This is a genomic window from Rhodococcus sp. SBT000017 (assembly GCF_003688915.1).
Classification (GTDB): Bacteria; Actinomycetota; Actinomycetes; order Mycobacteriales; family Mycobacteriaceae; genus Rhodococcoides.
In genome coordinates this window covers 57,672-115,342 of record NZ_REFU01000001.1, presented here as the reverse complement: position 1 = coordinate 115,342, position 57,671 = coordinate 57,672, and the positions used below count along the sequence as shown (strand labels likewise).

General features: G+C 60.0%; 27 protein-coding genes (1 of these 27 only partly in view). 13 read left to right on the top strand and 14 right to left on the bottom strand.

Annotation, left to right across the window (positions count from 1 at the left end):
• Positions 1 to 300: 300 nt before the first annotated feature.
• Complete coding sequence (locus AYK61_RS27150) at positions 301 to 447, top strand: hypothetical protein (RefSeq protein ID WP_183130109.1); 147 nt, start codon at positions 301 to 303, stop codon at positions 445 to 447.
• Between the two features lie 253 nt (positions 448 to 700).
• Here AYK61_RS27150 and AYK61_RS00350 read toward each other — a convergent pair whose 3' ends face one another.
• Positions 701 to 1,726 carry a hypothetical protein gene (locus AYK61_RS00350; protein ID WP_128646407.1) on the bottom strand — a complete coding sequence of 342 codons (1,026 nt, stop codon included), beginning with the start codon at positions 1,724 to 1,726 and terminating at the stop codon, positions 701 to 703.
• Between the two features lie 458 nt (positions 1,727 to 2,184).
• On the bottom strand, positions 2,185 to 2,343 hold the full coding sequence (locus tag AYK61_RS27700; RefSeq protein WP_237669544.1) for a hypothetical protein: 159 nt from the start codon (positions 2,341 to 2,343) through the stop codon (positions 2,185 to 2,187).
• A gap of 119 nt (positions 2,344 to 2,462) precedes the next feature.
• Here AYK61_RS27700 and AYK61_RS00340 point away from each other — a divergent pair, with 119 nt between their 5' ends.
• Both AYK61_RS00340 and AYK61_RS00335 read left to right on the top strand, forming a co-directional pair.
• On the top strand, positions 2,463 to 3,380 hold the full coding sequence (locus AYK61_RS00340; RefSeq protein ID WP_128646406.1) for a hypothetical protein: 918 nt from the start codon (positions 2,463 to 2,465) through the stop codon (positions 3,378 to 3,380).
• A complete protein-coding gene (locus AYK61_RS00335) occupies positions 3,320 to 4,396 on the top strand; it encodes a toll/interleukin-1 receptor domain-containing protein (RefSeq protein ID WP_121869389.1) in 1,077 nt (358 codons plus the stop codon). Before AYK61_RS00340 ends, AYK61_RS00335 begins: the two co-directional genes overlap by 61 nt.
• 709 nt (positions 4,397 to 5,105) lie before the next feature.
• Here AYK61_RS00335 and AYK61_RS00330 read toward each other — a convergent pair.
• A complete protein-coding gene (locus AYK61_RS00330; protein WP_121869388.1) occupies positions 5,106 to 5,594 on the bottom strand; it encodes a hypothetical protein in 489 nt (162 codons plus the stop codon).
• A 1,058-nt stretch (positions 5,595 to 6,652) separates the two neighbouring features.
• Here AYK61_RS00330 and AYK61_RS00320 point away from each other — a divergent pair.
• Positions 6,653 to 7,027: an Lsr2 family protein gene (locus AYK61_RS00320; protein WP_121869386.1), complete on the top strand. Its 375-nt coding sequence runs from the start codon at positions 6,653 to 6,655 to the stop codon at positions 7,025 to 7,027.
• Positions 7,028 to 7,249: 222 nt separating this feature from the next.
• Here the strand turns inward: AYK61_RS00320 and AYK61_RS00315 are convergent, their stop codons facing one another.
• A complete protein-coding gene (locus AYK61_RS00315; RefSeq protein ID WP_121869385.1) occupies positions 7,250 to 7,741 on the bottom strand; it encodes a flavin reductase family protein in 492 nt (163 codons plus the stop codon).
• Positions 7,738 to 13,269: a carboxyl transferase domain-containing protein gene (locus tag AYK61_RS00310; RefSeq protein ID WP_121872295.1), complete on the bottom strand. Its 5,532-nt coding sequence runs from the start codon at positions 13,267 to 13,269 to the stop codon at positions 7,738 to 7,740. The genes AYK61_RS00315 and AYK61_RS00310 overlap by 4 nt, the downstream gene beginning before the upstream one ends.
• A 240-nt stretch (positions 13,270 to 13,509) precedes the next feature.
• Between AYK61_RS00310 and AYK61_RS00305 the strand changes: the two genes are divergently transcribed.
• Positions 13,510 to 14,691, top strand: coding sequence for an acyl-CoA dehydrogenase family protein (locus AYK61_RS00305; RefSeq protein WP_220709095.1), 1,182 nt, complete (start codon positions 13,510 to 13,512; stop codon positions 14,689 to 14,691).
• A 40-nt stretch (positions 14,692 to 14,731) separates the two neighbouring features.
• Positions 14,732 to 15,154 carry a nuclear transport factor 2 family protein gene (locus AYK61_RS00300; protein ID WP_121869384.1) on the top strand — a complete coding sequence of 141 codons (423 nt, stop codon included), beginning with the start codon at positions 14,732 to 14,734 and terminating at the stop codon, positions 15,152 to 15,154.
• A gap of 233 nt (positions 15,155 to 15,387) precedes the next feature.
• Here the strand turns inward: AYK61_RS00300 and AYK61_RS00295 are convergent, their stop codons facing one another.
• Both AYK61_RS00295 and AYK61_RS00290 read right to left on the bottom strand, forming a co-directional pair.
• Positions 15,388 to 16,947, bottom strand: coding sequence for an aspartate aminotransferase family protein (locus tag AYK61_RS00295; RefSeq protein WP_121869383.1), 1,560 nt, complete (start codon positions 16,945 to 16,947; stop codon positions 15,388 to 15,390).
• Positions 16,948 to 16,990: 43 nt separating this feature from the next.
• Positions 16,991 to 17,404 carry a DUF4440 domain-containing protein gene (locus AYK61_RS00290; protein WP_220709094.1) on the bottom strand — a complete coding sequence of 138 codons (414 nt, stop codon included), beginning with the start codon at positions 17,402 to 17,404 and terminating at the stop codon, positions 16,991 to 16,993.
• An 89-nt stretch (positions 17,405 to 17,493) separates the two neighbouring features.
• Here AYK61_RS00290 and AYK61_RS27580 point away from each other — a divergent pair, with 89 nt between their 5' ends.
• The 7 genes from AYK61_RS27580 to AYK61_RS00260 all read left to right on the top strand — a co-directional run bounded on the left by AYK61_RS27580 (position 17,494) and on the right by AYK61_RS00260 (position 48,020).
• Complete coding sequence (locus AYK61_RS27580; RefSeq protein WP_310886809.1) at positions 17,494 to 19,071, top strand: polyketide synthase; 1,578 nt, start codon at positions 17,494 to 17,496, stop codon at positions 19,069 to 19,071.
• Positions 18,963 to 30,770, top strand: a complete 11,808-nt coding sequence (locus AYK61_RS00285; protein ID WP_310886808.1) for an SDR family NAD(P)-dependent oxidoreductase — start codon at positions 18,963 to 18,965, stop codon at positions 30,768 to 30,770. Before AYK61_RS27580 ends, AYK61_RS00285 begins: the two co-directional genes overlap by 109 nt.
• 48 nt (positions 30,771 to 30,818) lie before the next feature.
• Positions 30,819 to 32,576, top strand: a complete 1,758-nt coding sequence (locus AYK61_RS00280) for a type I polyketide synthase (RefSeq protein WP_121869382.1) — start codon at positions 30,819 to 30,821, stop codon at positions 32,574 to 32,576.
• Between the two features lie 48 nt (positions 32,577 to 32,624).
• Positions 32,625 to 32,930: a transposase gene (locus AYK61_RS00275; RefSeq protein ID WP_121869381.1), complete on the top strand. Its 306-nt coding sequence runs from the start codon at positions 32,625 to 32,627 to the stop codon at positions 32,928 to 32,930.
• Between the two features lie 14 nt (positions 32,931 to 32,944).
• The gene (locus tag AYK61_RS00270; RefSeq protein WP_259468148.1) at positions 32,945 to 33,820 is read left to right on the top strand and encodes an IS3 family transposase; all 876 of its coding nucleotides are present in this window, start codon (positions 32,945 to 32,947) and stop codon (positions 33,818 to 33,820) included.
• Positions 33,821 to 33,859: 39 nt separating this feature from the next.
• Complete coding sequence (locus AYK61_RS00265) at positions 33,860 to 41,854, top strand: type I polyketide synthase (RefSeq protein WP_121869379.1); 7,995 nt, start codon at positions 33,860 to 33,862, stop codon at positions 41,852 to 41,854.
• Between the two features lie 61 nt (positions 41,855 to 41,915).
• On the top strand, positions 41,916 to 48,020 hold the full coding sequence (locus AYK61_RS00260) for a type I polyketide synthase (protein WP_121872292.1): 6,105 nt from the start codon (positions 41,916 to 41,918) through the stop codon (positions 48,018 to 48,020).
• A gap of 177 nt (positions 48,021 to 48,197) precedes the next feature.
• On the opposite strand, the gene AYK61_RS28210 is transcribed toward AYK61_RS00260, so the two are convergent.
• The 7 genes from AYK61_RS28210 to AYK61_RS00225 all read right to left on the bottom strand — a co-directional run.
• Entirely contained in the window at positions 48,198 to 48,914 is a 717-nt protein-coding gene (locus AYK61_RS28210) for a thioesterase II family protein (protein ID WP_397485382.1), read from the bottom strand.
• A gap of 214 nt (positions 48,915 to 49,128) precedes the next feature.
• On the bottom strand, positions 49,129 to 50,613 hold the full coding sequence (locus tag AYK61_RS00250; protein WP_259468147.1) for a GMC family oxidoreductase: 1,485 nt from the start codon (positions 50,611 to 50,613) through the stop codon (positions 49,129 to 49,131).
• Positions 50,614 to 50,681: 68 nt separating this feature from the next.
• Positions 50,682 to 52,094 (bottom strand): NAD(P)/FAD-dependent oxidoreductase, encoded by a 1,413-nt coding sequence (locus AYK61_RS00245; protein WP_121869376.1) that lies wholly within the window; start codon positions 52,092 to 52,094, stop codon positions 50,682 to 50,684.
• A gap of 27 nt (positions 52,095 to 52,121) precedes the next feature.
• A complete protein-coding gene (locus AYK61_RS00240; RefSeq protein ID WP_121869375.1) occupies positions 52,122 to 53,276 on the bottom strand; it encodes an acyl-CoA dehydrogenase family protein in 1,155 nt (384 codons plus the stop codon).
• A gap of 16 nt (positions 53,277 to 53,292) precedes the next feature.
• Positions 53,293 to 54,504 carry a cytochrome P450 gene (locus tag AYK61_RS00235; RefSeq protein WP_259467878.1) on the bottom strand — a complete coding sequence of 404 codons (1,212 nt, stop codon included), beginning with the start codon at positions 54,502 to 54,504 and terminating at the stop codon, positions 53,293 to 53,295.
• A 20-nt stretch (positions 54,505 to 54,524) separates the two neighbouring features.
• Positions 54,525 to 56,081, bottom strand: a complete 1,557-nt coding sequence (locus tag AYK61_RS00230; RefSeq protein ID WP_183130108.1) for an aspartate aminotransferase family protein — start codon at positions 56,079 to 56,081, stop codon at positions 54,525 to 54,527.
• 223 nt (positions 56,082 to 56,304) lie between these two features.
• On the bottom strand, positions 56,305 to 57,671 hold the 3' portion of the coding sequence (locus tag AYK61_RS00225) for a BTAD domain-containing putative transcriptional regulator (RefSeq protein WP_121872290.1). It continues 1,858 nt past the right edge of the window; the window shows 1,367 of its 3,225 coding nt (coding positions 1,859-3,225); its start codon lies off the right edge, out of view; the stop codon is at positions 56,305 to 56,307.

Here is a 57,671-nt window from a genome sequence, read left to right as displayed (position 1 = left end):
AACGAGAAGTTCCGCCAGCCACTGCTCAGTGGATAGACCTGCGGGGGCTCCGGCGTCGTCCTGAGCGAACGTTTCATACGTGCTGTAGGGCCAGATCGAATATTCGGTCCTTCGCCCTTGGCCGTTGATGGTCGAGAACCCCAGGTAGTCGTGGGCGTTGGGGTCGAGGGGTCCGGACGGTATCACGACCCGGCCGACGTCGGCCGGGTCGTTGGCGGTGCCGATCCAGTAGCGGTCGATACTCTCGCCCTCTGTCAGCGACCACAGAAAGATCTCCGGGTTCGGCATTGAGAGCGGGGCGTGAGTGTTTCCATTCCACTCTTCGACCCGGCGCTGGTCCTGCGCGAAGTCGACGACGATGCGCAGCCGTCGACCACTCTGATCGAACGGGCCAGGTGGATCACCCGCGACCTTCCCCTGCCTTGCTATTCGTGGAAAGCCCATTGACGCAACCCTCCTCAGTGTTTGCCATTGAAGCTAGCTCAGACGAAAAAGGGCACGACAATTGCTGTCCGTGCCCTTTCACCTACGTGGATCAAGCCATTGGGCCCTTGGGGGGCGGCATTCCCCATCGCACCGCTCCAATCACGGAGCCAGAAACCGAGCGGGCCGAGTCCGACAATATCTCGACGCGAGGCACTAGCCTCGTCGAAGTGAACCGACAGCCTTCCGGACGGTTGGCGAGCCGGGTCTTGCGTATCTACAGCGTTTGTGACGTGCTAGAACGCGCAGCGAGTTCAGCACTCAGATACTCGTCCAACGCACCCAGAATCTCGGACTCGACCTCGGAGACTGTCCTGCCTTCGGCATAGGTTTGCGACTCATCCAAGCGAACGCCGAGCACACCCGCAAACCGCTCGAGCACCCGACTGCGGCTCGCGAGCGGGACAGTGTCCGATGAGGGCAGGGACACCACTCGTGCATCGCCGAGGTTTAACAGCACGAGGTCGCGGGCGAGCACGCGCGGGTCATTGGAGTTGTCAGGCAGCGTGGGCAGTAGCTGGCCGTACCGTTCCATTTCGGTGTGCTCGCGTACGTGACGCTGTTCGTACTTGACCGCCCATGGCTGACTGTTCGACGAAGTGTTGGTGCATCGCAGATGCCGGTTTCGGAACAGGAAGTCGGGGACTTCCGGGACCACGGGGGTGCATAGAAGCTCGAGTATTTCGTCCTCGCGGTCGCTCAGGTCGAGTTCGCTCGCTCCGGCTGCTCTGGCGCGTAACGCACCGATTCGTGCCGCGTTCGAGTCCTCCTGGCGCGGCGTATACGGCCGCGCTGCCTCGCAGCGGGCGAATGCGCAGCCGTACGTGTCGAGTTCATCGGCTACAGAACCGATACGGTATTGCTTAAGATTCTGTTCGGGCAGCGCGATGTCGGCCAGCCGCGTGGCATCCCACTCGAACGCGGTGTCGATCGCAAGCTGCAGCCGTTGTTCGGAGTCCCCCCACAGTGAGAGGGCGAGCGCCCATACGTCGATCGAATGCAACTCTTTCGCGTGGGTGACCGGATCAAATGTCGTGCGGGCATGGAGTCCGACCTGCTGTTTTCTGATGTGCACGGTTCGCGCCACTTGCGCGTGCGTGTAGCCGGCTGCAAGCAATTGCTTGACGGTGGGGTTGAGCACCAGCATTTCCACGAGTTTCTCGAACGTGGCTACGTGTACGTCGGAGATGGTTTTGGCGGATCCGGCCATAAGCACGGTGTTTGGATCGAGTGTGGACTCCATTTCTCAATCATACGTTTCGGGTTCCCATTTGGGAACTCCACGGGTTTCAGTGCGGAACCCAAAACGCGACTACGGGTTGGAGGGAAGTTCACTCGGTTACTTCAACGAGTTGTAGGCGGTGATGATCGGCTCGAATCGCGTCTTCCAATGTCCGCCTTTGGCCAGGCACCATGCCATCATGTCCGGCACCCACAGCATGGGCTCTTGTTTGGCGCGGAGGTGCTCTAGGCCAAGCGATCCTGGATCTGTTGCTTAGAAGTCGCAGCGAACAGCGTATGTCGGTCTGCTCTGATTGGGGAGCCGTCTTGTCCGATGACCAGGCGGGTGGCCGACATGCCTGCGAGGTCGGCCACGAGCATCTGTAGTGCTTGGGTGCGTCCTTCTCGATCGTGTAGAGCCGCTGCGTCGTAGACGTGAATGCGGATGGGCAGAGCGACGATGGCGTCGGCGGTAGCTCGTCAACGCGAGTCGCTTTCGGACTTGAAGTGGATGCGCTCCTGTCCTCGCAGTCGCAACGCCACGAGTGCCTTGCGTGAGGGCTGGAGGTCGCGGACATGGGCGATCGCGGCCACGACGACGAGACCTCTGCCTTTGGTTTCGTCGACGTAAGCGTGCACGAATCGAGGCGGTAGACGACAGCGGTGCATCTCACCTACGGGGTGTAGCCCCAGCGCCCCTCAGCGTTGAATCGCCACGCGACCGCAGACGACGTCGGGTCTACCGGCATCCTGGTTTGATGACCGATAAGAACCCCCGATCGAGGCAGCACATCGCTCGACAAGCCGCTGAGAAGCTGGACCTGCAAGCTGCTCGTCTAGTTTCGGCTTCGACGAGCGATACGATGATTGGATCCACGAAGGCAGCAAAGGCCGACAGTGAGTACCAAAAAGGCCACCAACAGCTGAACAGACTGCTGCGGCAATTGGCGGTGCCAAACCCCATCCGATACAGCACGCTTGGAGAATGGGGCGGACGCTGGAGGAAAGGCGATCTGCCCAAATGGGTTCACCGCACTGAGTTCGTCAACGCCCTCGTAGCGGACACCGCGGCCACGCTGGCGAGCATTCAGGAATCGGGCAGTCTGGTTACCGCATTCGCCTCGGCCGACCCGACGTGGGCAAGTCTGCAAGACCGTGTCGATGGTCTGGCGCGTGAGCTGGAGCAGGCACGTTCCGATGACGACCGCCAAGACGTAGGCCGGCGGGCCCGCGAGATCCTCATCGACGCAGCGACGGTGATCCAAGACCCTGACTTGGTCGCAGACGGGGATGACGCGCCCAAGGCGGCAGATGCAAAGGAATGGATAGGGCTGTACCTCGAGCGATACGCCGCTGGAGGCTCGCACAAGGCGTTGCGACAGTTCGTCAGAGCTACGTGGGATCTCGCGCAGCGTGTGACCCACACGGGCATCGATCACGTCGAGGCCTATGCAGCCGCGCAGGCCACGGTGGCAGTAGTTCGTGTTCTGCAATTGCTCGAAACGAAGGCAGAGACAGCCCGGAGTAGCTCGGACCGTATACCCAGCCACCCCCGGCGGCACATCCAGATTGCGGTAATCCGTGACGACACCTATGCGACAACTAGCATGGTTCGATGGCCAAGAAGACTGGAAAGCTGTTCATCAGCCACGCAGGTAACGATGAAGAATATGTGACCAAGTTCGTCGAAAAAATCCTCCGACTCGGCTGCGGATTCCCTCGTGAACAGGTCTTCTACAGCTCACAGCGCGGGACAGGGATCGCATCCGGACTCGACCTGTTTACGGAAATGCGAAAAGAAGCAGCAGCGTCGCCACTGGTCATCGCGATCGTCTCCCCGACCTACCTCACGCGGCCGACATGTCTGGCCGAAATGGGCGCTGCATGGGCACAACAAACGTTTCTTCCGGTACTTACCCCTGGTTTACCCAGAGAGGACTTGCCGGGACCGCTGAAAGCGATGCTGATAGGGGAACTCGACGACGTCGCCGCCGGTAAATACCTCGACGAGATGCACGACAGGGTGATCAAAGCGTTCGGCCTCACCGCCAACACCGCAGATTGGAACCTCCAAAGGGACAGCTGGCTGGTCAATGCCGCAAAGTACGAAGAGTTGTTGGGCACGGTCGAGACGTACTCCGCAGAACATGTCGCCAAAATCGAAGGCGAACTCGACCAAAAGACGGAACGATACAACCATCTACTCGAAAAGTTCACGGAGCTCGAAGAGCGCTACGCCGAGTTGTACGAAGCGAAGACTCAGAAACAGATCGCGGCGGCGGCTCTACCAAAGGACGAGATTGAGCAGTTCAAGCATCTTGCCGACGCGATAGCGAAGCACTTCCAGGAACATCGCATACCTCGCTGCGTGATCACGGCAATCCGCTGCCATGTTTCCCACTTTGAGTTGGTGGTGCCCGACAGATTCCGCGATGTCGACGGCGTGATCCCAGAGTTCGAGGACGCCGAGCAGCGCGGATACCTGTCGATCGACGTCGATCCCCCGCTCGTGGTCACGGTCAATCAGAAACACCCACAGATCCGGAAAGCCCTCGAACTGGTCGATCCCTTCGTTGAATGGATGAACTCACCTGATCACAGCGACAACTTCACGAAATGGTTCGAGACGGAGTTCAACCTGCCCGTCGATCCGAGAAGCTCCGACGTCTGGGATGCGGTGCTGCGTCCCTGACCGCCGCTCACGTGATCAGTGCTACCGGTCCAGGCCGTGGTCGCGGTGACGATCCGGTTCCGGCGCAGACGGACGGGTGACACCGTTCTTTTTGGTGGGCTGCCGGTTGAGCATGGATTTGAGCGGCGATACGTCTCGATTGGCCTGAAGCGCTTCATGACTCAAAGCCTCGGTTTCGAGGTCGCGAAGTGCGCCTTCGGCCGAGTCGCGGCGTTCCTAGAACCCGGAGGTCGAGTTGTCGGGGCCGGTCCATGCCGTCCAGTGCTAGGTGCGGTCGGTCCATCGGATCGCCGCTCCCGGCGCCCCGCTGCCACGGTCCGCTCCGCATTTAAAGCGTGACCCGTCAGGCGATTTCGGCTTCCAGGGGTCATCGGGCGCCGCTTGCGTCTCGCTCGACTTGGGCTGCAGCCCACTTCTCGGACGAAGGGGGTATCGGGCGGCCGACGGGATATACCTTGCCATCCGCACGGGACAGCTTGGAAGAGCTGAATGACCATCTGTTCGATCACGGTTGGGACGTGACTGTCCGCGTTGAGCGACCGGCGAGGACGTGCCCCGCACGGTGACCTAGCCAAGCGGCAGACGCTTCTCAAGACACTGCGAACGGCATTCCCCCTACGCAGCGCACGAACCCGGCCCTGTTCCCGGAACCGGGCTCGTGGGAAGGTGCTCTAGAGCGCTGCGATTGTCGCGGCTCGATGGGCCGTGCCTAGACCCCGTGCGCGGTGCCGCCGACGGCGTCGGCAATCATGGGGGCGATCTTCGCGGAGTCAGCGACCCCCTCGGAACTGTTCAATGTCAGCACGGCGTTCGCATCGGGCAGAGCTACGTGAATGCCGCCGAAGGAATCGCTGGTGTCTTGCCACACAACGAGCGTCTCGTTGTTTGAGAAGATGTTAATTCCCGCGTTGTAGCCGTTCACTTGCATATCGAACCGCATCTGCGCCCCCGACAGTCCTACCTCCGTGCGCTCGGGCTCGGTGTGCTCGATGCCGAGGCTATCGAGAGCTGCGGTAATTGTCTGCACGACAGATTTCGACTCGGAGACCGGCTGGGCCGGGGTCTCTGCTTCCTGACTCGGAGAAGAAGGCGTGGTGCTGCTGGCTTCAACCTTGGCGTCATCGTCGCTACCGCAAGCGGCGAGAAACACCGCTGCCGTCAGGACAGAGGCGGCGGCAAGGGCGGTGGTGCGGTTCATGTTGTGGTCTTTCCGTGCGGCCGAGCTGAAGGCTCTGCGAAGTGTCCATAGGGGTTGGGACGATACCCAACCACCCGTCCTTCTTTCGGCCTCGCCTGGCCGATTCAAAGCGACGAAGTCCCTTCGGGCGGGCACTTGGTCGAGCTGCTGACGCGGCCGTACGTCTGATTCTGGACGCCGAGCCCAGCAAAATCGATTGCAACAACACTCCACTGGCTAGAGACCTTCGGATCGGATCTTGAGCGGTGTCCCGTCTAGGAAGGAGCTGCCTCCGGACGAGCTTGCCACGGTAAGCGCAATGTTGACCAAAACTCGCTGAGGGGATCGACGATCCGGCGCGTAGGAAGGGTCGAACGTGATAGGCGAGTTCTCGTGGAGTTCGCTCATTGCGCCGCTGCCAGCCGCCGGGTCGTCCCGGTCCCGGCGGAGATGCCTTCGCAGCGGGCGACCACCGCAAGCCCTGCTCGCCGAAGCTCGGGGCGGTGAGGGTGAACCGACCGGGGCGCTGGGAGCTACCTCGCCCGTGGACGGCGGTGTCGATGGTGATCGACCGCAACCGGCCTCGAATTCCCTCGATGCCGCCGAAGGCAACGGGCCGAGAGGTGATCGTCAGATCCAGACCGGGCATGCGACCGTCGGTGATTGCGAATACTCCAGCGTGCGTCCGTGCCAGGATCGACCGCGCACGAGTCGGCGGTACGTCATGACCGTCTACTCGGTACTGACGACCGATTGAAGCCGTTGCTGCAGATGCTTGCGGCGTCAAGCGGGTCTTCGTTGCCTAAAGGATGAATCGTGGCCACATCACCCCGACAGGGGCGACGTGGTGGCTGACCGCTGACTTCGACGACCAGGATCGACCCGACACCGGTGATCGGCAGGGTTGTTCCACGGGCCAGTGCGCCGTACGGGAGCAGTTCGGATTGAGGTGGGGATCGCGTGCAGAGTTCGCGAGACTCAAGACGCCGTGTCGATGGAGAAAGCGCCTATTGGTACGGGTTAAGCTAGTTGTAAATAAGTAAACACATGCGACCTGTCGATGAAAGGGTTTTACAGCTATGGCCAAACAAGTAACGATTCAAATGGTCGACGATATCGATGAGTCCGTCATGGACGATGAATCGGGCGAGACAATCGAGTTTGCAGTGAACGGCGTCGAGTATGTGATCGATCTGAAAGCCAAGAACGCCACAGAATTTCACCGAAAGCTCGACTACTATATCGGCTACGCAACACGGGTCGGTGGCCGCAAGCGCAAGCCTTCCCCTGCGGCCGCGTCTACACCTGCGACAACGAGGGCAGGGGCGTCGACGAGCCGTGATCCGGAGCAGACACGGGCCATCCGGCAGTGGGCGGCGGACAACGGGTATGAGATCAGTAGTCGCGGACGCATCCCGGAGAGCATCGTCGAGGCATACAACGCCGCCCACTGATCTCTAACGTGCCTGCTTCGCCTACACCGGCTGGCGCGCTATTTCTGTGAGCACATCCGGTTTTACGGTTCAGCCAATGTCCGCTAGACGTAGCACAGTGAACTTGACGCAAGCGGTAAATCCTCACCGCGCCTTCACCCTTGCGGAGGCACCCGAGCTAGCAAATCTATGTGTGCCCGGTGTCACGCATCATAGATGGTGCACCTCCGCGTGCAGGGTAGATCAGAACCGCAGTCTGCGAAACTTGCTGCCGTGAAAAACGATCGGTTCGAGATCGCTCATAACCTCCAACGACCGGATGCGCAATAGCACGATGAGGTGGTCCCCAGCCGAAATCTTCTGTTCAAAAGTGGTTTCCAGCCATACCACCGAGCCACCCACGAATACCCCACCACCCGCGGTGACCATCAGATCAAGTCCCGCAAAGCGATCTCCGGTCTTGGCAGCGAGTCGACGAGCCGCGATGTCGTGCGACTCGGCTAGGACACTCACTGCAATGCTTGGCACCACCTCGAGCCTCGGCCATGTTGTCGATTTTTTCTGGAGGCAAACTGCGACCAGTGGTGGATCTATCGACACCGGAACAAAACTACTGGCCGCCATTCCAACGGGACGTCCGTCGATCTCTGCGGCGATTGCAACCACGCCGCTAGGAAACCGGCTATATGCATCGCGAAGCGTTGTCTGATCGAGGTCGATGTTTCTGAGCGTCACGGAACAAGCTCCCTCTTTCGTCGTGGTCTGCGGTCCGGCGTGGGACGGTCCGGGAACCTACCGCGATTCCGACTTCGCGCCATTCCGCGTTCGACGGCGGAAACCAGCTGCGGGCGCAGTTCGGCGGCGGGGACGATGTGGTGCACCGATCCGACGTTCTGTGCTCGCTGGATGTTGTGGATGGCCTCGAATTCGGCCGCCACTTCACCCAGTTTGGCGTTGCGGGCGTTCGCTCGCACGGTCGCGAGCTCGACGCGCAGGGCCGAGCGGGTGGCGTCGTCCTCGGCTGCGTTCAGTCGTGCTTCGAGTTCCTTGACGGTCGGGTCCGCTGCGGTGCGGGCGTTGACGTCGCGGGTGAACACCACTGCTGCTGCCGGGGCACCGCCGAGTACGGAGGCGAACGATCCCTCGACCGCGAGGACCTCCATGTTGTCGTTGAGCGCTCCGGAGAACACCACGAAAGCGCCTCCGTGGTAGCGGGAGACGACACAGAACACGACCGGTCCGTCGAAGTTGACGATGGCGCGGCCGATCTCGGCACCGTATTCGAGCTGGATGTTGCGCAGCGATTCCGGTGATCCGTCGAAGCCGGAGAGGTTGGCCAGCACCACGATCGGCCGGCTTCCGCTGGCGGCGTTGATGGCGCGTGCGGTCTTCTTCGACGAGTTGGGGAACAGGGTTCCCGAGGTCCACTGATCGGGGCCGTCGGACGGGAACCAGCCCTTGCGGGGGATGGCCCGTGACTCGATACCGATGACGGACACCGGGATCCCGGCGAGGTGGGCGTCGAACACCACGGAGGTGTCGGCGTCGGCCATGTCGGCCCAACGCTCGAGCACCGAGTGATCCTGGTCCACCACGGCGCGCATCACGGTGCGAATGTCGAACGGCTTCTTGCGATCGGGGTTGGTGACCGAGGAGAAGATGTCGCCGACGGTGGTGAAGTCGCTCGACGGGTGCACGTGCGGGTAGGTACGCACGTCGCGCTCGGTCGGGTCCGCAGTGGCCGCACGACGCGGGAAGCGTTCTCCCGGTGCGGCGTACGCGTGGTCGTAGTGCGCGAACAGGATGTCGCACGCGGCCCGCAGGTTCGGTGCCCAGTACTGTGCCTGGCCGTTGGGGCCCATGACGCGGTCGTAGCCGCCGATACCGAAGTTGTCCTCGGCCGAGACGCCGCCGGAGTAGTCGAGGGACTGCTTTCCGGTGAGCACCATCGCACTGTCTGGGGTCATCACCAGGATGCCCTTGGTGTGGGTGAGCATGGTGGCTTCGGCGTTCCAGTACGGCTGAGCGCCGACGTTGATACCCGCGACGACGATGTTGATCTCGCCGCCGGCCTGGGTGAAGGTGATGATGCGACGCAGGCCGCGCGAGACCCAGTCCATGTTCTCGGTGCCCGATTCCATGGAAATCGTTGCCCCGGAGGACAATGCGAACCATTCGACGGGTGCGCCGAGTTGCTCGGCGAGGTCGATGGCCGCGACGATCCGCGAGCACTCGGCCTCGGCGACGGTGCCGAGGGCCTTGGTCGGGTCACCGAACAGTGCGACGCGGGTGATGCCCTCGGGGTACTTGGCGGTGGGTGTGGTCGCCACGCCGACGATGACGCCCGCGGTGTTGCGGCCGTACGGGCGGTCGACCGGTGCGAGCACGCCGTCGGTGCCGAAGTCGTACTCGGTGAACGTGCCGCCGTTGCTGCTGAGCAACGGAATCAGCTCGTACGGGTAGACGGTGCCGCGAGCCTGCGAGCGTTGGACCTTCTGGGTGTACTCGTCGAGTGGACGCATCGGCTCGGTCGGCGGCGGCGTCACCTTGGCGACGATGCCTGCACCGGATCGGTACGACAGGCGCAACGCGACCTCGCGCGGTGTTGCGCCGGGTGTTTCGGCCAGACGTGCGATGAGGGTGATCTCCTCGAGGCCTGCCCCGATCGTCAGCGGCGCGATGTGCCGGGCGATCGTGGCGATGCGGTCGGCGGGAACGTTCAGTACCGGCCAGACGTAGAGCACCACCCGGTTGGCGTCGAGTCGCTTCTTGCCGCGTCCGGCCTGGGCCCGGCGGATTCCGTCGAGGCAGGCTGCGACTGTGCGCTCGATCTCGGGTACGGCGACGATGTTGCCGGCATCGTCCAACTGTGTTGTGACACCGCGGATCTCGGCCAGGGCAACCAGTCGCTCGTCGGAGGGGTTGGCCTTCGACGTCAGATGGAACAGGTACGTTCCTGCGCTGGCGGGCAACCGAACTCCGTCGAAGTTCTTCAGTCGCCACAGGTCCAGTCGTTGACCGGTCAGCGGGTGCATGTCCCGAATGATCGTGTCCTCGGCGAACACGGCTCCTATACCGGTTGGCCTCAACGTGATTTGGCGGGGAGTTCCGGATCCGAAAACTGTGAACGTGACTCGGCGCCATGCTCTTACAGGCGACTGTTCAAGGATTCTCTGCAGCTCCGCACTCAGGTCGTCTCCGTCGGCCGGAGAATCCGGCCAAAACAGATACACGTCGGCAACCCGAATCCCAGGTGTGGACTCAACGATCCCGTCGATCGCAGCCAGCGCCGAGTGCACCACGAACCGATCAGTCTGCACTGCGGCGACATGCACACGGACTCCGTTGAGCAGGAAAGCTCCTGTCACGAATTCTAAATCGTCCCGATTAAATGCTGCCACGTTCTCGAACTGATGAATTCCGTAGCACTGGCGTGTCATCACTTCGAGCATCACACCCGGATCGACATCCTCGTTGAGTAGATCGAGCAGCGGCTCGTCGACGTCGGCGACCTCTTGTATACGCGCCGAGTAGTCGGCGGCGTCGGGGTTCTCGGCGAGGTACTGCAGGCTACCGCGGACTCCGTCGTAGATCTTCTCGCGTGCACTGCGGATCTGTGGCTCGTCGAACAGTCGGAAGCGCAGGTTGCGGGCGACGTCGCCGATGACGGGGTAGCGGGCCTGGGTGGCACCGATGAGTCGCTCGAGTACCTCGGCCATGGCCGGGGTGGCTTCGGGCTGCGCCGAGCAGTCGCTGAGCCAATGGCCGAGCAGGGCCGCGATGACCGGAACCTGGTTCTCCATGCGCTGCAGTGCCAGGAAGACGCGGTAGACGGCCTCTTCGAGTTCGGGGGTACGGCCCTCGTCGATGGCGGCGTCGTAGTGCGCGAGTGCGCGAGTGAGCTTGGCGCGGAACGACTCCGGGAGCCCCTGAACGTCTGCGTCGAGCGACTGCATGAACGAGTGGAAGTGTTCACGCGGGGAGTGGACGCGCTCGTCGGTGCTCTCTTCGTCCATCGTCGGCCGGTTCCGCGAGAGTTCGCAGATATCGGCGAAGGTGTTCAGCAACGACAGTTCGGCGGAGACCAGTCCCGAGTCGTTCCGCGGCACGTCGGCGCGCAGAGTCTCGTAGGTGGACAACAGGTTTCGGGCGCGGGCTCCGCTGACATCGAAACCGGTGATGAGGGCTGCGAGTTCGTCGAGGCGGTCCAGGGCGCGGCGCTGCGGCGTACGCTGCGCGGCGTCGTCGATCCCGCGGAACTGCACGCGCGGTGCCTGCTCGGAGACCTTCTGCTCACCGGCCTGATCGACGCGCAGCAGGGCTGCTCCAGCGTCGACCTGTCCGTTGACCGAGGCCAGTACCTCACGCACGGTGCCCGCATACGGGGACCGGACGGCAGTTTCCATCTTCATCGATTCGAGGACGACCAGGGTCTGTCCCGCTTCGACCTCGTCTCCGACGGCGACCGGGACGGCAACGACAACGGCGGGAGCAGGCGCGCGGACCAGACCGGCCTCGTCCTGGGAGATCTGGTGGCTGATGCCGTCGACCTCGACGAGGAAGTGGGCGGCTCCGGCGACGGTGACGACCTGGTAGCGGTGGTCACCGATGACCAGTCGGCTCTCGTAGGCGCCGAGGCGTTCGACATCGACCTGCAACTCCCCGATGGCATCTCCGTCGATGCTGTAGCGGTGCGTACCGGTCTGGCCTACTTCGATCTTGTAGGCCTGGCCCTGGTAGTTCAGTTCGACGGTGCGGCCGATGGCATGGGTTGCGCGCGGGCGACCGCCGCGAGCCGAATTGAGGAACGCGGTGCGCTCGCGGCCTTCCTCGGCGTCGTAGGCGTCGATGGCCGCGGCGATGATGGCGATGTCCGCGACGGCCGTCGGGCCGACCTGGGAGCCGGCCTCGGTGCGGTCGAGCCAGCCGGTGTCGGCCGAGGCGGAGATGACTTCCTCCCGGTCGAGCAGGCTCAGCAGGAAGGACTTGGTGGTGGTGCCGCCGTCGATGACGACGGTGGTCTCACGCAGCGCGTTCCGCAGTCTCGCCAGCGCTTCGCTGCGGTCACGGCCCCAGGCGATGACCTTGGCGACCATCGAGTCGTAGTCGGGTGGAATCACGTCGCCCTGCGCGATGCCGGTGTCGACGCGGATGCCGGTGCCGAGCGGGAACTTGAGAAGTTCGACCGTGCCCGGTGCGGGCGCGAAGCCGTTGTCGGCGTCCTCGGCGTTGAGGCGAGCCTCGACGGCGTGACCGAACTCGGTGGGGCACTCGCCGGGCAGTGCCTGACCGTCGGCGACGAGGATCTGCAGCTTCACGAGGTCGATGCCGGTGGTGTATTCGGTGATGGGGTGCTCGACCTGCAGGCGGGTGTTGACCTCGAGGAACGTGAAGATCTTCTGCTCGGGCTGGTACAGGTACTCGACGGTTCCTGCGCCCTGGTAACCCGCAGCCTTGACGAGCTCGGCGGAGGCCGTGCGCAGCTGATCGGCCTGCTCCTGGGTCAGCAGCGGCGAGCTGGACTCCTCGATGACCTTCTGATTGCGACGCTGGATCGAGCAGTCGCGCACACCCGGAGCCCAGACGTTGCCGTGGCTGTCGGCGATGACCTGAACCTCGACGTGGCGGGCATCGGTGACCAGACGCTCCAGGAATACGACCGGGTCGCCGAACGAGCGCTCGGCCTCGCCCTGGGTGCGCTCGAGGGAGAGTTCGAGTTCGTCTTCGTGGAAGACCTTGCGGATACCGCGGCCACCACCGCCCGAGCGGGCCTTGATGATCAGCGGGTACCCGATCGCCGCTGCGTGACGACGAGCGTCCGCGCGGGTCTCGACCGGTCCACCGGACCACGGTGCGACGGGGACGCCGACCTTCTCGGCGAGGAGCTTGGCCTGCACCTTATCTCCGAGCAGGCGCATCGCGTCGGCGGACGGGCCGATGAAGGTGATGTTCAGTCCGGCCACGAGATCGGCGAACGTCGGGTCCTCGGCGACGAAGCCCCACCCGACCCACACCGCGTCGGCACCGGACTCGACCAGCGCGGCCTCGAGGACGCTGTAGTCGAGGTACGCCGAGCCGGTCGCGGGCTTGCGCAGCGTGACCGCTTCGTCGGCCTGGCGGACGAACATGGCCCGCTTCTCCGCCTCGGTGTGCAGCGCTACGGTGCGGATGCCGTAATCGTGTTCGGCGTTGAGCTCTCGGACAGCTCGGATCAGCCGTACTGCTGCCTCGCCTCGGTTGACTACTGCAATCCGCTTGAACAACGTATCTCCCAGCTGAAGAAGCTTCGTGGCTGCGACCATCTTGGCCGGTACTGAATCAAGTAAACCAACGGAAGCACCAGATCCAGTAATTGTTCGACTGCAGAGTCGACTTCCTTGGCAAGACGCCGAAATTACCAGAATTAGCGACCCGTGAGCGTACATAGGGCGTGCCGTGACCGCTCATAGCTAGCGTAAGTGGCAACCCAATCATTAGACCGGGGTCCTCGAAGGGGAGACAAAGTGACCACGACGGTAGCCATGGATGAAGCAGTTCTGAGCAGGGTCTGCGAACTCGCGCCAGTAATACGATCGAACGCACGCGCCGCCGAGGACGCAGGTTGGCTGACACCAAACACGATAGATGCCCTTACCGAAGCCGGCGTGTACTCCATGGCCGTACCACGTCGATTTGGCGGCCTTGAGCAATCTTTAGCTGATCAGAATTCTGTACTCGCAGAAATCGCACGAAGTTGCGGCTCCGCGGGCTGGGTTTCCATGGTTTGGGTCAGTACCGCATGGATGGTGTCCCTATTTCCAGACCGTGCACAAGAAGAAGTTTTCAAGGGTGGACGAGCGCGTGTGTCGGGGGGATTTACACCTGGTGGCACATTGATGCAGGTCGAAGACGGCTATATGCTTTCAGGATCATGGCCGTTCAACACTGGCAGTCGCGGTGCCGATTGGAATCTGATGGATGCTCTAGTCAAAGATCCAGACGGCGAGGTTGTAGGCGAATCTGTTGCACTGGTGCCCCTTTCGCAAATGACGTTATCTGACGACTGGAACGTATCTGCGGCCGGTGGCACTGGGAGCGTGACAAGCAAAGCCGATAATATTTTTGTCCCTTTTCACCGCGTTGCAGACGCAGAGGCCGCGGTAATGGGCACACTGTCGAACCGCTCGAATGCCGGCGCGACAGGACGGAATTATGGTCTGTACTCTTACGTACAAACCCAATCCCTCGCGACAGTCGCGGGGATGGGACAGGGGGCCTACGACCTGTTTGTCGATCGTCTGCCGGGGCGGGCCATCTCGCACTCGTCGTGGGACGACCAGTCCGACCACCCATTGACTCATATACATGTTGCAACCGCTGCAAACAAGATCGCTGCAGCGAAGGCACTGCTGGAGAAGATGACGACACTACTGCAGTCCAGAGCGGATGTCGGAGTCGAACCCAGCTGGCAGGAAAAAGCCGACATCCGCGGACAAGTTGCGTTTGGCATCGAACTCATTCGTGAAGCGGTCGACTTACTGTATCGCGCCTCTGGCGCGTCGGTTATCTCCAAAAATATTCCTTTGCAGCGATTCCATAGAGACATTCAAGGATTCGCACAGCACGGCCTTCTTCAAACAAACACCAGCCTGGAAGTTCAAGGCCGGATGCTGCTCGGTCTCGACCCTCAAAACCACTTTCTCTAAATACTACAAGACTGACGGACCGACTAGGAGACAATACAACATGACCGCTGAAGTAAAAAACATCGACCTCAACAATCTGGTGCTGACAGATGATCCAGAGCTGCAGAACGCAGTATTTCTTGCCGCGTTCAATTCGGGAGTTGGCTCAATTTTCGACAGCCTCTACCGCGACGACGCGATCTCGAATCTCACCGGCACTCCCCGGACTGGTTCTGATAGGACAGCGGGGATAACCGAACTACTATCCACGAATCCCCAACTCAGCTCAAAAGTAAAATATTCGCACACTACGGGCGACACGTCTCTGATCGTTGTGGAATTCGAGTTAAGTCTCACAGACGAGAATGGCCAAGTGACGCAACACAATGGAATCTGTACAGATGTTCTCGTGCGCGAAAGTGATGGCACCTGGTCGATGGCGATCGACAGGCCAATTATTCTGGATTCACATCCTATAGATTGAAGATGCCAAGAAACGGGTCGACCTCCTCGCACGAGCGTCGACCCGTTTCAGCTGCGAGATAGAGGGGCTTTGACGTAGGCTCCTCTCCCAAATTCTTCATCCCGCGTCGGCGGTTCTTCACGGCCTACGTCAAGTGCGCACAGAAATAGGGCACCCCTCTGTATTTCATTCCGTGGAGACGTCTTCTTCGTCCGAGCCGCTCAATATACGATCCAACAGATCACCAAACTGTATCAACCTGTCAGCAAGGCGGCTCCATCTCCCTTTCGTAGGAGTACACACAGACCACGAAGCGCTTCGCCTACCTGTGCGATTGCGGAATCGCTCAGGTTGATCGACGGCTCGGCCCTCAGCGTATGCGGGTTGCTGGCAGTGGGGAATATCCGAACTCCGTATTCCCGCAGCAGATACCCTGCGAATACATAGCCAATGATGCCCTGCGCCGCATTCTGGGAAAGAATCGGGTCAGCGGAATTCGATAGATCTTTGAGCTCGAAGCCCAGCATGAGGCCCAGACCGCGAACATCGGACACCACGTCGGGATACTGAGCACGCACCGATTCAAATTCAGCCCGCAGCGCAGCACCGCGCTCCTCGGCCTGTGCGTAGGCACCCCCGCCGTTAGCCTCGAGCATTCTGACTACAGACAAACCAAGATTGACAGAAAAGGCGTCCTTTGCGAACGTGGAGCTATGGAGTAGCTCGAACTGTCCATTGTATCGGGAAGAACGGATCATTGCTACCGATGACTTCGCGATGCCGCCACCTATACCCTTGGCGAGAAGTATGTAGTCTCCAATTAAGCCGATATGCGCTGCTGCGAAAAATTTACCGGTACGACCCATACCGCTTTGAATCTCGTCCACAATCACGGGAAACCCACCTGCATCTGCCGCGCTGCGAATCTCGTCCGCGAAATCTGGATCAAGAACTTTGATTCCACCCTCGCCTTGTATTGGCTCCACAAAGAAGCCCGCGATTCGCGGAACTGCCATTCCCGTCAGCCGAAGTGCGCCGTCAATTATTTCAGGCAATATAACCTCCATCCGCTCAGCGGCCAAGGCTGCCTGGACGGCTCCTGGTTTGATTGCGATAAATCTTGCCTGCGTAGCTAACCTGCTGAACGGCGTCCGATAGCCTGGGTTGTGAGTCATCTGCACACTACCCGCTAGTTTGCCGTGAAATCCACCTTCTAGCGCGAGAAACACCGGGCCCCGGGATAGCGAGACTTCGTTCGCGCGTTGTACAGTCCGAGCAACCTGATCGAATCCTGCGGAATTCGGCAATCCTAAGCGATCGTAGACATCCGATCCGATGAATGGCGCGAGATTCTCCGCCGCCCTCCAGGCCTCGACCACGTGAGCCTGCAGATCGCTGATACGGGTTCCGCGATCGAGCTCGGCATGCTTCATGGCAATTTCGACTGCCTCCGCACCACTATTCCCGAATAGTGCCGTATACGGTTCTTCGACTTTCAATTCTCGTTGTATCACTGAATTCAGCTCGATCGCGAGACTGTTGGCATAGGGATGGAAAGAAAATTGAGCATGAATGGGGACCTGGTCTGCCAGCAACTGACGCGCCTTTTCCACCAGCGCTGGATGATTATGCCCGAAAACTAGACACCCATAGCCGCCGACCAGATCAAGTACAGGTACTTCGATACCATTGTCAGTCCGATAGAATAGTATATCGCCGACGCCACGAACGTACTCGACATCCAGGCCAACGCTCGCCAGCATGCCGCGCATGTGTGGCTCGGATAGATCAACCTCAGTATTGGAAGCAGTCATGTTTCTTCTCCATCCCTGTTGTCGTTCTGAAGTGCATGTGTGATTAGGCTTCGCCGAAGGGGTTGTCCACGACATAGCGCCACAGGTCGTCTTCGCCCTTCCGCAGCACATCGAGGCCGAGTCCGGAATGGTGTTCGCCGGCCAATTTGCCGTCTCCGGGAATGTCGATCGTCCAGTCCACGACTAGTAGCGCTGTATCTCCAGTGACGTGTGACTCGCGAATTGTCGCCTGCATAACCGGCTTTCGCTCAAGGTGCGCGCGGACGACCGCCTCATGCTCGATACCGCGGACTGGCTTCCCAGGCTCCCACACCGAGATGGCATCGTCAGAATACAGGCTCAGCACGCCGTCGATATCGCCGGCGTTACTGCCATTTACGTAGGTCTCGGTCATGGCCAACGGGTCGGCGACAGGCCCAATCGGACGGTCCGCTGTGATTTTCTCTGATTTCATCATCTACTTTTCCGTTCGTCGTGCGATGCGGTGGCCCGCTCCGCTGCGGTCAACGTAACCGCGGATCAACTGACGGCGTTCACTGCTTGGTAATGGAAACGTCAAAAGTGAAAGCGGAGATGCAGAAACCTCTGAGTGACCACCTGACCGGTATGAATCAGATGTCCACCGATCACGTTCCAGCCGCCGCGAGAAAGCAGTCGAATGCTATGACGGATAACCGAGCTCGCACTAGCTCGACCCTGCAATCGGAACCGGTTGCCGTCATCGGTGTCGCATGCAGGTTTCCGAGTGCGCCGAATCCAACTGCGTTCTGGACACTTTTGCGCGATGGGGTGGACGCAGTCGGGAAAGTCCCCGCCGACCGATGGATCAGCATCTCCGGCTTGACGGACCGATCGGGTTCTCTTGCACACGGCGCGTTCCTGGATTCGGTCGCAGATTTCGACGCTGCATTCTTCGGTGTGTCTCCGCGAGAAGCCTCCGCGATCGACCCTCAACAGCGGCTGACATTGGAGCTCGTCTGGGAGGCTCTGGAGGACTCGAAGATTGTGCCGGCCGATCTCGTCGGGACAACGGCTGCGGTTTACGTCGGAGCGATGCGGGACGACTATGCAGAACTGGTTCACGCGACTGGCGAGTCGGTGATCGGCCAGCACAGTAACGCAGGTCTGCACCGAGGTGTTATTGCGAACCGCGTGTCGTATGTGTTCGGCCTGCGTGGAGCGAGCGTGGTGGTCGATACTGCTCAATCTTCTTCGCTCGTAGCGGTTCACATGGCATCAGAAGCTGTGGCCACCGGACAAGCACCACTGGCAATTGTGGCCGGATTCAATCTCAACATTCTCGCCGAGAGTGCGCTCGCTGCAGAACGTTTCGGAGGCCTTTCCCCCGACGGTCGCTGCCGCACCTTCGACGCACGCGCGAATGGATTCGTCCGCGGAGAGGGAGGCGCAGCAATTGTGCTCAAGCCGCTCTCGACTGCCCTAGCCGACGGCGACGACATATACGCGGTAATCAGAGGTAGCGCTGTGAACAACGATGGTGCTACTGAGGCGCTGACGGTTCCGAGCCGAACCGCACAAGAAACAGTCATCCGAGCGGCACACGAGCGTGCAGGAGTTCGCCCCGATGAAGTTCAGTACGTGGAGCTGCATGGCACCGGAACACCGGTGGGCGATCCCATAGAGGCAGCAGCACTCAGCTCAGCCGTTGCCTCCGCGCGCACGACACCGCTCGCCGTCGGATCAGTGAAAACCAACATCGGTCATTTGGAGGCTGCCGCGGGCATGGCAGGCCTGCTCAAGGTTGTCCTGGCGATTCGCCATCGGGCAATCCCCGGCACGCTGCATTTCGAGACCGCTAACCCGAAAATTCCGTTGTCCGACCTCAATCTGAGAGTACAAACCGGGTACACCGGCTGGCCGGCCGCCGACGCGTCGCTGGTAGCTGGAGTCAGCTCCTTCGGGATGGGTGGAACCAACTGTCACATTGTTGTCTCCGAGCCCCCACCGACTCACCTCGAGACCACCCTGACGCCGTCGAACGCCGCTCGGACCTGGTGGCGATTCCGATCTCGGCCCGCTCCTCTTCAGCCCTACGTGACCAAGCAGCTGCTCTCCTCGGCTACACAAGGAGCATCGCGGATCTGGGCTATGCGGCCGCAGTAACACGTACGCATTTCGAACAGCGGGCGGTGATCGTGGCTGCGGAGCGGTCCACTGTCGATGATGGACTATCTGCACTGGTCAATGGAATTCCGCACCCTGCTGTTGTAGTCGACACGGTCCAGGATGCCGGAGTCGGTGTGCTCTTCACCGGTCAAGGTGCACAGCGAGTACGCATGGGAGCTGACCTGGCAGCGCATCATCCTGTATTCGCCGAAGTGTTTCATCGGTTGATCGGAAAGTTCGATGGTTTAGCTGAGGTGATAGCTACAGGCAGGGACCTGGATCGAACAGAGTTCACCCAGCCTGCGCTGTTTTCTTTCGAGGTTGCCGCCTATGCACTCGTACTGTCCTGGGGCGTAAGCCCGGAAGTACTGATCGGGCATTCGGTCGGAGAAGTCGCCGCTGCTCACGTTGCCGGCGTCTTGTCGGAAGTCGATGCCTGTGCACTGGTTTCCGCACGGGGAAAGTTGATGGGCATGCTGCCGGAAGGCGGTGCCATGGTTGCAGTGGAGGCAGCTGAAGAGGCGGTGGCCGACACCCTCAAAGACGGCGTCGTAATCGCTGCTGTCAACGGGAGGCACTCGCTCGTGCTTTCAGGACCGGTAGATCCGATTCTGACAGCTGCTGAAACGATGCGCCGTCGTGGCACGCGGGTAAGACGTCTTGGCGTAAGTCATGCCTTTCACTCTCCACTCATGGATCCCATGTTGGCCGAGTTCGGTTTGGTTGTAGCTAGTTTGACGTTGAATCCACCGCGTATACCGATTGCATCAACAGTCACCGGCCAGCTCGTGACCACCGAAATGACCACCCCCGAGTACTGGGTTCGACAGGTGCGTGAGCCGGTCCGATTTCTCGATGCTGTGGCTGGGCTGACCGTTTCGACCCTGCTGGAAATAGGTCCCGATGCCGCCCTGACGAGCATGGTCCCTGACTGCGTGATGGAGGGCACCGATACCCGCGCCATAGCCCTTCAACGATCCGACCGGCCAGAGCACGATTCCGCGGTGATGGCTCTCGCCCGATTGCACTCGCGTGGTGCCGACATCGACTGGGCTACGTTCTATCGAGGCGCTGATCCAAAACCGATAGCCCTGCCGACTTACAGTTTTCAGCGAGAGCGCCATTGGATCGACCATGTCGCATCGACGCACCCGACTAAAGCGACTCGAGGAAGTCGGCAAGACTCACAGAGCGGTACTCCGACCGCACACACCGCCAGCGCTCAGGCAGTCACCGCCGCTCTGGTACGCGCACACGTCGCAGCGGTCCTGGGCATCACCGACCCGGAAGCCGTTCCAGCTCACACTCCGCTCCGTGACCTTGGCTTCAGTTCTTTGATGCTGACCGAGTTGCGAGATGCCCTAGCCGGCGTCGTAGGTCAGGAACTGCCTGCGACAATTCTCTTCGACTACCCGACCACAGCGGCGTTGGCCGAGCACCTTGTCAGTACGGGAAAACCGAACGACGTCGACCAGAACGACGGCGACAAATGCCGGCGTCCGACGGAAACCGACTCGATAGCCATCGTTGGTATGGCCTGCAGGTACCCAGGCGATGTCTCCACACCGGAGGACCTTTGGAATCTGGTCTTCAACAGGATCGACGCAGTTGGTCCGTTCCCAACGGACCGGGGCTGGTCGGCCGACCTGTACGACCCAGACCCTGACGCCTCCGGAAAAAGCAGCGTCAGAGAAGGCGGATTTCTCACAGGTGTAGCCGACTTCGATCCGGCGTTCTTCGGCATCTCGCCACGCGAGGCGCTGTCAATGGACCCCCAGCAAAGGCTGTTGCTGGAAACCGCGTGGGAGGCCATCGAACGATCCGGTGTCGAACCAGGTGCTCTAAAAGGTGCTCGTACCGGTGTGTTCATTGGCGGCACCAGTAGCGACTACGGATCCCGTATGCACGAGGCACAGCCCGAGACCGAGGGCCACATCCTGACGGGACTCGCGCCCAGCTTGCTCTCTGGCCGTATCGCGTATCAATTCGGCCTATCGGGTCCTGCGCTGACCGTCGATACCGCGTGCTCCTCATCGTTGGTTGCTCTGCACTTGGCCGTGCAATCTCTCCGTTCCGGCGAGGTCGATACAGCACTCGCTGGTGGTGCCGCGGTCATGGCAGCACCCGGCATGTTCCTGGAATTCTCGCGTCAACACGGTCTCTCTGCGGATGCGCGCTGCAAATCTTTCGCAGACGGTGCGGATGGCACCGTGTGGGCCGAGGGCGCAGGAATCTTGGCTTTGATGCGCGAGTCCGATGCGCGCCGCGACGGACGACCGATCCTGGCCGTGATACGCGGCTCAGCCATCAACAATGACGGTGCCTCGAACGGTCTCACAGCTCCCAGTGGCGCTGCTCAGCAAAGAGTAATCCGTCGTGCGCTGGCGGACGCGGGGCTCAATTCTGATGACGTAGATGTGGTCGAAGCACACGGCACCGGCACTCCACTCGGCGATCCGATCGAAGCCGAAGCGTTGGCCGCCGTCTATGGGCAGGGACGCGCAACTCCCCTGTTACTAGGCTCGCTCAAGTCCAATACCGGCCATACCCAGGCTGCCGCGGGAGTGGGCGGGGTAATCAAAATGGTCGAGTCGATGAGGCGAGGCATCGTGCCGGCAACGCTTCATGCCGACAATCCAAGTTCTCGGGTGAATTGGTCGTCGGGAGCGGTCGAGTTGGTGACAGTCAATCGCCCATGGCCGGAAACCGGCCGCGTACGTCGAGCGGGTGTCTCGTCGTTCGGCATCAGTGGAACGAACGCCCATCTCATCCTGGAGCAGGCCACCCCGTTCGCCATCGCTGCCGAGCCCGATTCGTATCCAGCTCCATGGGTTCTGAGCGCGAACTCACCTGCATCCCTCGAAGCTATGGCGGGCGTGCTGGGCGACGCCATCTCCGATATCGATGGAGGGGCAGTTGCAGCAGCATTGGCGGCGCGGCCACGCTTCGAGTATCGGGCCGCAATTGTCGGTCGTACACCGGAGGAACGGCAGGCCGGTCTGGCCGAACTGGCCGAAGGGCACGAGTCCGCGGCTGTCGTTCGTGGGTCAGCAACCACAGCAGCACGAACTGCCTTCATTTTTACTGGACAGGGCTCGCAGCGTGTGGGCATGGGTTTGGAGCTGGCAAAAGCCTTCCCTGTATTCGCACAGGCCTATGGTGACGCTATCGCCGCGCTGGATGTGCAGCTAGATCGACCTTTGTGGGACGTCATCGCAGAGGGTCCGGACGAAACTCTGGAGCGGACCGAATACGCGCAACCCGCATTGTTTGCATTCGAGGTAGCCCAAGCCCGACTGCTGGAGGCCCATGGCCTGGACCCGGATCTCGTCGCCGGTCATTCCGTCGGCGAATATGCCGCTGCACATGTAGCTGGTTTGTTGGATCTCGAAGACGCTGCGCAGCTGGTCGTCACTCGTGGTCGGTTGATGCAGTCGGCGCAGACCGGCGGAGCGATGATTGCGATCGCCGCGGCCGAACACGAGGTATTGCCGACGCTCGCAGAGTTCGATGGTCGCGTGACGATCGCAGCCGTCAACGGCCCGAGCTCTGTGGTGGTCGCGGGTGACGCGAAAGCGGTCCGCGCGTTGGCTGAGCAGTGGTCAGCTAGAGGTCGACGCATCCATCCATTGCGAGTGAGTCACGCCTTTCACTCACCGCATATGGACAGCGCACTCGACGAGTTTCGTGCGGCCGCGACAAATGTACGGTTTCTCGAGCCGACGGTGCCGATGGTTTCCACGGTCACCGGAGCGCTCGCCGATGCGGTTACTCTGTCCACGCCGAACTATTGGTCAGATCAAATTCGGGCGGGCGTTCGCTTCCATGACGCCCTTCTTGCTCTGTCCCATGCTGGAGCCACGGTCTTCGTAGAGGTAGGACCGGATGCTGTGCTCACCGCACTCGCTTCTGCGGCACTCCCCGGTGATGCCACAGTTTTCGCGACCGCACGCAGAGGACATTCCGAACCGGAGACCGTCATGCGCGCTGTTGCAGGTGCGTATTCCCGAGGTGCATCGTTTGCACTACCGTCCCGCGAACCGGTCAGCTTGCCGACCTACCCATTCCAACGAGACCGATTCTGGCTGTCCAGTCGCCGTCGAGACATCGCCGAGCGTGGTGTTGGCCCGATGGCACATCCGCTGCTGAACAATCCAGTCGACCTCGCCGAGGGCAACAGCGTGGTGTTCTCCTCGGTCTTGTCGATCGACGAACAACCGTGGTTGGCAGACCACACCATTGCCGGCACCCTGCTTGTCCCCGGCACCGCACTGCTCGAGCTTGCGGCTGGCGCCGGCCGGTACGTTGGTTCGTCCTCCATAGAGGAGCTCACGTTGGAGAGACCTCTTCCAATGAGTACCGGCGCGGACGTTCATGTGCAGGTCACTGTGTCCGACGAGCACGTCGTCACCATCCACTCCCGCCAGGGAGACACGTGGGTCCGCCACGCCTCCGGAACTCTGGGCGAGGAGCCTGCAACGGGCCAGCCGCTGACCGACTGGCCGCCACCCGGCGATCCGCAAGCCGTCGACGACATCTATGACAAACTAGCTGACCTCGGCTACCAGTACGGGCCCTCTTTTCGCGGCTTGACAGCACTCTGGCGCGATGGCAACGACACATATGCTGAAGTTCACCTCCCGAAACCACTGAGCAGCAAGTCCTTCGGCGCACATCCCGCACTCCTCGACGCCGTACTACACCCACTCGTTCTTACCGCCGCCGACCAGCACGGTGAGGTCAAACTGCCATTCTCGTGGGCGGGCGTACGCATCATCCGCCCGGAAGTGTCGGCATACCGGGTAAAAATCAGCCTCACAGGCAAGGACATCGCCACCGTAGTCATCACCGACACTATGGGTGCGCCAGTCGGGACAGTCGAGTCGCTGTCGTTGCGTCCTGTGGAGAGGTCCACTCTGGACGGGCTGGTAGACAGTCTGTTTCAGCTGTCTTGGGTCGCAATTCCCAAACCGACACCTTCCGGCATTCCAGTTAGTCTTCTCGACGCCGAAGGGAAGACGCCCTTCGCTGCAGCCACTTCAGTCTTGGCGAGGGCGACAGAGTGGATGAAAGCAGATCATTCCCCAGAGGAACGACTCATTGTCCGAACTCGAGGGGCCGCTGCGGACAACACCGCTGTCGATTTGGCAGGTGCTGCTGTGTGGGGCCTGGTCCGCTCGTTACAAAGCGAGCACCCGGACCGATTCATCCTCCTTGACAGTGACGGCGAGGACGACGTTGCCGAGATCGTCGCAACCGGTGAGTCGCAACTGGTTTCGAGAAGTGGGGCGCTACACGTTCCTCGACTCACCAAGGCAACGCCTACCGTGATCTCCCCCGACCTGAGCAAGGGGACAGTTCTGATCACGGGCGGAACAGGCGGGCTGGGCGCACTACTGGCACGACATGTGGTCGCCGAACATGGTGCGACCGACTTGGTACTCGTCAGCCGGCGGGGCCCAGAAGCTCCGGGAGCGCTCGAACTCATCGCAGAGCTGACTGCGCTCGGAGCAACCGCCCGCGCGGTTGCTGTCGATGTCACCGATCGCGAATCCCTCGCCGGTCTGATCGATGAGATCCCTCATCTTTCGGCTGTCGTACACACTGCGGGCGTTCTCGCTGACGGTGCCGCTACTTCACTGACCGATCAGCAGTTCGCCGATGTCCTCGGACCGAAAGCGGACGCCGCACTCCTGCTTCACGAGTTGACCCTCGATCGCCATCTGGTCGCGTTCATTCTCTACTCGTCGGTCTCCGGACTGGTCGGAACCGCTGGACAGGCCAACTACGCAGCCGCGAATACAGTTCTCGACTCCCTGGCTGCACACCGCCGAGCTGCCGGACTACCCGGAACATCCTTGGCCTGGGGTCTGTGGGACGGTAACGCAGGCATGGGCTCTGCGCTGACCAGCTCGGACATGGCCCGCTGGACACGATCTGGCTTCGCTCCGTTAGAGACCGAGCACGGGCTCGCACTATTCGACTCATCGCTGCGCACTGATGCCGCAGTTATCGCGCCAATTCACTGGTCGCCCTCGACCATCGACAGCATCGACATTCCAACCGTCCTGAGTGGACTGGCTCGGCCCGCCCGCCGCAATACCGGCCGGCCGGCCGGCTCTGCATGGGTGACCAGTACTGCGATGCTCCCGGAGTCTGCTCGGGTCGAGGCGGCCCACCGACTGGTGAGAGAACTGACCGCAACCGCGCTCGGACACGACACCGCAGCGACGGTGGACTTGACCGCTGCCTTCAAAGATCAAGGATTCGACTCACTTGCGGCTGTGGATCTGCGCAATCGACTGACCTCAGCGACCGGGCTACGCCTGAACGCTACGGCAGTCTTCGACTATCCTTCGCCACGAAAGCTCGCTGACCATCTCCTTTCTTTACTGGTGGTCAACGCGCCGAACGAACCTACATCGATTCCGAACTCCCACTCGATCAATGACCCCATTGCCATAGTCGGCATGGCATGCCGCTATCCAGGCGGGGTCGACTCACCAGAATCTTTGTGGCAGCTTGTTTCTGACGGTATCGACGCAACTTCGGAATTTCCGACCAACCGTGGTTGGGACGTCGACGGGCTCTACGATCCCGACCCCGACCATATCGGGACCAGCTATACAAGACACGGCGGATTCCTTCACGACGCAGACTTGTTCGACGCCGATTTCTTCGGCCTTTCTCCGCGTGAGGCTACCGCCACCGATCCGCAACAGCGATTGCTACTGGAAACCGCATGGGAAACGTTCGAGAACGCGGGAATTGACCCAAATGCGTTGCAAGGAAGTAGAACTGGCGTTTACACCGGGGTGATGTACGACGACTACGCCTCCCGCCTGAACGCTGCACCAGCCGAATACGAGGGCTTTCTACTCGCCGGCAATACCTCCAGCGTGATTTCAGGTCGTCTTGCCTACAACTATGGGTTGGAGGGACCGGCGATCACCGTCGACACCGCGTGCTCGTCGTCATTGGTTGCCTTGCATCTCGCTGCACAGGCTTTGCGCAATGGGGAATGCGACCTGGCTTTGGCCGGTGGCGTGACCGTAATGTCCGGTCCCAACACCTTCGTCGAGTTCTCACGCCAGCGTGGTCTCTCGCCTGACGGAAAGTGCAAGTCTTTCTCCGAATCCGCGGACGGTACAGGATGGTCGGAGGGCGTCGGACTACTACTGGTCGAACGTCTATCGGATGCAATTGCCCGCGGTCATCGAGTCCACGGCATTGTCCGAGGCTCGGCGGTCAATTCCGATGGCGCATCCAACGGTTTGACGGCCCCCAACGGACCGTCGCAAGAGCGGGTCATCCGTGATGCTCTGGCAGCGGCAGGGCTCCGCACCGGAGACGTCGACGCCGTCGAAGCACACGGCACCGGCACCCGACTCGGAGATCCGATCGAAGCGCAGGCCATCATGGCAACCTACGGAGCCGACCGCGACGCGAATCATCCTCTTCTGCTCGGTTCCCTGAAGTCGAACATCGGTCATTCACAAGCAGCTGCGGGAGTCGGCGGCGTAATCAAGATGTTGATGGCAATGCGGCACGGTGTACTACCTCGCACGCTACATGTCGATTCTCCCTCGTCACAGGTGGACTGGGACGCAGGGGCAGTCGAGCTTCTGACCACTGCGCGCGAATGGACCGCAGACCGACCGCTTCGCGCCGGCGTGTCATCGTTCGGTATCAGCGGCACGAATGCACATGTGATTCTTGAGGCACCAGAGCAAGAGATACGACACGAGAATGCGGCTCGTCCACGCAGTCGAGAACTCCTCCCGTGGGTCCTGTCGGCCCGCGACGCCGATGGTCTGGCAGACCAAGCAGTCAAACTGCGGGCTTACGTCGCCGATCGTCCTGAGCTGAACGTTGCTGATATCGGCTTCTCGTTGGCAACTACGCGTGCCAAGCTCGAACACACAGCCCTTGTCCTCGCCGCGGATCGAGAGCAATTCATCAACGGTCTCGAACACATAGCCGCTGGCGAATCTTCGCCCTCGGTTTTCACTGGCAGGCGAGCAGGTTTGGGAAAAATTGCGTTCCTATTCACCGGCCAGGGTGCACAACGAGTCGGGATGGGTCGCGAACTATACGAGAAATCAACGGTGTTCGCCGATGCTCTGGATGAGGTACTGAACCATCTGGATCATCGTCTGGGGACCTCTCTGCTGGCGATCCTCTTCGCTGCTGAGGGTGATTCGGACTCCAAGATGCTCGACCAGACGCTCTTTACTCAAGCGGCTACCTTCGCTCTGGAAGTTGCACTGTACCGATTCGTAGGACATCACGGTGTGCAACCAGATGTGGTCATAGGCCATTCGGTTGGCGAGATCGCCGCCGCACACGCAGCCGGGATCCTCGACCTCGCCGACGCATGCACACTCATCGTAGCCCGTGGCAGAGCAATGCAGACCGCGCGTAATGACGGCGCGATGATGTCTCTGGAAGCGAGCGAGGCCGAGACCGTTACGGAATTGAAGAAGGTGGTGGGTGTTGACGTCGCCGCGTTCAATACCCCGACTTCCACCGTGGTCTCGGGGGACGAGCATTCGGTGGAAGCAGTCGGTAAACACTTTCGGGAACAGGGAAGACGAACCACATCCCTGAGGGTCAGCCACGCCTTCCACTCCACTCACATGGATGGAATCCTCGAATCGTTCCGAGCCGACATAGCCGACATCACTTTTCGTGAACAAACAATCCCGGTTGTATCCAACGTAACGGGTCGCATAGCCGAATCGGGACTGTTGCAGAGCGCGAACTACTGGGTCGAACATGTGCGTAGTCCGGTCCGATTCGTTGATGGCGTGCAAACTTTGGAGACCGAAGGGGTCACCGAATTCGTCGAGTTGGGTCCTGATGCCGTACTAACAGGGTTGGTCCACGGAACCACTACCCGCAACGCACATTCGGCAGTCTCGCTGCTGCGAGCAAACAGATCAGAGACAGCCACTGCCCTCTCTGCCCTAGCGGCGCTCAACACCCGTGGCGTGCATGTCGATTGGTCGGCCGCGCTACCCCAGGCAAATTCGATATCGTTGCCCACCTACGCATTTCGGTCCAAACGTTATTGGCTTCCCGAAGCTGCGAGCATCCGGAACACGGGACGCGCGCGCGACAGTACTGACAATCACCCGCTACTCGACACGATCGTGCAGCTCGAGGGAGGCTCGATCGTGTTGATCAGCAATCTCTCGCTGCAACGAGTTCCATGGCTCGCCGACCATCGAATTCAGGGCAGCACCATGCTTCCCGGGGCGTTGCTCATCGAGTTGGTGCTACGCGCCGGGGAAGACCTCGGACTACCCAGTATCGGCGACCTGACGATCGGCGCTCCAGTCCTGCTTTCAGCCGATGAATCGGTCGAAGTGCACGTCACGGCTTCGCCCGACAACGGCAAGGTGACAGTTCGGTCCCGCGATGAAGACGGTGCGTGGACCCTTCATGCCGAGGGCACGCTTGTCCCAACTTTGGATGCAATCCCACTACTCGTGCAAGCGGATCAAAAACTCGAGTTCGACTACGATGCATTGACCGAATACGGCTACGACTACGGCCCCGCGTTTCGCGGTTTACGTGAACTGCACCGAGGCGAACAAGACCTACTGGCCGAAGTGGAGCTGTCCGGGCCCCTGCGTGCGGAAGCTGCCGCTTTCGGGGTGCACCCGGCATTGTTGGATGCGGTGTTGCATCCGCTGCTATTCCTCGACGACAGGCCGTCGGTTCTACCGTTTTCATTCTCCGGCATCACACTCCACGTCGCAGGGGTCGAGGCGGTCAAGGCACATATCTCCGTCGCCGTCAGTGGCGATGGTTCTCTATCGGCTGCCGTCTCCCTCCTCGGCCCGAGTGATGTGCTGGTCGCATCGATCGAAGCACTACTGCTCCGCCCGATGCTCGCAGTATCAGCTCCCTCGCGCGGACTACATCGACTGACGTGGCGCGAACTCCCACATGCGCCCCACTCACCGCAGCTGCCTCCTGTCGTCGTGAACCCTCCCACGTTATCGAGCGTTGTGGGCTCGCCTGCATACGTGGCTTTGACGATCGCCGACGATGCGCGTTCGTCAGTCCACAGCGTTCTTGCTTCAGTACGAAACTGGCTGTCCGAGAGCAGGTTCGATGAATCAACTCTGGCAATAGTCACCCAAGGCGCACAGGTGGAGTCGGCGGACCCGGCTGGAGCTGCGGTATGGGGTTTGATGCGCTCCGCCATGACCGAGAATCCCAATCGATTCGTATTGGTCGATCTCGAGCGTGCGAGCGACACCGCTGCGCTCCAAACAGCGCTGGCTTCCGGTGAACCGGAGGTCGCAGTCCGCGGGGACAGAGTGTTGGTCCCCAGACTGGCCACAGTCGTACCAGAATCGGTCGACCCGGATTGGCACAGTGGTCCAGTTCTGGTTACGGGTGCTACAGGTGCCCTTGGCGCTGTGATTTCTCGACATTTGGTCACTAGGCACGGTGTCGAAGAGCTGATCTTGCTCTCCCGCCGGGGTCTCTCAGCTCCCGGGGCCGCAGACTTGGTAGACGAGCTGACCAATCACGGTGCCGTGGTAACCGTGTTGGCATGCGACGCATCCGATCGTAACGCTCTGGCCACAGCATTGGACGGACGTACAATAGGTTCGATCGTGCACACCGCAGGAGTGCTGGCCGACGGTCTCATCACGACGTTGACCGAGGACCAAGTCGACAAAGTCCTTGCTCCAAAGATTGCTGCCGCCTGGAACTTGCACGAACTGACGCTGGACCGAAAACTGTCTGCTTTCGTGCTCTATTCTTCGGTTGCAGGTCTGCTGGGCACGTCCGGCCAGGGAAATTACGCTGCGGGGAACTCGTTCCTCGACGCTCTGGCCGTCCATCGACGGGGTCTGGGTTTACCCGGATCGTCGTTGGCTTGGGGTCTTTGGGCGGATGGCTCTGGAATGGCCGGCGACCTGACAGATGCCGACCTTCGTCGATTAGCGCGGGCCGGACTACCGCCGCTGTCGACCGAAGAGGCGTTGTCTCTGTTCGACCTCGCTGTCGGTGGTCAAAATGCGGTTGTGTCGGTAACAAGACTCGACCTGGCCACCCTGCGCTCCCAGGATGGACCGAGGCCAGCGGTACTGAGAGACCTTGTCCCAGAACGAGTCGTGCGGGCCCACGCGTCGACACTCGCTGTGGCGGGCGTATCCAAGAACATGCACAGCGCGCTGATCGAGCTGTCCGACACCGACCGCGCGACGGCTCTCCACGATCTGGTCGTTGCGGAGACGGCCAATGTGCTCGGGTACGGAGATCCCGACGAGGTTGCACCCGACCGTGGCTTCTCCGAGCTTGGATTCGACTCGTTGACTTCGGTGGAGCTGCGAAACCGGTTGGGCACTGCCACCGGTCTACGACTTCCTTCGACGATGGTGTTCGACCATCCCAGTCCGGATTCGATTGCGACATACCTGTACACGCTCTTTCATAAGCCTTCAGGTCCATCGCTGATGGAAGAACTCGATCGCCTCGCAACTCTGATCACGAAAAGTGCTGGGGTTGAGATCGGTTCGGCTGCCCCGAGACTGCGTGAGTTGGCAATGCTGGCTGAAACAACTGCAACTTCGCCGCCCCCGCGTGCGTCCGCCGACGAGCTTTCCGACGATGACCTCGACACGGCCAGCGACGAAGAGCTGTTCGCAATGCTCAACGAGCTCGACTGATCCGAGATCGAGCCCTCCCCCACGACCACCTACGAGCAGGAGAACACCGTGGCCGACGACCAAGAACTCCGTACCTATCTCAAACGCGCCATCGCTGACGCCAGAGAAGCTCGGCGGAAGCTGCGCGAAGTCGAAGACGGCGTCCACGAACCCATCGCAATCGTTGGGATGGCGTGCCGCTACCCGGGCGGTGTCAGCTCACCGGAAGAGTTGTGGGACTTGGTTGCTGACGGAGTGGACGCAGTCGGACCATTCCCGACCGACCGGGGCTGGCCTTCGGATCTGCACGACCCGAACCCCGATCGAGCTGGCAAGGTGTACACAACAGGTGGAGGATTTCTTTCCGGAGCCAACGGCTTCGACGCCAGCTTCTTCGGCATGTCGCCACGCGAGGCCATGGCCGTCGACCCACAGCAGCGGCTTCTGTTGGAGACCACTTGGGAGGCCGTCGAACGCGCGGGTATCAACCCGATAGCGCTGCGTGGTAGCCGCACTGGTGTGTTCATGGGCGTGATGTACAACGACTACGGATCTCGTCCCGGATTGTCACCGAAAGAAGAGGGTTATCTGTTCAGCGGGAGCGCGGGAAGCATTGCCTCAGGCAGACTCTCGTACACTTTTGGATTCGAGGGTCCTACGGTCACGATCGACACTGCATGCTCCTCTTCTCTGGTTTCGCTTCACCTGGCTGCAGCTGCGTTACGCCGCAATGAATGCAGCTTGGCTGTGGCCGGCGGAGTCACCGTCATGTCGACCCCGACCGCTTTCATCGAGTTCTCTCGGTTACGCGGATTGTCCGCCGACGGCCGTTGCAAGTCTTTCTCCGACGACGCCGACGGAACAGGATGGTCGGAGGGGGTTGGTGTGTTGGTCCTGGAGAAACTATCCGATGCAGAGGCCAACGGGCACCGCGTTCTGGCTGTAGTCCGCGGATCGGCGGTCAACTCGGACGGCGCGTCCAACGGACTCACCGCGCCGAGTGCGCCAGCACAGGAGCGGGTAATCCTGCAGGCGTTGTCTGACGCTCGTCTGGTACCGCAAGACGTCGACGTGATCGAGGCACACGGCACAGGTACGACTCTTGGCGACCCGATCGAAGCCCGGGCGGTACTCGCAACTTACGGCCAGAGCAGATCTGGGGCAGCACCGGTTCTGCTCGGCTCTCTCAAGTCCAATATCGGTCATGCACAGGCCGCGGCTGGAGTCGGCGGCATCATCAAGGTCGTTCAGGCAATGCATCACGGGACAGTGCCGAAGACGCTGCACGTCGGTGTCCCCTCGTCCCACGTCGACTGGGAGTCCGGAGACCTCGATCTGGTCACGGAAGCCCGGCCGTGGCCGGAGGTCGGGCGGCCAAGGCGAGCTGCTGTGTCCTCGTTCGGATTCGGTGGCACCAACGCCCACGTAATTCTCGAAGCACCGAGCTCGACCTCAGCGAACTCTGATCTCGCTGAACCTCAGCGGGGACGAATTTGGGCGGCGCACGCGGCGGATTCGACGGACGGGCAGCGCTCGAGCATGCCAGTGCCGTGGGTGCTGTCCGCCCGCACCAGTGAAGCCCTGGTCGAACAAGCGCGAAATCTGGCGGACTGGGCGGAAACTGCGACGGTCTCGGACCTCGATGTCGCCACGGCATTAGCTCAACGCCGGGCGGCGTTACCTCTCCGTGCGACTGTCACGGGCTCTGATCGTGAGTCTCTGGTGGCCGCGCTACGCGGTGTGCGAGGCGGCGTGGCCGCTCGACCAGGAAAGACTGCTTTCGTATTCAGCGGACAAGGTAGTCAGCGTGAGGTTCCCCCCGGATAGTGGACACCGAGCTAGCAGGACCACAGGTTCCGCTGGAAGGATGTCCTCATGTCCCGCAAACGCAGGTCGTTCACGACCGAGTACAAGGTCGAGGCCGCACGCCGGGTGATCGATTCCGGCCGCACCATCGCCGAGGTCGCCCGTGAACTGGGCATCAACGAAGCTTTGCTCGGACGCTGGGTCGCCGACGAACGCCGCCGTATCGAAGCCGCAGCTGCATCCGGTGATCAGCCGCTGACCGCCGCGGAGCGCTCGGAGCTCTCCCGGCTCCGTAAGCAGGTTTCCGAGCAGGAGAAAGACATCGCGTTCCTGAAAAAAGCGTCCGCGTACTTCGCGGCGAATCAACAAAAGTAGAGCTCTACGCGTTGATGGCCGTGGAGTGCGCGAACTCCGCAGTTCACCGGATGGCACGACTACTGGAAGTGTCGACCTCAGGTTTCTATAAACACCAAGGACGCAGTGTGACAATAAGATTGGGAGAACGGCAGCAACGACGTACAGATCTGGAGGTGAAGATCCTCGACATACACCGTGAGTCGAAAGGGGTGTACGGGTCGCCTCGGATCACCGCTGAACTGCACGACCGCGGCGAGGTGATCGATGACAAGACGGTCGCGAAGATCATGCGCTCACTCGGCATCGTCGGGATCAGCCCGCGCACGTTCAAGGTTCGCACCACCGTGGTCGATCCCTTCGCCTCGTTCCCCGATGATCTCGTGCAACGCCGGTTCGACCAGGGCCGCCTCGATGCGGTGTGGACATCGGACATCACCTACCTGACCTGCGGTGAGGGTGATATGTACCTATGTGCAATCAAGGACGAACACTCGAAGAAGGTCCTGGGTTGGTCGGTGGCGGACCACATGCGCACCGAGCTGGTTCTCGAAGCATTGGACATGGCCGTCGCCGAACGCGGTGGCGATGTCGCCGGCACAATCATGCACTCGGACAGGGGAAGTCAGTACACGGCAGAGATCATGAAGCAGGCGTGCGAACGATATGGGCTGCGGCGCTCGATGGGGGAAACCGGTATATGCTGGGACAATGCCGGCGCGGAGAGCCTGTGGTCGACCTTCAAACACGAGTACTACTACCGCCACACCTTCGCCTATGCCGCTGAATTGATTGCTGCAGTTGACAATTGGATGAATTTCTACAACACTCGCCGTAGGCACTCCACAATCGGGATGCTCAGCCCCGCCAATTACGAACAGTCACTGATCGCGCCTGTCATGGCCGCGTAACCACTGTCCACTTTTCGGGGGGAACCTCAGCGAGCAAAGATGGGAATCGAGCTCAGCAAGGCATTTCCTGCGTTTGCGATTGCGTTCGACGAGGTCTGCGCCGCGCTCGACTCGCACCTGGACCCTCCACTCCGCCAATTGATTTCCGACGGAGACCTCAACCTGACCCAACACGCCCAGCCCGCGCTATTTGCGTTCGAAGTTGCGCTGTTTCGCTTACTCAAGTCCTGGGGGATACATCCGGATGTACTCGTCGGTCACTCGGTCGGAGAGTTGGCCGCAGCTCATGTTGCCGGGGTGCTATCGCTGCACGATGCCGCAGCAGTAGTGGCTGTACGTGGCCGATTGATGGGCGGGCTTCCTGCAGGAGGGGCAATGCTTGCTGTCGAGGCCACCGAGGACGAGGTGGAACAGCTGCTGACCGCTGGTGTCGGAATCGCTGCGATAAACGGACCGAATTCGGTTGTTGTGTCTGGTATCGAGGCCGAGGTGTTGGCTATCGAGAAGGCGCTGGCGGGACGCCGAACCTCGAGACTGGCAGTCAGTCACGCGTTCCACTCACCGCTTATGGAACCGATCCTTACCCAATTCCGTACCGCACTGATCGATGTCGCGGTCAAGTCCCCGAACATTCCAATTGTCGCGACAGCCGAGATCGACGCAGAATGGGGAAGCCCGGAGTACTGGGTGAATCAGATCCGTGAACCGGTTCGGTTTCACGCCGCAATCAGCGCGCTGGGTTCGCATGGTGTGCGAACCGTACTGGAGCTGGGCCCAAGGCCTGCACTGTCCGGTCTGATCGACTCCGACACGATCGCCGCTATTCCGGTTTCACGAAACGGGCGGGGTGAGGTGGAGTCGATTGTGGAAGCACTGGGTCGTCTGCATGCCCAAGGCGGGACTGTCGACTGGACTGCATTGCTTGGCCAGGGCCCGGTCGTCGATCTACCTACTTACGCCTTTCAACGCACGAACTACTGGCTAGATCAGTCCCACCACAGATCCGATGAAAGTGCGACCGATCTGGGGAGCAACGAGCACCCGCTGGTCGGCGGATTGGTTCACTTGGCGGACGAGTCGGCGACCGTTTTCACGTCGCGAATTGGAGTTGACACCCACCCTTGGCTGGCCGATCACCGCATACAAGGCACCTTGCTGTTGCCTGCGACAGCTCTTTTGGAGATGACCGCACATGTGGGGTCGATTGCAGGCACGCCGTTCGTCGCAGATCTAACTTTGACGGCTCCAATTTCGCTGCCGGATCAGGGTGTCGTCGATCTCCAGTTCATCGTAGATCCACCAGCCGCTAGGGATACGCGCCAGCTCAGCGTTTATGTTCGGCATGATGACGAGGATGTCGATTGGAGTCCGTGTGCGTCCGGGCAGTTACACGCGGCCGCCCCTGACCCGTCGGTAGCAATCATCGACGTATGGCCACCGGACGGCTCAGTCGAAGTAGTGCTCGACAATCTCTATGACCACGTTACCGGCGACGGATACGACTACGGAACATCTTTCAGAGGGCTGGTTCGGGCTTGGACTCGGGGCGATGAGATCTTCGCCGAGATCGCTCTTCCGGAACAGTTGAAGGTCGACTCGTCCCGGTACGCGTTGCATCCTGCTCTGCTCGACTCGGCGCTTCACCTTCTGCTCCCTGGTGTCTTGGACGAACGCCCTGCGGTGCTCCCCTTCAGCTGGACCGGTGTCTCGATCACCGGACGCTTGGGCGCGGCGGGCAGGGTTCGATTGACCCGTACCGGACGCGATTCGGTTGCGATCCTCGTCGCGGACGAGGCCGGACTGCCCGTTGCAGAGATAGCGAAGCTCGCTTTACGCGAAGTAAGCGAAAAGGTCTCAGCATCAACGATCTTGACTCTGCGCTGGGATAAGTTGGACCGCCCGGACGCACCGCTCGATGGCTGGGCGGGGTTCGGAAACGTTGCTGGACTACCGAATTACTCGAGCTTCGAGTCACTGGCCGCAGCTGCTCCTCCTGTCGTTGTAATCCCGTTCCTGCCTGCGGGTGTGCACCCTGATGCCGTGCGGTCCGCAGTACTGGATGCGCTGACCTTGGTTCAAACATTCTTCGCCGAGCCCCGACTGCAAGATTCCAAGCTAGTTGCAATGACCAGCGGAGCCGACGGGCCTGACGCTCCAACAGATCTCGCGGGTGCCGCAGTACTGGGTCTGTTGCGCACAGCTGCCGCAGAGAACCCTGGTCGAGTAGTCATGGTGGATGGTTCAGAATCTGCGGGTGACATGGCGGCCGCTGTTGCTCTGGAAGCCGAACGAGTTGCTATCCGGAGCGGCGAGTTTCTGGTCCCTCGCTTGACGAAGGACTCCTCCCCGACCGAGCCGAAGAGGTGGGACCGGGGCACAGTTCTGGTCAGCGGTGCAGGGGGCACTCTGGGCGGATTGATCGTTCGGTGGCTCGTCGCGGAGCATGGGGTCAAACGTTTGCTTCTGGTTGGCCGATCCGGATTCATGCCGCCTGACCTGTTGGCTGATCTGAGAAACGTCGAAGTCGTTGTAGCAGCTTGTGATCTCGCCGACCGTGACTCGTTGGCCGGTCTCCTGGCCGAAATTCCTGACGGCTTCCCTCTGACCGCGGTGGTACACGCAGCGGGAATAGTCGACGACGGAGTTCTCACAAGCCTCACTGCTGACCATGTCACTGCCGTGCTCAGGCCGAAAGTCGACGCCGCGTGGAACCTCCACGAACTGACGAGCGAATTGAACCTTGACGAGTTCGTTCTTTACTCCTCGATCGCCGGAGTACTCGGAACAGCCGGCCAAGGCAATTACAGTGCTGCGAATGCATATTTGGACGCACTTGCCGGATACCGCCTAGCGAGTGGGTTGCCTGCGACCTCACTGGGATGGGGACTGTGGGCCACATCGAGCACGATGTCCGACGGGCTCGATGAAACCGATCTGCATCGTGTGAACAGCATGGGTCTACGGCCCCTGGAGCAGAACGCGGCACTGGCCGCCTTCGATAGGGCCGAGGGCGTTGTTTCGATAACCGAGCTGAATAGAACCGTTCTACGATCAGGCGGACCCCAGGTTCCAGAACTGCTGCGTCATATCGTCAAATCTCGCAAACACACCGATGCGGGCCCGAGAATCCTGGACGCCGCGGCCGTATTGCATCTCGTCCGTACTCACGCTGCCGAGGTGCTTGGCTACGCTGACCTGGCCGAGATCACATCGCACCAGGTTTTCTCCGAACTCGGATTCGATTCACTCACATCTGTCGAATTGCGTAACAGACTCAGCGCAGCAACAGGTCTGGCGTTGACAACCGGTTTGGTATTCGACTATCCAAGCCCTGTAGCGCTCGCAAACCATCTTTCGGACCGACTGGCCGAGAGTTCGGCGGTGCCAGAAACATCGGACTTCACGTCACATTCATCTACTGACGAAGACCCGATCGTCATAGTCGGCATGTCCTGCCGATTCCCCGGTGGCGTTAACACACCCGAGGAGCTGTGGAAGCTCGTCTCTGAGGGCAGAGATGCCATCACGGAGTTCCCGGTCAACCGCGGGTGGAACGCTGAGATCCTGTACGACGCAGATCCAGATCGCACAGGTAAGACCTACAGCACCAGAGGCGGGTTCCTACACGACGCTGACCAGTTCGATGCAGCGTTCTTCGGGTTGTCCCCACGCGAGGCACTTGCCACCGACCCACAGCAGAGACTGCTGCTCGAGACGGCTTGGGAGGCGATCGAAGGCGCAGGCATTGACCCAGAATCTCTGCGGGGTAGCCGGACTGGCGTCTTCGCAGGCGTCATGTATCACGACTACGGCCGCAACGCGCCGGCTGAAGTCGAGGGCCACCTTGCAGTCGGCACCCTCGGAAGTGTCGCCTCCGGACGCATTTCGTACACCTTGGGACTCGAAGGTCCGGCATTGACTGTCGATACTGCGTGCTCGTCGTCACTGGTAGCGCTACATCTTGCTGCGCAATCACTACGAAACGGCGAATGCGATATGGCCCTGGCAGGCGGTGTGACTGTTATGTCGAGCCCGACGGCATTTGTCGAGTTCTCCCGACAACGCGGCCTATCGGCCGACGGCCGGTGCAAGTCGTTCTCGGCTGACGCCGACGGAACAGGCTGGTCTGAAGGGGCGGGTCTGTTGGTGGTGGAGCGGCAGTCCCGCGCGAAAGCCCAGGGACACACAGTCTTAGCCGTCGTGCGCGGATCTGCGGTGAACCAAGACGGTGCTTCCAACGGACTGACGGCCCCGAACGGAGTATCGCAACAACGCGTTCTACGAGCGGCCCTCAACGACGCAAAGCTCCTTCCGTCAGAAGTAGATGTGGTCGAAGCACACGGCACTGGAACCAAACTCGGGGATCCGATAGAGGCGGAGGCGTTGATTTCCGTCTACGGCAACGATCGGGATGTCCCTTTGGCAATCGGATCACTGAAGTCCAACATCGGACACGCCCAAGCTGCAGCCGGAGTTGGTGGCGTGATCAAGATGATCATGGCGATGCAGCACGGCATCCTTCCACGTACCTTGCACGCTACAACTCCCTCTCAGCACGTTGATTGGTCGACAGGAGCAGTTGAGTTGTTGACCGTCGCCAAGGACTGGACGGTCGGCCGACGACGGCGGGCTGGGGTGTCATCCTTCGGCATCAGCGGTACGAACGCGCACATCATCCTCGAAGAACCAGACGACACACCCACACCTCAGATAGCGATACCGGCAGTGGTTCCCTTGATCGTGTCCGCTCGAACAGACACCGCGGTGCGAGATCAACTGGTACGACTGCGCGATCACCTGGTCAGCCAGAAGATCGACCTACGCTCTGCAGCAAGAGCGTTGACGGACCGGTCTCGATTCGACCATGCCGTCGTAGTGGCGGTGACGGAGAATACCGACGTCGTCTCAGCCCTAGAGGATTCGGTTCTTCTGCCACCGGGATCGGCGGGCAAGCTGGCATTTGCGTTTACGGGGCAAGGTAGCCAGCGGATCGGCATGGGGCATGGCCTCTATCTGACGTACCCCGCTTACGCTGCGGAGTTCGACGAAGTATGCGCCGCGTTCGACACCCATCTCGATAGACCGCTGTGTGATGTCGTTTTCGGAGGCGGGTCCGACCTCGATCGCACCGAGTACGCCCAGCCTGCTCTCTTTGCCGTGGAGGTCGCACTTGTTCGTCTCCTGGAGTCATGGGGAACCGTCCCCGATGTTCTCGTTGGGCATTCGATCGGCGAAATCGTCGCCGCACATGTAGCAGGCGTCTTGACGCGCACCGATGCGGCCACTTTGGTGGCCGCCCGAGGCCGCTTGATGCAAGCCCTTCCCGAAGGTGGTGTGATGATTGCTGTCGCCGCCGGTGAGGACGAAGTACTGCCACTGCTGGCCGAGCACCGCGAGGCTACGTCGATCGCCGCTGTCAACTCACGTCACTCGGTCGTGCTGTCAGGCAGTTCGGATGCGCTGAAGGGTGTCGCACACCAACTTTCAGTCCGCGGTAGACGCACTACTCCGCTTGTGACCAGCCATGCGTTTCATTCACCATTGATGGACCCGATGCTGACCGAGTTCAGGGAGATAGCACGGAATCTCACTTACTCCGAGCCGACGATCGAAGTCGTTTCTGCTCTGCAGGGTGGTTCTGCGCTCACTGACCCGGAACATTGGGTGGATCACGTCCGAGAGTGTGTTCGGTTTGCCGATGCTGCAACCAGTGTGGTGCAAATCGGTGCCACCACTATCTTGGAAATTGGCCCCTCCGCCGTGCTTACGGGGCTTCTTTCGGATCAGCTTCCAGCGGGGAGTATGGCCTTGCCTGCCTTGCGCAAAGACCAGGATGAAGCCCGCACTCTGGTGACGGCCATGGGCATCCTGCACTCCCGCGGCGTAACAGTGAATTGGGATGCACTGCTTGGTCCGAGACTGCGAACAGCCCTGCCACCGTACCCATTTCAACGGGATCGGTACTGGCTCGAGTATGCGTCCCCGGAGTCGATCCAACCCGCGGTCGTCGGACTTGTTGCCATTGACCATCCAGTCCTCGCTGCTGCGGTGCCATTGGCCGACACTGGAGAGATTTTGCTGTACGGCTCCATATCCGCTCAGTCCTTGCCTTGGCTGTCCGAACACATGGTGGCCGGCGCACCGGTAGCTCCCCCGGCGGTCTTGGTCGAGGTGGCGATGCGCGCGGGTGCGCAGGTCGGGGTCAACGTGTTGCACTCATTGACTATCGAATCCCCGGTAGTCGTCGACGGAGAGGTCCGTTTGCAGGTTCGTCTTGGAGCTCTGGACAGCGACGGAGGCCGGGAGGTCACGCTACATGGGTCGGTGGGCACCGATGAGACGATTTGGACCCGCCACGCGCATGGCCGCGCTGTTTCGAGAGACGACGCACCGCAGACGAAAAACATTCGGAGGCTGGGTCGTTCGGGAAGTGTGTTCGACCCACAGTTGCTCGACACCGAATTCCCTTCGGAGATCGGTGCCACCTACTGGCGAGGACCGGTCGAATGGCACGACGTGCAGGTACGAGACGGGCGCGCTCACGTCGGTGACGTTGTGTACTCGGAAGTCGGTCTAGGTGCATTCACCGTCGGACGATCTTCGTTTTCGAGCGTGGATTGGTTGCCCCTTCCGGCCGAGGTAGCAATGAGTGGTGCTCCGATTCCGTTTGCGGTCATAGGCGAGGCACCACACGGCGCAACTGCGGTTTTCCCAGATGTGCAGACTCTGGTCACCGCAAGAGCCGAGGGTGCCGCGTTCGCTGCAGTAGCGATCTTTTCGGATTCCAGTGCCTCTGCGGCTCAGGTCGTGGACGAGTGGCTCGCTGAGCCGAAGGTTGCCGATATCCCCCTCGTTCTGACCACTGTGGGCGGTGTGTCCATCAGTGACGGTGAGGTGGCCGATGCCGCACAGGCCTCTGTCTGGGGTCTGGCCGCCGCGGCGCACGCCGCAAATCCGAGTCGTGTGTTCGCTGTCGATATCGAACCCAATGGGGCACTCGTGATTCCGGAGGTCATTGTCACGTACGCCGAACCTCTGGCAGCCGTACGAAGGGGGACGGTGTTGGTGCCGCGTCGCGGTGCCATTGACCCTGCGGGCCCGGTGGTAGACCTCCCGGACGGGCCCCTGGCTCTGTCGCTCGATCTGAATCTGGCGTCCATTCTGACCGGACGTGAGGTTGTGGAGGTGGGTGAGCGCGCCGCGCTCACCGTTGTGAAGACCTGTGCAATCGACGAAATGCTGCGGACAGCCGAGAGTGTCCCCCTGGATGGGATGCTGGTCTTCCTCGTTCCGTTCGCCAGTCGAGAAGACCGCTCGGCTGCCGGCGCAGCGGGGTGTGCCGAAGCAATAGCAAGCACGAGGCGTGCACAGGGGTATGCGTCAGTCGCCGTGGCGCTGTTTCCTGGAGACGACCCCGCTGTCGTGGTGGCCGCTGCGCTCGGAAGTACTATTTCTGCTCTTGCCGAGTTGATTCCGGTGCAGGCAGAAAAGGCAGGCTCTCCATCAGGGCACGGCCGATTGGATCTCACCGATCTCACCGATCCTCAAGCACAGCGCGCTGTACTCGATCGCGTCCGTGGTGAAGTGGCCGCGGTTCTCGGCCATCGCAACCTCGGGGTAGTTACAGCCGATACAGCCTTCAACGACCTCGGATTCGACTCCATGATGGCGGTAGAGCTGCGAAACCGTCTGGCTTCGGCGAGTGGAATCGCACTACCCGCAACCCTCGTCTTCGACTATCCGACGCCCGCGTCTCTCGCGGAGGCGCTAGCCGATGAGATGACTCATAAGGCAGAGGAGCCAGACCTGGTACTTGCCGAACTCGACCGTTTGGAGAATGCGCTGGCGTCAGTAACCGACCCCATCGATCGGTCGGCGGTGACCGTTCGTCTCCGCGCTCTTCTGACGCAGTGGAACGAGGCATCCGACACCGAATCGGCGTCCAGTGCCGCAGAGCCCGACCCGCTCAGCGACGTGACTTCCGACGAGTTGTTCGCCTTGATCGACAAGCAACTCGGCCGCACCTCGGGATAGCCGAAGCGTTCGCGTTAGCCGACCGGAACGACTGAATCTTCAACGCACAAAGGTGGATCGAATGGCAGACGAGCAGAAGCTCATGGAATACCTGAAGCTGGTCACCGCTGACCTTCAAAAGGCAAACAAGCGTGTCACAGAGCTGGAATCTGCCGAACCGGAACCTGTTGCAATCGTCTCGATGGCGTGCCGCTACCCCGGTGGGATAATGAGTCCTGATGATCTTTGGAGAACAGTCAACGAGGGCGTCGACGGTACCGGACCGTGGCCGACAGATCGTGGTTGGGACGTCGAAGGGCTCTACGATCCCGAGCCCGGTGTTCCCGGCAAGTCCTACACCAACAGAGGTGGATTCATAAACCACGCGACAGAATTCGACGCTGGGTTCTTCGGCATCTCTCCTCGCGAGGCCGCAGCTATGGATCCCCAACAACGGGTACTGCTGGAGGTGTCCTGGGAAGTATTCGAACGCGCAGGGATCGATCCCAACGCATTACGAGGAAGTCGCACCGCCGTGTTTGCAGGAGTCGGCGAGCAGTCATACATCGGTCTCGCTGGCCCCCAGGAGCTAGAGGGCTTCCTCATGACCGGCAAGCTGTCGAGTGTTGCTTCTGGACGAATCGCGTACACCTTCGGATTCGAGGGCCCCGCAATCACAGTCGACACCGCGTGCTCGTCATCGCTTGTCGCCCTTCACCTTGCCATCCAGTCGCTGCGAAGTGGAGAGTCGTCACTGGCACTGGCGGGCGGGGCAACGGTGTACGGCTCACCCAGCGGATTCGTGGAATTTTCCCAGCAGCGCGGGTTGGCCTCGGATGGACGAGCGAAATCGTTCGCAGCATCCGCAGACGGGACCGCTTGGGCAGAAGGTGCCGGCCTATTGCTACTCGAACGACTTTCGGACGCCCGAAGAAACGGTCACCCGGTACTGGCAATACTTCGCGGGTCGGCCGTGAACTCCGATGGTGCATCCAACGGACTCACAGCACCGAGCGGTCGGGCGCAGGAGAAAGTCATCCGGGACGCCCTCGCGGACGCACGACTGAATTGGGTCGATGTCGATGCCGTCGAAGCACACGGCACCGGGACTCGACTCGGCGACCCGATCGAAGCGAATGCTCTCTTGTCCGTGTACGGGAAGGACCGTACCGAACCATTATGGCTGGGTTCGTTCAAGTCCAACATCGGACACAGTGTCGCTGCAGCAGGAGTTGGCGGCGTGATCAAGGTCGTGCAAGCGATTCGACACGGAGTGCTACCCAAAACACTCCATGTCGATGCTCCGAGCCCCGTAGTCGATTGGTCGTCAGGATCGGTCGAATTGTTGACCGAAGCCCGTTCCTGGCCCGACAACGGAAGACCCAGGCGCGCGGCCGTGTCAGCGTTCGGCGTCAGTGGCACCAATGCGCACCTCATTGTCGAGCAAGCCGATCTCGCACCTCTCACCGAGCCAGCCGAACATCACACCGATGGCATTCCACTACCAGTCATATTGTCAGGGAGAGGCACTCGTGGACTCAAAGCTCAGATCGATTCGCTCACAGCACATTTAGAAATGCACCCCGAACTATCCGTTCTCGACGTAGCAAATTCCCTCGCGACTGGACGCGTGGGGTTCGACAGACGTGGCACAGTCGTTGCAGCTGACCGCAGTCAGCTAGCTGCCGGCTTGCAAAAGATCGGTGACGGGACAGCCGCCTCAGGAGGACGTGTCGCATTCTTGTTCAGCGGACAAGGCGCGCAAAAGCTAGGTATGGGCCGCGAACTCTCCACGCGCTTCCCTGTGTTCGCGGAAGCCTACAGCGAGATCATTGCAGCTATCGACCCACACCTGAGTCGAGCACTCGATGACGTTCTCGACACCGACCAGGTGCACCACACCGAATTCACCCAGCCCGCACTGTTCGCGTTCGAAGTTGCCCTACACCGACTTCTGACGTCTTGGGGTGTTCAGCCCGAGATCGTCGCGGGCCATTCGTTGGGAGAGCTTACCGCTGCACATGTTGCTGGAGTGTTGTCTCTGCCGGATGCAGCGCGCTTGGTAGCAGCTCGCGGCCGTTTGCTGGGGGCGCTACCCACAGGCGGAGCGATGGTTGCAGTCGCGTGTGCGAGTTCCGCTCTCGATACCCTACCCCGCGGAATCGACATCGCTGCCATCAACAGTCCGACGTCAGTAGTGCTGTCCGGGCCAGAAGACTCCCTGCACTCCTTCGTTCAGACACTCAAGCGACTGGGTGTCCGAACAAAACCGCTGAACGTCAGCCACGCCTTTCATTCCTCGTTGGTCGAACCAATGCTCGACGACTTCCGGGCCATTGCCGAATCAGTTGTCTACCGTCAACCCACGATCCCGGTTGTCTCCAACGTAGACGGAAAGTTGTCCACATCGAATCGCTTCGATGCAGATCATTGGGTTCGACACGTACGCGCCGCTGTGCGATTCGCGGATTGCATCGATACTCTCGTGGCCGAAGGAATCGACACCTTCGTAGAAGTCGGACCTTCCTCTGTTCTCACTCCACTGGTTCTAGAGGGCGGAAATGAAGCAATCGGCCTCCAACAGGGGAATTCCGAAGTGGTCGAACTGCTGGAGGGCCTTGCAGCGACCTACCGACGGGGGGCGCATGTGTCTTGGAACGCCTTCTTCGCCACCCTCGGCGCTCAGCAGATCGAACTTCCGACTTACCCGTTCCAACGCGACCGGCATTGGGTCGTCGATAGCGCAGTCCGAAACGACCCGGCTGCCGATTCTCATCCTCTACTCGATACGACACTCGCTGTTGCGGGGCGCGACGATTTCGTCTTCACCGGCACCATTGCAGCTCACAGCCACCCCTGGGCAAAAAGAGACTCGGTTATGGCCACTGCCCTGGTTGAGATGGCGCTCGGCGCAGGAGACCGAGTAGGCACCCCGCGAATCGAACAGCTGACCGTGCGGACCCCCCTTGTTCTGCCACCCCGTGGTGCGCTGCACTTCCAGATTCTCATCGACGAGCCTTCTGATGGCGGACGAGCCGTCGCCATCTACTCGCGAGTCGAAAATCGAAACTCATGGACTCTGCATGCCGACGGAGTTCTGGGCCAGTCACGTCGCCCTGCGATCGACATCGGGCTGTGGCCTGACGTAGCCGTCGGGGCTGCAATTACCTCGGGCGCTGAGACCTGGGTTGATGTTGAGGTGGATGAGCCGACCGATGGGTTCGCCTTGCACCCAACGCTGCTCGCCGATGTACTCGGCTTGGCAAGACCAGGATCGTCACCTACTCATTGGCGCGGTGTCGAAGTAACGGCTTCCGGTGCCAGCCGGGTCCGCACGCGTGTCAGCGCGACAGGAGTCGACACAACAGCGCTCATCATCTCCGATTCTTCCGGCGGAACCGTCGCCGTTGCTGACGAAGTCCGCCTGACGACGTACACGGATGCAGCAATGTCGTCGGCTCTTCTGCGGCCATCGGACACACTCCTTCGTCCGAGCTGGATCTCGTTGGTGAGACTTGACGACAGCTCCAGTCACCACGGCGAGGTGGTATCCCACGCGCCCGAACTGGATTTGCACAAACGCACGCAAGCAACGCTCGAGTCGCTCCAGCGCTGGATTGAATTGAACAGTGGCACAAAGCTGGTCATCGTCACGCGAGGTGCATTCTCAGTATCGGGAGAGCCGATCACCGACCTCGCAGGCGCGAGTGTGTGGGGTCTGGTTCGATCGGCTCAGTCCGAGCACCCAGGAAAATTTGTGCTGATCGACGCTGATGAGTCGCCGACGGACGAGCTGATCGCTCGAGCGGTTTCGTCCGGTGAGTCGCAGGTTGCAATCCGAGGCGAACAGCTCCTGGCACCCAGGCTCCGGCGGGGACCGTCTGACATTGCACGTCCTTCAGGGCATTGGCACGGCACAGTGTTGATCACGGGCGGAACAGGTGCGCTCGGCAGGATCCTTGCACGCCACTTGGTCATCAATCATGAAGTTCGCAGCCTTGTACTGACCAGCCGTTCAGGCATAGCGGCGTTCGGTGCCCGCGCCCTTGTCGATGAGCTGACAGGCCTCGGGGCGAAAGTCGAGGTCGTGGCCTGTGACATCTCGGACAGGAATGCCGTCGGACGATTGGTGGCTGAACACCCGCTCAACGGCGTCATCCATGCAGCGGGAGTCACCGACGATGGACTTATCGATAAGCTCACCCCCACTGACCTTTTCGCGGTACTCGCTGCCAAGGCCGACGGCGCTCGTCATCTGCACGAACTAGCAGGAGACGTGAGTGCATTCGTCCTGTTCTCGTCCCTTGCGGCCACCATCGGCGGTGCAGGACAATCCAACTACGCTGCAGCCAACGCTTACCTCGACGGGATAGCAACGATGCGGGCAGTCGAGGGAAAGCCAGCCACCTCTATCGCGTGGGGCCTATGGAACCTTGACAGCGGAGTAACCAGCCACCTCGGAGCTGCTGATCGTCGCCGGATAGAACGTGCCGGTTACCTGTCGATCGACCCTGTACTCGGCGTGGCAGCTCTGGATGCTGCTGTGGGCGACGGGGCACCTGTACTGGTCTCTGTCCCACTGGACGAAACCGCTATGCGTACGCGCCCAGATCAATTGCCCGCCGTTTTTCGGGAGATCATTCGAGTACCCCTTCGGCGCAGTGCGACTGGGCCGGAGAACTCGGGGTCGTGGGCCGACCGTATTGGCACACTCACCCCTGACGAGCGCTCCGCGGCAGTCCTGGCCGAGGTCCTGGATACAGTTCGTGGCGTCCTAGGGCACGCAGACAGCGAGTCGATTCACTCCACGTCGGCGTTCTCAGACCTTGGATTCGACTCGCTTCTGTCGGTTGAGCTCCGCAACCGTCTTGCGATGTCATCCGGGCTTACGTTGCCACTGACGGCACTTTTCGACCATCCCACGCCGACCGCTCTGGCCGACCATCTCGATGGGCAACTCACACCCGACGGAAATTCCGATGCAAGTGGGGTTGATTGGGACGCCGAGATAGCGCTTCCCGACGACATCGAACCCTCCAGCGTAAGAATATCTGCAACCGACGACCCCGAATGTGTGTTACTCACCGGGGCCACCGGCTTTCTCGGCGCGTTCGTGCTGCGGGAACTACTGCAGCTCAAACGCGCCCGTGTCCTCTGCCTCATACGTGCGGAGGACACGGCCGATGCTTGGCGAAAGCTGCGCGAGAATCTGACGTGGTACCGGATACAAGGAGATATGACACGAGTCGAGATCGTCGTGGGCGACCTAGGCGCGGCGTCACTAGGCCTGCCGGCCGAAGAGTTCGATCGACTTGCGACGACGGTCGATGCGATCTACCACGCCGGAGCTCAGGTCAATTGGCTGCAGCCTTACCAGGCGCTCAAGGCTGTCAACGTCGAAGGAACCATAGAGCTGCTTCGCCTTGCGGCCATGCACCGCACCGTTCCGTTGCACCACGTATCGACAACCGGCGTATATGCGGGCCCCGCAACTCCGGGCGTCGCATTGCGGGTCGGTGACCCAGCAGGGCCTGGAGACGAGCTACCGAGTGGCTATACCCAGAGTAAATGGGTGGCTGAGGAAATCATCGGTCTCGCCCGTGAACGCGGCTTGCCGGTTTCGGTGTACCGGGTAGACCTGATCTCCGGTGATCGTGTGACCGGAGCCTGCCAAAAGCGGGACTACGTCTGGCTGGCTCTCAAGGGGCTGATTCAAGCCGGCTGTTACCCCCAGAACCTGAGCGCTCCTCTACACATGGTGCCGGTGGACTTTGCAGCCAACGCGATTCTGCGCCTGTCGGGAATGCCCTCTACCGCAGGGCGAGTGTTCCATATCGACTCACCGAGCTCAGTCGATTTCGCCGAGATGATCGACAGCCTTTCCGCATTCGGTTACGCCTTGCAGGAGCTACCATACGACCTGTGGCGGGCAGCAGTAACAGGGCAACGCAACAACGCGATTCTTCCACTTCTGGACGCATTCGACATGATGCTGGCCGATAGCGGGACATTCTATCCCGCCATCGACACCTCCGATACTGACGACGCACTTGGCGGGCATTGCCCTCCAGTTACAGAAGATTTGGTGAACACTTACGTCCGATTTTTCATCGAATCACAATGGCTGCCCGAACCCTCAACGACCTCGAACAGCGTACGGCATACCTCATCAGCCCCTTTGAGCTGACCAGACCAGACCCGTAATTTCCTTCTAGCTCCGTGAAATCAAAGGGGTCCTCCCTCGACGCCGAGGGAGGCGCGTCCAATCATCCGGACTCAGGGTTCGAGATACTACGAAGAATACATGACTCAAAACCCAAACGTCAGCGGATGGTGACTAAAGTACCAAGGAAATAGTCCGCCTTCACTTCGGGATACCCCGAGGGAATAGGCGGCCGATAACCATTTCCGCGACTTCGCGATGGTGGGAGTCCAAAAAAAAGTGTCCGCCAGGGAAAGCTCGCGCCTCGAAACTTTCCGAGGTGTGTTCGCTCCAAGCTTCGATCTCATCGCGAGAGGCTCTCGGATCCCGGTCACCAAAGAGCGCAAAAATAGGGCAGCTGACATCCAAACCCGGTTGGTACCGATAGAATTCGGACGCACGATAGTCGTTCCGTATTACGGGAAGCAACATTCTTCGAGTATCCGCGTCTTCAAATATATGCAGGTCGGTTCCGCCGAGTTTATGCAACTCTCGCATGATATCCACGTCGCTATCCAGTGGCACCTTCTTTGGTGGGAGCACCGAGGGGGCGCGTCTGGCCGACACGAACAACGCGCTCGCAGGCGCTCTACGTCGCTCCCACCGTCGTGCTACCTCGAACGCCAGAGTGGCACCCATACTGTGCCCGAAAAAAGCTGTCGGCATTGTCTTCGAGGAATCAACCACATCGGCAACACAATCGGCCAACTCCGATATGGAATCGATCAGGGGCTCACGGTGGCGATCCTGCCGACCTGGATACTGAATCGACACTAGCTGCACTGGACTTGACGCCATCGACTCCGAAAGACCGCGATAGTAGGTCGCAGATCCTCCCGCATGCGGGAAACAAATCAATTGCGCCTTCGCGTCTGGCACTGCATGAAAGCTTCTTATCCACAATGAAGTGTCAGCAGGTTTCAACTTGTCTCACCTTTTCCGTAAGCAACCAATTTAATTCATCACATATCCAACAATACGTGCCCGAACCAACGCGGCCCGAAGCTACTGGCCTCGCCACAGCTCCAATGCAGGCTGCGCGGACAAAGCGGCTCTGACGAATTGCAATGGGCACCGCAGGAGAAACGCCTTCTTACGCCCTGATTAAATCGGCGGCCCGTTCCGCGATCATAACTGCGTGTGCATGTGTGTGCCCGCGGGGAGCCGAAGGAATCACTGATGCATCGACTACGCGCATTTTAGTCGTACCGTAGACCCGGAGCTGGTCATCGACAACCGAACCGATCGCGCACGAACCGATGGGGTGGAACACTGTGCTCGCACGATCACGAATGTAATCAATTACAGAATCGTCCGATGGCCAGGGATCGACCGGTCCGTCGTGCTTGTCGCCCAGCGCATCCAAGATCTTCTTTGCAACTTTCAATCCGGCGAGGTAAGCACTGACATCAGCCGGCGCAGTTAAGTATCGCGGATCAATGTACGGTCGCGAATTTGGATCGCTGGATGCGAGCGATATGATCCCCCGACTTTCAGGGCGCAAGAGAACTACGCCCAACGTGTAGCCGGGAATCGTCAAACCTGCACTATCAAACGCTATGGGTGACCAGATCAATTCCAAATCCGGAGGACCGTCACCGCCGTCCGCTCGCAAGAATGCAACACCCTCACCGATATTTGATGTCAGAGGACCCATCCGCTTTTGCTCATAGCGCTCACGAGAGACCCCCAGAAACCGAGTCGCTGCCGCGGCGTTAACTGCCAAGTCTAGAATCGTGTGATCCTGCAGCATAAGTCCTACCGGAAGATCCACCAGCGGTTCAATTCCGACTGCTTGCAGCTGTTTTGCAGGTCCGATACCCGAAAGCATCAACAGATGGGGCGAGCCAACAGATCCGGCAGACAGCACGACTTCGCGCCTAGCCGCTACCTCAAAGTCCTCGAGACGAACCCCGGTTGCCGTCGAACCATCGAAGAGCACGCACTGCGCCGTCTGACTGCTGAGCACTGTCAGGTTTGGACGACCGAGGACAGGTTTGAGATAGCCGTCAGCTGAACTCCATCGTGCACCGTAATGTTGAGTCACTGGCGTCAGTGCGCACCCCACGTTGTGTATCGCCCCCAAACCGCCACTTGGGCGATGGATCCCAATCGACTCGCATGCCTCTAGAAACAGATGAGTGCTCGGGTCCGGGTCTCGTTGAGGAGAGATCCACAGAGGACCGCGCGTCCCGAACGCGCGACCTTCCTGCACCGGACCCGACCACCGTTCGGCACGGCGAAAATATGGTGCCACTTTCTCGGCGCTCCAATTTTCCGGCCAACTATCGAAGTCCGCTGGGTGGCCGGGAACCCACATCTGGAAGTTGATGGAAGAAGAGCCCCCTATCACCCGGCCTCTGGGCCACGAAACAGCGCGGCCACCCAAGCCGGATTGAGGCTCTGTGACATAATCCCAATCAACCTCGGAACCGAGCAGCTCCAGCGCGCTCAGAGGAACCGTGATGTCCGGATGGCTATCGGCACCGCCGGCTTCCACGAGCGCAACACTGACCCTTGGGTCTTCGGACAACCGTGCTGCCAGCACACAGCCTGAGGAACCAGCCCCCACTATCACATAGTCGAACGTTCGCGCCTTATTCACGAGATTTCCGATCTAAGCCTTTGAGGTCGTCGATTCGCGGTTCAGGAAACTAGTTGAGATACCTGGCCCGAAGCTACTAGTCCGGATTCCATGGCCCCTTCGACGTAGCCGCTCCAACCGGACGCAATATCACTGGTAGCAAAAAATATGCGGCCTTGAGGTTGCTGGATTTCTGGAAACAACTTTGTCAGCTGTCCAGGTTGTCTGAATGACCATCCGCCCAACGAGAAAGCGTCAGACCCCCAATCTTGTCCTCTAGCTGCAAATACTCGGGCGTTCGGTACTACCAGTTGCAGTGCCTGTTGGATCTGTCCGGCGTTGTTGACATCGAGACGAGGGTCGCTGCTGAACGCAGTCATGAGCCAACCACGACTAGTCCGTTTGTGCGGAACTAGCGTATCGATCGGGTAGCCCTCGGGTGTATGAACGTAGGTGTTGCCGATTGTGTCCGACATGTGCAGACACATCTTCTTCGCGGGTGTGACACCCACAGTTTCGAGAGAGGCTTGACGCTTTGCCGGCGAAAGCCCAGGACTGAACTCAATGTGCCGCCAATTATTGACTGGGACCGCCAGCACTACTGAACTCGCAGAGTGAGATGCTCCGCCCCGGGTGCGGACAATTACTCGACGCCCGTCGTCGACTATGGACTTGACTGGCGACGAGAGTCTGATTTCGGCACCGGACTCCTCGAATATAGTTCGCGCTAGCCTACTCATGCCGCCAATTGGTCGGAAAGTATTAATTCCATAGTACTGTTCCGCATTATAGTTGCAGAGTGCCCACCAATGCAGGAACTGCGTGTACGCAGCGCGGTTCGATCCGCCACCTAAGCCACCAGTTGCACCGCTGAGCCACCGTTCGTCCAGTACAGACAATCTCATGGAATCCAGGTGCTCCCGGACGCTCCGATTATCCGATTCGCGAAGTACTCCCGAAGCCGCGAGCGGATTGTACGCGTCCGGAAACAGCTCAAGTGCTTGGTCAGCAAAGCGAGTCAACAGCTCGCCCTGGCGCCCGAACGACTCGGCGGGTGCAATTGGGGCGAACCCGCTTTCGGTCGGAAAAATCGTATTTTCGGCTGCCGGGTCTGCTATAAAGCCAATACGTTTAGATTCAATTTCGCTCCATACATTTTCCTGCAAACGATCTACCCATGTGCCCCCCAATTCAATCTCTTCACCCTCAAAACTGGATGTCCACGCACGACCACCGATCCGGTCCCGCGCTTCGAGTACAAGAACTTTGAGACCCATGCGTCTGAGAGCACGTGCAGAGGTTACGCCCGCAAAACCGGCACCAACAACTATTGTGTCGTATGCAGGTCGAGTACTGTTCGGCGCAGCAGCAGCGACCCCAGGAGCGAACAGGCTACCCGTGACTGCGCCCGCTACAGCTGCCTTAAGCAGGCTACGTCTGGTAATACTGTGTTCGCGCACTATTGGTTCATTCATCGTTTCGCGTCCCGGGCTGGATTCGGTCTACAGAAAGGAAGATTGCGGGTCGAGCCCTACCAGTACACGCCCGTGGACCTCCAGGCTCATGTCCGGAGACATCAGACCGTGAGTACTCAGACCAAGCAGGTCGCGGTGGTAGCGTTGAAATGCCGAAAGCTTGCTTAGCGCAGATGCACCGGCGATCGTCTGAAGAAGCTCAATTGCCTCCTTTACCAAAAGAATGGCCATTCCTGCTTGGCCGCGAACAGCTGCCTTTTCTTCCCACGTTGGGTGCTTCCCTTCGTCGGCCCGGCACTGAAGGAGTTCGACGTATGACGCTGAAAGTGTCTCCGCCGCAGAGATCTTGTTTGCAGCCAATGCGACCTTGTGTTGCGTCAATGGGTGTTCTCGCTGCTCGGTCCATACGGTGTAGGCGAGGCTTTTGCCAGGCAGACGGGTGAGGAATACTTCCAGTGCGCCTTTAGCCATACCAATATAGGCCGCGACGGACTCCGCCACTACGTAGCTGATAAGACTGTACCCGCGGCCTGGCGCTGTTGGCGTCCGAGTCGGTTCCCCGTACAACAGCGCCTGCTCAGCGGTAACTACGCGGTGTGAAGGCACAAACACGTCCGTCGCGGTTGTGGTCGAACTCCCGGTGCCAGATGCGGCAGAAACATGCCAATCGTCAGCGATGGTGAGCTGGTCCATGGGAACCATAGCGAACACCTCATCTTCCGTACCATCAGAACGCTCGACTATGGCAGCCACCAGATCCCAGTGCGCCCCTCTGCAGCCTGTGTTGAATCGCCAAGAACCATTTAGTTGATAGCCGCCCGGTACGGGCTTTGCACTTGCAGTAGGTGTAAATCCCCCCGACACGCGCACCGACCCGCCGGCGAAAATCTCCTCCTGCGCTGCGTCGGAGTACAACGTCGTCATCCAAGCACTTGACACCCACGAAACTGAAACCCAGGATGTAGACCCACAGCCGCGTGCAATCTCCGTCAGTACGTCGATTTGTTCGGACAGCGGCAGATCAAGACCACCAAAACGTTTGGGGACAGACATAGAAAAAACTCCAGCCTGATCCAACATGTCGATATTTCGTTGAGGTATCCACCGGGACTCGTCGGCCTCGAAACCGTTTTTGCGCAGTTCAGGCACCAGTTCGCGGACGGAATTCAGTACAGCACTCATGAGATTTCCACTCTTTCTATGTAAGGAGGACAGGCAATGTTGCATGGCCATTGGAAATAAACGATCCCAACGGTTGCAGTGCGGGCACAGGTACCGCCAGCTGCATCTTCGGGAACCTCTCGAATAGAGCTGATAGACCGACCGTTGCCTCCATCCTCGCCAGAGGTGCCCCGAGACAATGATGCACACCGTGGCCAAACGCGAGATGATCACGTGGATTCGGTCTAGTCGGATCAAACTGCGTTGCCGTCGTCCCGTGCACCTTGCTGTCGCGCCCACCGGCTCCGAATGAAATTACAATTGGGTCACCTTCATTGATGAAGGTTCCTTCTCCGACCTCAATACCTGACACGGCGTATCGAAGCGGTAGATTCGGAAATGGCGCTTCCAAACGGAGTGACTCTTCAATAACATTTTCCCATGACTGCGCTCCGGACGTTACGGCTTTGCGGTGTGTTGCGTGCGTCAAAAGCAGGGTGATGGTCTGATCGAGCAGATTTACAGTAGTCTCGTGACCTGCCGTGAACATCAGCAGCACAGTATCTACCAACTCGCGCTCATTGAGGACTCCATCCACATCGTCATGGGCTTGTATCAACGCGGTTGTCACGTCGTCACCCGGTTCCTTCCGTTTCATCGATATCAGATAACGGAGATGCTCATATAGCTCTAACTCATTGACTTTAACTTGCGCAGAGGAAGCCGATGTGTCCATAATTTTATGCACTGTTCGCAGCAATGGATCTCGTAGAATGTCTGGAATGCCCAGTAGCTCGGAAATTACTTGTACCGGCAGTGGATACGCAAAGCGCTCGCGAATGTCGACGACTTCACCGTGGGGTACCGCCGCGAGGGTACCCAATAGGTCCTCAACGATTGCTTCCACACGTGGGCGCATGTCTCGTGTACGTCGAGCAGTGAAAGCCTTACTCACTAACTTACGCAATCGCGTGTGCTCGGCACCGTAGGCGGTAATCATGTTTCGATCAGCCACCCACATCGCGAGCGACCAGGTCTGCGCTAATTCACTGTCCCCGTTACCCCACGCTGGCCAATGCTGGTAGGTGTCGCGTGAGACGCGATCATCGGTGAGCAGCTTCTTTGTCAAAGCGTAGTCGGTAACCCACCATGCGATGACACCTCCAGGGAGCTCGACTTGTACCGCGGGTCCGAGTGCGCGTAGACGTTCAGCCTCACAATGGATGTCTCTTCCGGAGGTATCGATCACGGGACAGTGTCTGGGCCCACTCATGCGAACCTACTAGCATCCTGCGCGCGTAAAATGTCGCATACATCGCGAAATCCAACGTCTACCTGCGCAATCTCATCCTGACTAAGAAATATCGACGGCTCAAAACGTAAAGTGTCCAGATTGGAAGCCGTCGAAAAGATTCGAATTTTATGTTTACGTAGAAGGTGTCCGCCAATGACAAATGGTAGCGCCTCGAAGCGAACAGATTCGCGTATTTCTGCCGATTCTGAGCTACTTTGATCGCGTAGCTCGAATCCTAGAATTAGACCTTCTCCGCGGACGTCCTTCACGACGTCTGGGTAATCATCTTTTATTTTCAGAAACATCGACTTTGCTTCTAGCCCGCGTTCCGCAGCCATCTTGTAGGCCTTGCCCCCGTCTGCTTCCAACATCTGAAGAAACTTCAACGCAATCCTGCTGGAAAAACCATCTCGGCCAAAGGTGGAGGTATGCATCAACTCGAATTCTTTGCGGTACCGGTTCTCATTTACCAGGACGACACCGAGCTTTGCGATACCACCACCCAAGGCTTTGGCGAGGATTATGTAATCCGGCCGAAGGTCGATATGAGTACCTGCCAAGAACGTGCCAGATCTGCCCATCCCGGATTGAATTTCATCCGACACGAGTGGCACTCCAGTTCGGTCGCAAGCCAGACGTACTGCGCGCGCCAGTTCTTCCGATATTGGAAAAATGCCAGCCTCGCCCAGAATCGGTTCAATTAAGAACGCCGCAAATACCGGGAACGCTCGCTCTACAACGGCCAACTCACCGTCCTGTACGACGAGATCCAGAAGCGAAGCTCGTTCCTCCTCGAGTATTTTGTCGATAACCTCAGGCTGGCTCCGTGGGACGAACCTCGCTTGTGCAGCTAGCGCTTTGAACGGGCCACGAAATTCTTCATTGAAAGTGAGCTGGACGCTGCTGACGAGCTTTCCATGAAAGCCGCCCTCTAATGCGAGAAATAGCGGTGGCCTCAGCTCTGTCTCCAAGTTTCGGCGCTGGAGCTCACTAACCAGACTTTCCAGGTTCGCGTCAACGTCGAGCCTTTCGGCAGCTGCAGTAATGTCAGCACCGTTCATGACAGCTCGGCGTGCAACCTCGACGTTGTTATCGATTCCAGTTTTGAGATCTTTTATCCGCATTCCGCGGTCCAGTTCGGCATGTTTGATCGTAATCTCGACCGCCTCAGCGCCTGAGTTCCCGAACAAGCAAAAATACTTTTCGTCCGTTCGCAATTCGCGTCGAACTATATCGTTTAGCTTTTCAGCCAAGTTGGTTGCGTAAGAGTATCCGGAGAATTGGGCATGAATGGGAGTTTGTTGATCAAGAAGCCATTTCGCGTGCTCGACCAGCACTGGGTTGTTGTGTCCGAACATTAGTGACCCAAAACCGCTCGCAGCGTCGAAGACCCCGACGTGCGTTCCGTCATCAGCAAGGTAGTAGAGCGTATTGCCCTCTGCCCGAACATATTTCAATGCGAGACCGAACTCTGACAACACTTCGACGAGGTAGGAGTCGGCGTACTCGGCGTCAGCGGGATAGTTGCTCATTATCAATCTCCGGTTGATGTTGATCTTGGGTCGTCATCACGCCTATGAGATCGACGTGCAGAATCTTTGTACCCCAGAGCATGACCCGCGCCGGTCACCAGAAGTCCTTCTCACCTCCGTGATTGGTCAATGAACGAGCAGTTACCCCGGACTCAGCGCTGATGGATTGGTTGGCACTAGCGTATGAACACGGGTTCCGTGGCTGCACTCTCCTTGCTATTGCTCAGTCGACGACGAGCGACGTGACCGCAGCGGCCTCGAGACCACGACCTCGTATGACGATCTCGTCGAACATCGTGCCCATTGCTGTGGTGCCCCGCTTTAAGGCCCGTTCTACATCGCTGCGTTCGGCCTGCGACAGAGGTGCACCGGACGCCTCCCGAACCGACTCGGCGTGTCCAAGCAGCAGTGCTGCACGCTTATGCTCACCAATCCTGGAGTATGTGCACGCAACACCTTCGACTGCCAAGGCCACCGCGCGAGAATCTCCAGTTGAACGGGCAATGTCATAGCCCTCCCTGTGCGCGATTAGAGCACTATCGATGTCGCCCCGCATCTCCGCAATGAAGCCAAGCTCTGCCAGGATCAGGGCTACCCCGTGCCCTCCCTCTACTTGCCGGCACCACTCCAACCACCGAAGCAGATGGACCTCGGCAGCCGAGAGGCGTCCCTGTCGCCGTTCCGCCATGCCAAGTCCGATCTCGGCGAACTGCTCGCCAAATGTGTATCCCTGTTCTGCAGCCAATCTCATCGAACGCTCGTGTAACTCACGTGCTTGTGTGTAGTCCCCATGGAGCAGGGAGATCCGGCCCAGCCCCGACAGCTTGTTGGAAACTTCGTTCCACAACCCCAATGTCTCAGCTATGCGCAAGCCCTGGCGGTGTAGTTGTGCCGAACTTTGGTAGTCCCCGTGCACCTCAGCCAATGCAGCCAATGCGTCGGTAGCCTGCAACTGGCCCCATCCATCACCTAAATCGACAAAAAGGCGAAGACTCTCCTCGCCGCGTCGACGAACCGTGTCAAGATCGCCGCGCAAGACCCCGAAGGCGGCCAGGGCGGCGAGCGCTGCAGCCGTTCCCCAGGAATAATCTTGGGCTCGGAACTCAACTAGAGCATCTTCTACACATTCTTCGGCGCTTCTCTGTTCGCCATAGCCGACTCGCACGAATCCCAGGAACCATCGGATCGTTGCTCTCCGAATTGGATCGCAGATTCGGTCTGGCAATTGACCGTATTGGTCGAGCGGATGAATTGTCTTACCCGCACGCAGCGCGAAACCTACCTGCCACGCCCTAGCCTCGCATTCCCTCGAACTTGCCTCGAAACCATCGGGGCCGGTGGCTACCGCTAATGCCATTTCGAATCCTCGGTTAGCTTCGTCTAGTCGACCGCTCAAGAACCAATGCCAAGCAAGCGCGTTGACAATGCGAAACGCCAGTTCTGTTTCATCGCGCGAAGCTGCGGCCGTCTCGAGCGCGGAACTAAAGTTTCCCGACTCAGTATTGGTTTGCTCAAGCCAACGACGCTGGCTCGGTCCTCGCAATTTCGGAGCTGTAGCTTCGGCGAGGTCCGCATAGTAACGAGCGTGCT

What these genes read in the sequence shown, in the direction of transcription:
- AYK61_RS00270 (WP_259468148.1), top strand. Translation starts at nt 32,945, where the DNA reads ATGGCCGTGGAGTGCGCGAACTCCGCAGTTCACCGGATGGCACGACTA.
- AYK61_RS00320 (WP_121869386.1), top strand. Translation starts at nt 6,653, where the DNA reads ATGGCCAAACAAGTAACGATTCAAATGGTCGACGATATCGATGAGTCC.
- AYK61_RS00230 (WP_183130108.1), bottom strand. Translation starts at nt 56,081, where the DNA reads ATGAGCAACTATCCCGCTGACGCCGAGTACGCCGACTCCTACCTCGTC.
- AYK61_RS00260 (WP_121872292.1), top strand. Translation starts at nt 41,916, where the DNA reads ATGGCAGACGAGCAGAAGCTCATGGAATACCTGAAGCTGGTCACCGCT.
- AYK61_RS00275 (WP_121869381.1), top strand. Translation starts at nt 32,625, where the DNA reads ATGTCCCGCAAACGCAGGTCGTTCACGACCGAGTACAAGGTCGAGGCC.
- AYK61_RS00295 (WP_121869383.1), bottom strand. Translation starts at nt 16,947, where the DNA reads ATGACTGCTTCCAATACTGAGGTTGATCTATCCGAGCCACACATGCGC.
- AYK61_RS00265 (WP_121869379.1), top strand. Translation starts at nt 33,860, where the DNA reads ATGGGAATCGAGCTCAGCAAGGCATTTCCTGCGTTTGCGATTGCGTTC.
- AYK61_RS27580 (WP_310886809.1), top strand. Translation starts at nt 17,494, where the DNA reads ATGGAAACGTCAAAAGTGAAAGCGGAGATGCAGAAACCTCTGAGTGAC.
- AYK61_RS00290 (WP_220709094.1), bottom strand. Translation starts at nt 17,404, where the DNA reads ATGATGAAATCAGAGAAAATCACAGCGGACCGTCCGATTGGGCCTGTC.
- AYK61_RS00340 (WP_128646406.1), top strand. Translation starts at nt 2,463, where the DNA reads ATGACCGATAAGAACCCCCGATCGAGGCAGCACATCGCTCGACAAGCC.
- AYK61_RS00350 (WP_128646407.1), bottom strand. Translation starts at nt 1,726, where the DNA reads ATGGAGTCCACACTCGATCCAAACACCGTGCTTATGGCCGGATCCGCC.
- AYK61_RS00335 (WP_121869389.1), top strand. Translation starts at nt 3,320, where the DNA reads ATGGCCAAGAAGACTGGAAAGCTGTTCATCAGCCACGCAGGTAACGAT.
- AYK61_RS00240 (WP_121869375.1), bottom strand. Translation starts at nt 53,276, where the DNA reads ATGAGTGCTGTACTGAATTCCGTCCGCGAACTGGTGCCTGAACTGCGC.
- AYK61_RS00245 (WP_121869376.1), bottom strand. Translation starts at nt 52,094, where the DNA reads ATGAATGAACCAATAGTGCGCGAACACAGTATTACCAGACGTAGCCTG.
- AYK61_RS00330 (WP_121869388.1), bottom strand. Translation starts at nt 5,594, where the DNA reads ATGAACCGCACCACCGCCCTTGCCGCCGCCTCTGTCCTGACGGCAGCG.
- AYK61_RS00300 (WP_121869384.1), top strand. Translation starts at nt 14,732, where the DNA reads ATGACCGCTGAAGTAAAAAACATCGACCTCAACAATCTGGTGCTGACA.